We start from the raw sequence: 57,671 nt of genomic DNA on the forward strand, positions 1-57,671 counted from the left end.
TGGACAAGAACACCGGGCAGCTTGCGTTTACTGAGAACTTTACGCCTGTCGGTAGCCCGACGACGTTTGCATTCATGAACACGCAGGTCTGACCCTCAATGGAAAAGGCGCTCTTCGGAGCGCCTTTTTTGTTTTAGCCTTTCGTGAACATTGCGATGTAGTTCACGCCGGTATCGCGGGTCGTGCGCCAGCGTGGGGGCAGGTAGCTCATGCCGGCAATATCGGTCATGCGCAGACCGGCGTTCCGCGCTATGGCTGCCAGTTCTTCCGGCTTGATGAATTTTTTCCAGTCATGTGTGCCGACGGGCAGCATGCGCAAAAGGTATTCCGCGCCCAGCTTTGCCATCGCGAACGAACGCGGTGTGCGGCTCATTGTAGAGACGGCAACCATGCCACCCGGGCGGGTCAGGGTTGCAAGCATGTGCAGGAAATCCTGCGGATCGTTGACGTGTTCGATGACTTCCAGAGCTGAAACCACGTCGAATTCTGCGCCTTCCTCGACCAGATCTTCCGCGCTGCCATTACGATAAGTCAGATGTGCGGCACTCGGTGGGAGTGGGTAGGTAGCCTGATGGGCGCGGGCGGCTTCGATCCCGGCCGGGCTTGCATCAAGGCCGAGTGTCTCGAACCCCAGCTTTGCAAAAGCTTCGCTGGCCAGGCCTGCGCCGCAGCCAATATCGAGCAGGGAAAGGCGTTTTCCTTCGGACGGCTTGAGAGAGGTCGTTCGGGAGGCGACCCAGTCCGTCCGCAGGGGGTTCATGGCGTGCAAAGGGGCCATCGGGCCACGTGGATTCCACCAGTCCTTGGCCAGCGCACTGAAATGGGCGATTTCGGAATCGGAAACGGAAGAGCGATGTGAGGTGCTTCCGGAAACGGTTTCTGAGGCCATCAGAACTGTCCTTCTGTGTGCCCGCATGATGCCGTCGGCTGGACGCGGCGTGGCGAGACGAGTATGTGGACCGGCAGAGTCTGTTCAGAAGACCGGCCGGCAAATCTGTTTTGTGCCGTATCCGATGCCAGACCCGAGCGCGCAACGCCAGACACGTACTGGAGCCTTATCCGCGATGTCCATGTCCGATACTCCCGTTCACGACCAGATTTCGGGTCGTGCCGATACTCTTTCCATGTCTGTGGATAGCGGGAAACGGAAAACGATCGTCATGAAATTCGGCGGAACATCCGTCGGAAATATTGAACGCATCCGGATCGTTGCGCAGCGGGTCAAGGCTGAGCATGCGCTTGGGCGTCGGGTGGCTGTCGTTGTGTCTGCCATGGCCGGTGTGACCAATCAGATGGTTGGATACTGTTCCGAACTCGATCCGCTGGCGGACCCGAAAGAATATGATGCCGTTGTAGCATCGGGTGAGCAGGTTACGAGCGGTCTTGTGGCTATTGCGCTACAGGCACTGGGCGTTCCGGCACGGTCTTTTCAGGGCTGGCAGATCCCGCTTGTGACGGATGATGCGCACGGGAAAGCATCCATTGATGGCGTTGACGGCACGGAACTGCTGAAATGCCTTGATAATGGGATTGTGCCGGTTATTGCCGGCTTCCAGGGAGTTGGTCCGGATAACCGGATTGCCACACTTGGGCGTGGCGGATCGGACACATCTGCTGTAGCTATTGCCGCCGCGATCCATGCGGATCAATGCGACATCTATACGGATGTTGATGGAATTTATACGACGGACCCGCGTATCGTGAAGCGTGCGCGGAAGCTGGATCGCATCACATATGAAGAGATGCTTGAACTCGCTTCCGTGGGCGCCAAGGTACTTCAGACCCGTAGTGTCGGGCTGGCGATGCGTGAAGGGGTCCGTGTACGTGTGCTGTCGTCATTCTCCGAGACGGACGATGACAGTGGGTCGATTGTGGTGGATGAGGACGAGATCGTGGAGAAGGAACTGGTTGCGGGCATTGCCAGCTCGCATGATGAAGCAAAGCTCTCCGTCCGGCGTATTCCGGACCGTCCGGGCATTGCCGCGGCCATCTTCGGACCTCTGGCTGAAGCAAACATCAACGTGGACATGATCGTGCAGAGCACGGGCGTTGACCGCATGACGAACATGACCTTCACGGTCGGTAAAAGCGATGAGGCTGCTGCCCGTGCTGTTCTGGAAAGTGCTCATGGCATCATCCAGTATGGCGAGCTTGAGACGTCCCACAATGTGGTGAAGATCAGCGTCGTGGGTGTTGGCATGCGTTCGAATGCCGGGCTTGCTGCGACCATGTTCGCTACGCTGGCGGAACGTGGGATCAATGTGCAGGTGATTTCCACCAGCGAAATCAAGATCTCCGTCCTGATTGATTCGGAATACAAAGAGCTTGCGATGCGTGCACTGCACACCGCGTACGGGCTGGACAAGAAAGAGGAACCCTCTACGTGAGTGCAATGACGGACGCCCGCGAGACCCTGAACCGCCTCTGGAAGCCGGGATGTGACTTCCTGGGCAGCGAAGTCGCCATTCTTGGCGGCGCAATGTCCTGGGTGAGCGAGCGCAATCTTGTCTCCGCCATTTCCAATGCTGGCGGTTTCGGTGTGATTGCCTGCGGTGCCATGACGCCGGAGCGCCTTGAGGAAGAAATTGTTGCCACGCAGGCTCTGACGAAGCGCCCGTTTGGTGTGAACCTCATCACCATGCATCCTGAGCTAGAGCGTCTGGTGGATGTGTGCCTTGCACATAACGTATCCCACGTCGTTCTGGCGGGTGGTGTGCCGACAAGTGCCATCATCAAGCGCGTTCGTGATGGCGGAGCCCGTGCGATTGGTTTCGCGCCTGCGCTGGCTCTGGGCAAGCGTCTGGTGAAGCTGGGTATTGAAGCTCTCATTATCGAGGGTTCGGAAGCTGGTGGCCATGTCGGACCGGTGTCCCTGACGGTTCTGGCGCAGGAAATCCTGCCGCACATCAAGGATGTTCCTGTCTTTGTGGCGGGTGGTCTGGGCCGTGGTGATGCCATCGTGTCCTATCTTGAGCAGGGTGCTTCCGGTGCGCAGCTTGGAACGATCTTTGCCGCATCTGAAGAGAGCATCGCGCACGAGAACTTCAAAAAGGCGTTCCTGCGGGCCAATGCCCGGGATGCTGTGACATCCGTGCAGCTTGATGAGCAGTTCCCAGTCATTCCGGTTCGTGGTCTTGCCAATGCTGGAAGCCGTGGCTTCCTTAAGCATCAGGCAGAGACGATCCGCACGTTCCAGAGCGGTGGTGTCAGCAAGGAAGATGCTCAGCTCTCCATCGAGCATTTCTGGGCTGGTGCGCTTCGTCGTGCCGTAATCGAGGGTGACGTCGAGAACGGGTCTGTCATGGCTGGTCAGTCTGTTGGTATGGTCAAAGAAGTCCGTCCGGTTTCCGAAATCATTGCCACACTCGTTGAGCAGGCTGTCGAAGCCATTGCGAAGCGGGAAGATCGCGTTCACGCTTCTGCCTGATCAGGTTTTATCAGCCATGTCTCCTCCCTCCGACCGTCCGATGCCGCTTCGCTCAGACCAGCCCAGTGTTGGCACGATTCTGCGTACGCGGCGGGAAGAGTTGGGATGGCAGATAGATGACGTTGCGCAGTGGTTACGCATCCGGGCGCGTCTGCTGGTTGCTCTTGAAGCTGATGATCTCTCGTCTCTGCCAGGTGTGGCGTATGCTGTCGGCTTCCTGCGGACGTATGCCCACGCCATGCAGTTGGACGCAGATGGGTTGGTTGCTCGTTTCCGTCGAGAATATCGCGGGGTCGTCAATCGGAAGACGGATCTCGTCTTTCCGCAGCCTGAGGGTGAGCGCGGGCTGCCCATTGGTCTGCTGGTTGGAGCAGGGCTTGTTGTTGTCGTGGCGGCCTATGCTGGGTGGTATCGGTTTGCCTCGCATGACAGTCCCGCAGACCGCCGCATTCCTGCTGTTGCGGAACTGATGCCAGGTGCCGCGACGTCTGCGACCACGTCTCCTCAGGTGGCGTCTGTTATGCCCGGCAGGGCCCCAACTCCCGATCCCTCTCTGCCGCATGATCCACTTCCTGCGTCTGTCGCTCCAGTTGTGCCGGCTACGGCACCACAGCCGGTTATTGCACCGACTGAGTCTGCGACACCTGTAGCATCGCCAGCACTTCCTTCGCCGAGCGCAGAAGAGGATGACGGCACGCCAAACAATACGGATCAGTTTGGCCCCGCTACAGATGTTCCTGCCGAAACTCCCGCTCCAGCCGTCCCTGTCGGGGCTGTTGTCGTGCGTCTGTTGGCGCCTGTCTGGATGCAGGTGAAGGACAAGGACGGTCATGTTCTTGTGTCTCGCGTGCTTAAGGCTGGCGAAAGCTGGCAGGGTGACGCTTCTGCAGCGCCATTTCGCATGTCTTTCGGCAATGCGGGTGGTGTTGTCCTTTCGACAGATGGCTGCACGAGCGCGCCTCTAGGTCGTCAGGGCGAAGTGCGCCGGAATGTTGAAGTTACAGCGGATGCCATCCGTTCAGGTGCATTCGGCAATGGTGTTGCTCTCCCGGCACAGCCGTCTGCCGTGGTGGCTACTCCTTCCGAGCAAAGTGTTGACGGGTCGACTGCGGCCGCACCAGATGATTCGTCTGCGGCGCCTGCTGTTAAGCCTGTAATACGTCGCCCTAAAAAAGCTCCTACGCCTTCCGCAGAAGTTTCTGCTGACGATCTGAATGCCCGGCAACTGGATCAATCGTCTCCATCGCATTAAACAGGGGGGTAACGCCCCTGACCCAAAGGACCCGGTTATCCCGGGCACGAAGAGGTAAATCATGAGCAGCTACCGCCCCTATCAGCACATCGAGCGTCGCAAGTCGCGCCAGATTCATGTCGGCAAGGTTGCGGTCGGTGGTGATGCGCCGATCTCCGTGCAGACCATGACCAATACCCTGACGTCTGACGCGCAGGCGACGATTGACCAGATCCGTCTCGCCGAACTGGCGGGCGTGGACATCGTTCGCGTGTCCTGTCCGGATGAAGCCAGCACGGCCGCTCTGAAAGAAATCGTGCATGAAGTGAACGTGCCGATCGTTGCGGACATTCACTTCCACTATAAACGCGCGATCGAAGCCGCGAAGGCTGGTGCTGCTTGCCTGCGTATCAATCCGGGCAATATCGGCAGTGCCGAGCGCGTGCGTGAAGTTGTGAACGCTGCCAAGGATTACGGCTGTTCCATCCGTATCGGTGTGAATGCTGGCTCGCTGGAAAAGCACCTTCTGGAAAAGTATGGTGAGCCTAACCCGGAAGCGCTGGTCGAGAGTGCTCTGGAGCACGCGAAGATCCTTCAGGACCATGATTTTCATGAGTTCAAGATCAGCGTGAAGGCGTCTGACGTGTTCATGGCGGTTGCGGCCTATCAGCAGCTTGCAGACTGCTGTGACCATCCGCTGCACATCGGCATCACGGAAGCTGGTTCCAAGCGCGCCGGTACGGTGAAGTCCTCCATCGGTCTGGGCAATCTGCTCTGGGCGGGCGTGGGTGACACCATGCGCGTTTCATTGTCTGCGGCACCGGAAGAAGAAGTGCTGGTGGGCTGGGACATTTTGAAGTCCCTTGGCCTGCGTCATCGCGGTGTGAAGATCATTTCCTGCCCGTCCTGTGCACGTCAGGGTTTCAACGTGGTTGAGACGGTCCAGACGCTGGAAGATCGCCTCCAGCACATCAAGACGCCACTGACGCTGTCTATCATCGGATGCGTTGTGAATGGTCCGGGTGAAGCCCTGATGACCGATATCGGAGTGACCGGCGGTGGCTCAGGTCGTCATATGGTCTATTCGGCTGGTCGTCAGGACCACACGATGCCGGCAGAAGACATGATCGAGCACATTGTGGATCTGGTTGAGACCAAAGTTGCCGCTATTGAGGCAGACAAGGCTCAGACAGAAGCTGAAGCAGCCAAGTTGTTGGACCCGGCGGCTCACTGATGTCAGGATTGCAGCCACCTCGCGGCACACACGACCTTATTGGCGACACGATGCGCCGTCACCACCATGTGGTGCAGACGGCCAGAGCTGTTCTGGAAACCTATGGCTTTGAAGAGTGGAGCACCCCCATCTTCGAAGACACACGGGTTTTCTCGCGGACGCTCGGTGAAACCTCCGATGTCGTCTCCAAGGAAATGTACACCTTTGAGGACCGGGGCGGCGAAAGCATTACGCTGCGTCCCGAGAACACAGCCTCAATCTGTCGTGCTTTTGTGACGAACGGCCTGACCCAGTCTTTACCTCAGAAGGCGTTTTATCACGGGCCGATGTTCCGTTATGAGCGCCCGCAGAAGGGGCGTTATCGCCAGTTCCACCAGATTGGTGCGGAGCTGCTGGGTGCAGAAGGCCCTCTGCGAGACGCTGAAGTCATCACAATGGCCTACGACATTCTGAAAGCGCTTGGTCTTTCGGAGCATGTTGTTCTGGAAATCAACACGCTCGGGGATATTGCGTCCCGGCAGGCGTGGCGTGAGGCTCTGGTGGCGTATTTCCGTCAGCACGCAGATGCGCTTTCTGAAGAAAGCCGTGTGCGTCTTGAGGTAAACCCGCTGCGCATTCTGGACAGCAAATCCGAGCAGGATCGTGCGCTGCTGGCAGATGCACCGGCTTTTGCGGATTATCTGAACGATGAGTCTCGTAAATTCTGGGACGACCTACGGTCTTACCTGACGGCATTTGGCGTGAAGTTTGTCGAGAACCCGCGGATTGTGCGTGGCCTTGATTACTACAGTCACACGGCTTTCGAGTTTGTGACGACGAAGCTGGGTGCTCAAGGCACTGTTCTGGCTGGGGGACGCTACGAAGGTCTGGTTGAGCAGATGGGCGGTCCTGCTGTTCCGGCAATTGGCTGGGCCGGTGGTATCGAGCGTCTGGCCCTGCTGCTTGAGGACGCGCCTGCTGTTCCTGCTGGAATTGCAATTGTTCCCATGGGAGACGAGGCCCTTCTCAAAGGTGCTGCGATTGCCCGGTCCCTGCGCGAAGCGGGACTGCGTGCTGAAATTGAGACACGTGGAAACATGAAGAAGCGCATGGAGCGCGTCGTGAAGTCCGGTGCATCTCATGCGGTTGTTCTGGGTGATGAAGAAATTGCGCGCGATGTCGTGCAGCTTCGTGATCTGGGAACGCGTGATCAGCAGGAAGTATCTGTTGCGGATCTGGTTCAGGCACTGAAGGGCGCCTGACACGTGGCATTTGACGACAGGCTTGAGCGAATTGTTGCGCGGTCGGAGGAAATTCAGGCTCTGATGTCAGCAGGTGAGGCGACGGGGGAAGAGTTCACGCGTCTCTCACGGGAGTATGCAGAACTCGAGCCTGTCGTTGCTTCGATCCGGGCCTGGCAGGACGCCGACACACAGCGCGATGGAGCCAAAGCTCTTCTTTCTGACCCGGAAATGAAGGAACTGGCTCAGGCTGAGCTGGAAGAGATTGAAGCCCAGATTCCTGAACTGGAGCACAATCTCCGACTCGCTCTTCTTCCCAAAGATGCAGCGGATGAACGCAGCGCTATTCTGGAAATTCGTCCGGCGGCAGGTGGTGATGAGGCGGGGCTTTTTGCCGCCCAGCTTTTCGATGCCTATCGCCGGTTTTCGGAGCAGAATGGCTGGCGTTTTGAAGTCATGGAATATGCCGAGAATGAAGTTGCAGGCCTGAAAGACGGCATGGCGACAATTTCCGGCCGTTCCGTGTTTGCTCGCCTGAAGTATGAGTCTGGCGTGCATCGCGTACAGCGCGTCCCGGCGACTGAAAGCCAGGGGCGCATTCATACGTCCACGGTGACGGTTGCTGTTCTGCCGGAAGCCGAGGAGGTGGACGTCACGATCAATGATGACGATCTGCGGATTGACGTTTATCGTGCGTCGGGTGCGGGTGGGCAGCACGTCAACAAGACGGAAAGTGCTGTTCGCATTACGCATATTCCTACTGGCGTCGTAGTGGCGATGCAGGAAGAAAAGAGCCAGCACAAGAATCGTGCCAAGGCGATGAAAATCCTCCGTGCACGTCTGTATGAGCGGCAGCGATCAGCTGCTCATGAATCCCGTGCCGCGGATCGACGCTCTCAGGTTGGAACAGGGGACCGGTCAGAGCGGATTCGGACGTATAATTTCCCGCAGGGACGTGTGACGGACCATCGCATCAATCTGACGCTCTACAAGATCGAACGCATCATGGCGGGCGAGTTTGATGAGATTATCGATGCGCTGACACGTGAAGAACAGACAGAGCTTCTGGCCGCTGAAGGCTTTTAAAGCCTCAGCTGCTGGGAACCGCGCAGACAGCAGCCCGTCCATGCCGATGAGTGGCGACGGAGGGGTCGTTGTAATCTACTAAAAAAAAGTCTGTGAAATTATTGCTTCCGACAGCATCCAGGGCATGGTCTTGCGGGCTATGAAGCTGTCCGTCGCTGCTGACCTGATGCGTTTCCTGATGTCCGTTGTGCATGATGGTGATTTCGCCACACAGGGCATAGTCAACATCGTTGCGTCCGGCAGGAAGCGTGATGGTTTGGGTTTCTCGTGATTTGGATAAGCCGAGGCGGAAGGTCGCCACCAGGTTACCGTTCAGGTAAAGGCGAGAGACTTCGGAGATTTCTTCAGGAGCACGTTCATCGGTGACGGTGAAGGTGCCAGGAAGTTCAGACTGGGCGCTGGCTGAATGCAGGGCGCATCCCAGAAGAAGGACCGAGAAGAAAAATGCACGTTTGGACTTCATGATCACAGGTATAGCAGGTTCACTGACAAAATGACTGCAAAAGATGACATTCTTCAGCGTGCAGCGGTGGTCTTGCAGCAGGCTGGACTTGAAGATCCTCGTCGTGAAGCCCGATTGCTGCTGTCTTGGGCCACGCATCGTGATCTGGCTGGATTGTTCGCTCTGAACGTTTTTTCTGAGGATGAAGCGAATCGCTTTGAGACGGCTGTTCAGCGGCGTGCGTCTCGCGAACCTTTGGCTTTCATTACGGGTGAAACGGGGTTCTGGACTCTTGATGTCTTTACGTCACCAGAGACGCTGATCCCCCGGGGAGACAGTGAAGCTCTGATAGAAGCGCTCCTGATCGTTCGGCCGGACAAGGCGGAGGCTCTTACCATGCTGGACCTTGGAACGGGGACAGGGTGCCTGCTGTTGTCCGCGCTTTCAGAATATTCCCGGGCGTGGGGGGTCGGCGTTGATCTTGCACCTGGAGCGGCGCTTCTGGCTCAGCGGAACGCGGTTCGGAACGGATTGGAGAAACGCAGTGCGTTTTTGGCAGGGAACTGGGATTCTGCCCTGAACGGGCAGTTTGATGTCGTGATTTCCAATCCACCCTATATCGAGAGTGCTGACGTGCCCGATCTGATGCCGGAGGTCTCCCGCTATGAGCCCGCCCGGGCGCTGGATGGAGGAACGGACGGCCTGGATGCCTATCGGTTGTTGTGTGACGCGTTGCCCCGACTGCTTGTTCCCGGGGGCCATGCCATTCTGGAAATGGGCATCGGGCAGATCGATGCTGTGTCCGAACTGGGGAGTCGGCGAGGGCTGAAAGAGGTCGCGCGGCATGATGATCTGGGGGGCATTGCACGCGCTCTTGTTCTGCAGCGGACAGAAAACTGAGGAAAGACGTTGGCTTAAGGGCTGAGAGTTGGTATGACCCAAAAGCTACGTTTTGGAGCGAAAGCCGTAATGGCGGTTTTTTCCTCACGGAGTTGCTCCTGTTGGCCGTCTTTCAGTAAGCCGGTAACAGATGAGAAGGCTGGCCAGTGTCCAGCCACAGCGAGATAGACAGACGTCTTTTCGACAGCGGCGGATGCATCCTTCTGCAAGGGCAGAAGAGGGGCCCGCCATCAGGAAAGTGCATCACGGGTCGATGAATATGAAGCGTATAAGAGGCCGGCATCATCGTGCAGGCGGCGGGACACCACGCACAAGTAGTTCCCAGACCCCTCTGAACCGCAACCATGTGTTTGACAGCAATGGCCCGGACCTCAGAATTCGCGGAACTGCTCAGCAGCTTTTCGAGAAGTATCTCCAGCTTGGTCGGGATGCCACCGGAACCGGGGACCGTATTCTTGCGGAAGCCTATTTCCAGCATGCCGAGCACTATTTCCGCATTCTTAATGCGATGAATCAGGCGGCCCAGCAGAGTCAGCAGGAGCGCAACGAGCGTCAGGCGCAGCGTCAGCGCGCTTATGAAGATCGTCGTGAGCCACATGGCGAAGAAAACTATCAGGGCGGCGACCGTGAAGGTGGCGAACAGCCTTCCTTCGAGGCCCAGCGGCCTCAGGACGCTTCAGCCGACGCTGAATAAGATTTGAAAAAGAGCCGGTCCTGAAAAGGTCCGGCTCTTTTTTATATCCGCCCTACAAACCGTTCGGGGAGGTGCCAGAGCTCGGTTCCATTGATGTGGAGGTCGAGCCGGTACTGGTCATGATCGCGGTGAATTGCGCTTTGTTCGACCGCATGACGCCAGTTCTTTAGCCGCGGGTCCTGCTGATCGAATGTTGGGTGGACAATCGGGAGGCCTGCCATGTTGCGGAGCATGTTCTCCCAGTCCTGATCAAGGAGGCGCTGGTGCTGGCCAGCATTTTCTGAGCTCCAGGGTTGCGTTCGGGTTCGGTTCAGACGCCTGAGGCCTGAGGCAAGGTCTGCGTAACGCAGGTGGAAAAGAAATAGCGGTGCTGTCAGCTGAGGACTGACTTCTTTGCAACAATGAAAGCCAGGAGCCCACGTCACCGCGGCGCGGATGAGTGCCGGCTTACACATTGCACTCGAAAATCGTAAATGCTGCCTCTGGATTGAAACCGGCCGGCTATAATCGAAGTCAGTTTCGCTGTTGGGCAGATGGATGACGTCTAGCCCCGTGGCTGTGACAACAGGGCTACTGTTGGCAATGGCAAAATGGGTGAGGGACGGGTACATGGCAGGATCTGCTAGGAGAAGCTCATCCACATCACTGTAAATGACGCTATCATACCATTCGAGAAGACTGGCACAGAATGCGCCAATGGCACGCGTACGTCGTTCGTCATCCTGAGGAGAGCGGGGAATTCGGATCCTGTTGACCTGACCAAGATGATCCGTCGATCCGTCATTGGAGCCATGGTCAATAACGTAACATGACGCTTCGCCGACCTGAGCGCCATAATGCCGACGCCAGATATGAAGATGTTCTGGCTCATTATAGGCCATGGTGACGACGGCAAGAGGCTTCTTGATCATGTCAGCATGATACAAAAATGCTTTCAGATCAGATACCTGAAAGATTTTTATTTAATTTTAGGAAAATATGGATGGTAGCGGTGGACGGATTTGAACCGCCGACCAAGGGATTATGATTCCCCTGCTCTACCACTGAGCTACACCGCCATCCCACCGGGCAACCCGGCGTTGAGGCGGGTTTTTAAGGGGGATCTGTTGGTGTGTCAACACGTTATCAAAAGGAAAATGCAGGATTTTAGTCACCGCATTTTTCACAATGGTCATATCTGTTATGGTTTTCTGAATCCCTCAATTCCCTCTTGATATGGAGCTTCCTGCCTAGTGACGCAGCACTTCGTCAGCACGCTGTTTGCCGTAAGGTCTTATTTTACGTGGCTTCCGGCAGCCGTTGTTTCTGTTCTGATGCTCGCGGTCGTGGGTATTCTGGCTTTTTATTGTGGTAATCTTGTAACGTCCCTGACGTTGCGGATCCCCGGCTCCCGAAGTGGTGCGCTGATCCGCCGGATCGTGGCTGCGCTTCGGCGTCCAACACGGATTATGATCGCACTGCTAGCGATGATTGCGGCTTTGCCTGCCGTGACAGGCTTTGCCTACGAGACTGAACAGAACCTCAGACTCTTTTTCCTGTTCCTGCTGGTTCTGACGTTTGGCTTCTCTGCCATTATCGTTTTCCGGATCATGACGGAAGCGTATCTCAATCGGCTTTCTTCAAGAGAACAGACCGACGACATCATGATCCGTACGCATCAGACGCAGATCCGCGTTCTGAGGCGCCTGACGGAAATCATGGTGGGCATTGTGACCGTGGCGTCGGCCCTTATGCTGTTCCCGTCTGTGAAACAGTATGGTGTGTCGCTCTTTGCTTCGGCTGGAGCCGCATCACTGATCGTGGGTCTTTCTGCGCGTGGTTTGCTGACCAATCTGATTGCAGGCGTGCAGATTGCCGTGACCCAGCCCATTCGTATGGAAGATCTCGTCATCATCAATGGTGACTGGTGCTGGGTTGAGGAAATCAACGCGACCTATGTTGTGCTGCGGGTGTGGGACTGGCGCCGTCATATTGTACCGATTTCTTACTTCCTGGAGAACCAGTTCGAAAACTGGACGCATAATTCCGCAGCGATTATCGGTGTTGTATTCCTATGGCTCGATTATGAGGCGCCAATGGATCGCATCCGGGAGATGCTGAATGAGATCATCCGCACATGCCCACTTTGGGACGGTAAGGTTTTTGATGCGCAGGTAGCGGACTGTAACTCTCAGGTGATGTCGATCCGTATTATCGCCAGTGCGCGCAATGCTCTTCAGAGCTGGGATCTGCGGTGTGATATCCGGGAAAAAATTATCGCGCGGATCAGGGAAGAATGTCCGGAGGCTCTGCCGCGGGCACGTTTTGCCATGATGCCACCCCGGCCGGGCGCTGAGGCCTGGCCAAGCGAGCTTTTGTCTCCAAAAATCGATCGGCCGCCGCCGGGAAGTTATATGGGCCCTGGAACACCGGGTGCCTGAGACAGAAACCATCGCTTCGGCGGTGGTTTTTTCTTTTGAGGGACGTAGCCGTTCTGAATCTGGCTTGATCAGCTTATGGCTGTTACGTCGGAATTGAGTATTTCTGTTTGAAACATGAATGCCAGATCTTGTGCAGGACTGAAGAAGATATGTCGGAACATCCTCAAACCATTCAGATCTTTCTTCCGTCAGGTGACCCGCAGGGCATTCGTACAGCAGCCATTACCACACGTATTGTGCAGGTGATTGAAATTCCCCGAGTGCGCCTTGAGGCCTTTTTGGCGATGCCTGAAGCCGGGTTTGTTGGTGTGTATGTTCTTTTTGGGGAGAATGAACAGACTTCCGCGCTCCGGGCTTATGTGGGGCAAACAGGAAACCTTGGTACGCGCCTGAAGCAGCACAATGAGAAGAAGGACTTCTGGAACCGAGCCGTTGTGGCGTTATCTTTGACGCAGAGCCTGACGCTGACGCACGCTTATTATTTGGAATGGTTGTCAATCACTCGGGCCGCGAAAGCGCAACGCTTTGAGTTGGATAACGGTACGATCGGTACCAAGCCGCATACGCCACCAGCGATGGAAGCTGAATGCCGGGAAATTTTTGAAACATTCGATATTTTGCTGACGACGCTGGGCTACCCGCTTTTTGATCCATTGATCAGGTCTCGTGTTGTTCAAAGTCCAGTCATCACTCCGCATGACACCTATAATCCGGTGGCATCGGAAGATGTGGAGCAGGAATTTTATTGCAGAGCATCCGGAGTGAATGGCCGGGCGCGGTATACTGAGGAAGGTCTTGTAGTTCTCGCTGGATCGTACGGGAGAGCAGAGGTCTCCGAGGCGTTTCTGAAAAACGGATACTATCAAAAGCGGCAAGACTTAATTGATCAAGGCGTTTTGAAGGTGGAGGGAAGTCGTGTCATCTATACGCGTGACACGCTTTACAAATCTCCCAGTTCATCCGCCGCTTATTTGCTCGGGCGGTCAGCTAATGGATGGTTTGAGTGGAAAAACAGCGTCGGTGTGTCTCTTGGAGAAGCCATGGGCCGCTATGGTGCCACGGAAGAAAGCGTTGTCGAATAAACGCTATTCTGCCGTGAGACGAGACTTTCACCCTGCCATTGTGGAATTGCGGCGTCCGTAAAATACATATGTGACGATGCCGAGAATGACGTAGCCGGTGAGTAGAATAAGGGGCACGGGATTACCGTTGGCAACGGAGTGGATCATGTCTGTGACGAGCGGAATGGTCATGAACAGGCAGAAAATAATCCCGAGCAGTGGTGTTATACCGATCCAGAAACCACGCACCCGGAACCCGCCCAAGGGGACACTGAAAGGCCGATGCAGATCCGGCCGTGTGTTCCGCTGCCAAATGACCGTAAAGCACACGATACCAAAAGCCGCTGCTGTACCGATTGAAACGAGATCACTGATAATGTCGATGGGGAGCGTTGCCGTCATGATGGCAACGATGATCCCCAGAACGATCGTGCCGAGCCAAGGGGTGCGGAATTTGGCATGAACCTTGCCAAACAGCGAGGGGATCAGGCCGTCACGGCTCATTGTCATGAGCACACGCGACTGGGCATACATTAGTCCCATCAGAACGGAACACAGTCCGATGGTTGCGCCCACATTAATGAAAATGGACAGCCAGGGCGTGTTCATTACGCGCACAGCGATGGCCAGTGGGTCCGGAACATCCAGGTCTCGGTAAGGGACGATCCCGAGAAGAACCGCAGCAACAATGATGTATACAATCGTGCAGATCAGAAGGCTGCCGATAATCCCGATGGGGACATCCCGTGTCGGGTTCTTCGCTTCTGCTGACGCAGTCGAGACGGCTTCAAATCCGACATAAGCGAAGAAGATGATCGACGCTGCCCGGAAGATCCCTTTGACACCGTAGTGAAAGCCACCTTCGTTGGGCGGAATAAACGGGTGCCAGTTTGCGGGGTGGATGGCATGGATGCCGAAGGCAACGAACAAACCAAGAACACCGACCTTCAGGATAACGATCAGCGTATTAACGCGGGCAGATTCCTCAATGCCACGCACCAAGAGGCCGGTTACCAGAAAGACCGCCGTCAGGCCGATAAGATCCAGTCGCCAGCCGGCGCTAATGGCAGTGCCATCCGAACCGGGAACGGGCTGCAACGTCGCCTGAGTAAGGCTGGCGGGAATATGGATACCAAAAACAGCAAGGAGAGACGACGCATAACCGGACAGTCCGGCGGCGACGGCTGCACAGGAAATTCCGTATTCCAGAAGGAGAAGCCACCCCACGATCCACGCCACTTTCTCACCCATGGAGATGTAGGCGTAGGAGTATGCCGATCCCGAGACCGGGAGCGTGGATGACAACTCGCCGTATGAAAACGCGGTGAACAGGCAGGCGAGTGCGGCAACCACGAACGAAACAAGAACAGACGGCCCTGCATATTCGGCAGCAGCCGTTCCAGTCATGACGTAAATGCCTGCGCCGATGGTGGAGCCGACGCCCAGCAGAATAAGCTGCGTGGCCGTGAGGCTGCGTTTCAACCCGTGCGCTTCATTCTCGGACATGATCTGTTCGAGACTCTTTCGACGGGCAGCCGTGGCTGAGGCGGATGAGCTGGATTGTATCGGAAGTGGCATGATCCCTAATCTGCCGGGAAAAGCGGCGTCTGGAAAGGTTTATAGAACGATGAGAACGCCTGCCAGCAGGCCGGCAGCAATGCAGTAGATGCCGAAAGGCTTGAGAGCCCATTCGTCATGATTGCGGAAGAAGCGCAACATCAGGAGAGAACAGATAAGAGCTGTGATGCCGGCAGCGATGGCTCCCACCACGCACTGAAACATCACGTCATGGGAAATCGTCATGTGCCGCATCTGCCAGCCTTCCTTGACGGTCGCTGCCAGAACGACCGGCTGGGCCATAAGCAGCGAGAAGCGGGCGGCGGTTCCATGATCCAGTCCGCGCAGAAGACCGCCATTCATGGTGGCGCCTGAACGCGACAGACCAGGGAACAGGGCAAGACACTGCCAGAACCCAATAATCAGAGCATCTTTGGGAGACAGGGAAGAAATTGGACGGTGATCCGCCTGTCCGCGCTGTCTGCGGAGCCATTCCGTGACCAGAAGCAGCAGGCCATTCAGAACCAGGAAGCCTGCGACGGCCAGAGGTGCCCCGAAAATGGAGCGCAGGCTATGTTCAAAAAGCCCACCGAAGATGACGGCCGGGATGGTCGCAATGACGAGAAGACCAAAAACCCGAATCGATTCAAGCTGGTTGTATCGGCCGTGCAGACCCAGCATCCCGCGAAGGATGGCCATCCAGTCGCGCCAGAAGACACCAGCCAGAGCCACAAGAGTTCCGACGTGCAGCATTGTCAGGAATGGCAGGAACATTTCCGAATGTTCGTCCAGGTTCCAGTGAAGGATACCGGGCAGCAGAACGGCATGGCCGAGGCTACTGACGGGAAAGGGCTCAGTAATGCCCTGAACGATGGCGAGAATGATGGCCTGAAAAAGCGTCATGGAGCCTGCACGAATGGGCGGAAAAGGAAGTCACTTGCCTGATGGCGCGAAGGGACGCAACCTTGACCGTGCTGTGGGGGAAGACTAACTCGCCAGCTTACCGGGTTTTTTGAAAGTTGAGGCACCACATGAAGGCAGGATACAGCGGGCGCGGTGGCGCCATTCTGGCAAGCGGTCTTGTCCTTCTCGTTGCCGGGGCTTTTCTTGTTTATGGCGGTGAGCTTCGCAAGGGGCCGGTTCAGCATAGCATCGTCATGCATGCGCAGTTCAATTCAGCGAATGGCTTAAAAGCTGGGGCGGATGTTGATCTCGCCGGGGTGACGGTGGGGCGTGTCCAATCGATCAGCCTTAACCCACAAACCCAGATGGCTGACGTGACGTTCTCCGTTGATCAGCAGCTCAATCTTCCGGTTGATACGGCTGTCGGTATTGGTGCGCCAAGCATGACGGCTGATAACGCGCTTCAGATTGAACCGGGGAAAGACCCTAAGACGCTGTCTGCTGGCGGGGTCATCAAGGACACCCGCGACCAGCTTTCGCTGGAGCAGCAGGTCAGCAACTATATCTTTGGCGGCGGTAAGCTCGGGAACTGAGTTCCCTCAGTCGTTCATTGGATAGGACGCCAGCAGACGGCGCTGCTTGCGCCAGGAGTGTAGCATTCCGAAAGCGCCTGATGTCTTCCATCCACGCGCCTTGTTGGCAGCGCCGATGAGGAAGGTCTGGTGGTAGTGTGAGAACTGCGCCCGATATGCTTCCCACAGGGTTGTACGGCGGTCCCAGATATGGATTGCTTCGGAGCCGACACCGTTAATTTCGATAATGCGAAGGCCTTCTCCGCGCTGCAGGGCTTCAACCGACGGAACCTTCACGTCTACACGGCCGAAATAGAAGTCCGGAACGTCTTTCATGATGGCGTCCAGGCGCGCGGTCAGCTTTGGGGTGGTATCAGCCCGGCCATCGCGAAAGACAGACCCTTTGCAGTGATTGCCAGCAAACACGAGGGGTAGAACTTCCCCTTCTGCCAGAACGGACTTTTCCCGACCCGCCAGACGCGGAAGATAGATTTGCGGAACCTGCCCCATGCGAGGATCACTCATGATGAGTTCTTCGATGGTAGAATGTCCGTCGCCAGTAAGAACTGGGGCTTCCTTGTATGTTACCGACGTGATGCGGCCTTGCGCTTGATCGGGATGGCGGATGTAAAACAGGCCGGCTTCGACAGGATAGTCGATGAGTTCCTGTACCATCAGGTCAACGTCGTTCGGGAACTGAGGGAGAACGCTTTCGAGTTGCTCCCGGGAGCGGACAAGTTTCACGCCCGTTCCGTTGCAGCCAATATCGGGTTTGACCACCACCGGAAATGACAGCTCCTTCCGTTCCATCGCGGCCAGCGCACGATCCAGCGCGCCCATGCCACTCGCAAAAACAGCGTACGGGGCAATAGCCTCCTGGGCGATTGGGCCAGCCATATCGAGAATGGAAGACTTGCTCTCTCCGCAAAGGCCACCGGTCTCGATACGCGGATTGGCGGCCGTCGGAATGCTGAGATCCCGGTACTTCAGGCCCATTGCAATCCAGTACAGGACGATGGGCGTGTAAAAGATGGAACCGGGCCAGAACTCGAAAAGCGAGAGGGGATTTTGTTCAGTCTCTGTCTTGGACATTCGGTTACTGGCTCACGGTCTGGATACGGGCGATCAGGCGCCCGACAACAACAATACACAGAACAAATCCCGCCAGTCCGGCCCAGCGCCAGCCTCCCTGATGCGCCAGAAGCCAGCCGCCAATACGCATGGCCAGCAGAAACAGCAGTGTTGTCCACACAAGGGTGGCGAGCACTGCTGTCAGGGCAAAGCGCAGAAACGGTGCGTGGAAGAAGCCGCAGGCTGTGTAGAGCGGGAGGCGCGCGCCGGGCACGAAGCGGGAGATGGCGACGATGCGGATGACGTTCTTGGAAAACCAGTCCTGCGTTCGTTCCTGCTTGGGAAGCGTCAGGAAGCGGCGAAGACGGGGCCAGCGTGCACCAGCGGCGCCTAGGCCATATAGCCCGAGATCGCCGATTGCGACGCCAAACCAGAGTGCTCCCAGGGCCAGGGCGATGCTGACATGCCCCGCACGCGCAGCCACTCCGGAAAGAACGGTTGCCACGTCTTCGAGGATAAAGGTCCCCACAATGATGCTGACTGCTTTCAGCCAGGCAGGCTGTGACGCCAGGGCGGGGCCAATGGCTATCATGCCGCGGGATGTTCCATGATCATGGAACGTTGATGTCGCATGTCAGCGCGCTGGCGACAATCTCACGCCGGGCGTTTTGACCGGAGAATGCTCGAAAGGTTTTGTGGAAGACTGGTAGGGAGCATCACAGGTTGCTAGCGTGCGCTTCAAATGAACCACCCTCTGGGGGCTAATATTCCCGTGCTTAAAAGACGTCATCTTCTTGCTGCCTTTTCCTCTGTTGCCGGAGCGGCTGCGATGGGGATCCGCTCTGCTAAAGCTCAGGACTACGGTGCATTTCTCGCCGGCGTCCGATCGCAGGCACTGGCGCAGGGGCTTTCTTCCAGCATCGTCTCCCGTGCTCTGGCTTTGACGCGGGAGCCCAATGCCAAGGTTCTCAAGCTCGATCGGCATCAGCCGGAGTTCACGCTGACATGGGCGCAGTATCGTGATCGCGTGCTGCCGGAGTCGCGTTTTCAGAAGGGCCGGACTGTCTATTCAGGTGTAGAGAGCGTGATGGCACCCGTCAGTGAGCGCTTTGGGTGTGACGATCGGGGCGTGATGGGGATCTGGGGTCTCGAGTCGGGTTTTGGTGCGCATACCGGCACTTTCTCTGTCGTGGATGCCCTTGCGACTCTGGCATTCGATGGACGGCGTTCGACGTTCTTCCGTGGGGAGCTGATGAAAGCACTCCAGATCCTGAATGATGGTGATATCGCACCGGAAGCCATGATGGGCAGCTATGCCGGTGCCATGGGGCAGGCTCAGTTTATGCCGAGCGCGTATCTGCGGTATGCGGCTGATGGTGATGGTGACGGCAAGCGTAATATCTGGACGTCCCAGCCCGATGTGTTTGCGTCTATCGCGAATTATCTCGGGAAATGCGGTTGGCAGCCTTACGAGCCATGGGGACAGGAAGTCACACTGGCCAGCGCATTGGATAAAAGTGAGATTGGTCGGACCAATACCAAGTCACTGGCAGAGTGGATGTCTCGCGGCGTGCGGCGGGCAGATGGCGCGCGTTTCTCCCGCACGGACGTAAAAGGCGCGATTGTGCAGCCAGATGGTCCGGGGACGCAGGCCTTCATGGTTTACCATAATTTCAACGTGATCCGTCGTTACAACCCGTCTGATTATTACGCGCTGGGCGTAGGTCTTCTGGGAACCGGCATTGTTTCTCCGTAATTTCGCGCCACTTCTGGCGTTCTTGCCCCTGGTCGGGGCGTGTCATCAGGATGATGAGCCTGCTATTGCGCCGCATCCCCACTATGAACTGGGGAATGCGTGGCACGGCCCGCAGGGTTGGTTTTATCCCAATGAGCAGTTCGACTATCGGGCAACGGGTCTGGCGACACGTGAGGTGCCGTTACATGGGCAACTGGCTTCTGACGGAGAGGCTTGGTCTTCGGGTGGAATGACCGGGTCACACCAAACCCTTCAACTGCCGTCGATCGTGACGGTCCGAAATCTGTTGAATGGGAGGGTGGTTCGGATCCGACTGACACGGCGGGGGCCGGAAAGTGCAGGGCGCGTTGTCGCGTTGTCCCCAAAGGCCGCAGATCTGCTGGGCATGACGTCTGACACACCCGTTGAGATTGTTGAAGACGAAACCGCGAGCCGTTCCGTTATGGAGGGACTGACGGGTGCGCCGCATCTGGACGTCCAGTCTGCTCCGGTTGGGGAAGTTCGCGCAGAGTCGCTTGATGGTAGCGCTTCGAAAAAAGTCTACGGCAGCGAATCGTCTGTGGGTGGCCAACCGTCCGCTGCGCTCACGCCGTTACCTGTAACGTGGTCTCAGGGGATGACAGGTCCGCAGGGGCTATATGTTCTTCTTGGAAAATTTTCCGGGCATGGGGCCGCTGCAAGTGTGGCAGTGCGCTGTTCCGGCGAGGTTCAGCGTGTGCCAGATGGAGCAGGGCTGGACTGGCGCGTAAGGTCCGGACCCTATACCGATACCGCCCAGGCCGATGCGGCACTGGACCGGACCCATGCGTGCGGGGTAGAGGGCGCGCGGATCATTGTGGAATGACGGCCGTGACTAAGGCCGAACAACTGGGGACGAACGTGCGGACTAGACGCTCTCTTTTCGGTGGTGTTGCGGGCTTTGCAGCCTGTGCTTCTTTTGGCGGGCCGCTGAGTGCGTTGGCACGCCCGCACCATCATGCCGCAGCTCATGCAAAAGCCGCTGCTGCCGCTTCTGATGTTCCGGCTGCTCCGGTTGGGACGCCTGCCAATACGCCGATTGGTCCGTTCGATACCGTTGCGCGCTGGGCTTACATTGTGGATTCCAGCACGGGTGCAGTTCTGCTGGATAAATCTGCAGATGAGCGGATGGCACCATCGTCCCTGACGAAAATGATGACGGCCTATATCGTGTTCGGCATGCTGGCGACCGGGCGTCTGCATCTGGAGCAGGGGCTTCCCGTCAGTGAGAAAGCCTGGCGGACGCAGGGATCCAAGATGTTCGTGCCGCTGGGCGAGAGCGTACTTGTCTCTGAACTGATCCAGGGCATGGTCATTCAGTCAGGCAATGACGCTTGCGTTGTTCTCGCAGAAGGGATCGCCGGCTCTGAAGAGCGTTTCGTCGCCATGATGAACGAAGAAGCTCCTAAGATCGGTCTGACAAATTCGCACTTCATGAACGTGACGGGTCTGCCTGCCGAAGGGCATTACATGTCCGCGCATGACGTAGCGACCGTGGCCATGCACCTGATCCGTGACTTCCCGCAATATTACCATTTCTTCGGTGAGACGGAATTCACATTCAACAAGATCCGTCAGGGCAACCGTAACGTTCTGGTCGACAAGGGACTGGCTGATGGCCTGAAGACAGGTCACACCGATGCTGGAGGGTTTGGTCTCTGTGCCAGCTCCAGCCGGAACGGAAATCGCGTGATTGTCGTGATTAACGGGACAGCGTCCAGCAATGAGCGCGCGCATGAAGGTGAACGACTCATGTCCTGGGCGTTTGCAAACTTCGAAAATGCGACGTTGTTCCGCAAGGGGCAGGTTGTGGATCATGCGCCGGTCTGGATGGGTGAACACAAGGCTGTACCGCTTGTCGCGGGTGCTGACATTGTGATGACCATGCCGGTGGGCTGGCAGCAGCGTTCCCATATTGCAGTGGATTATGCGTCACCAGTGATTGCACCAGTCGTTGAAGGTCAGGCCTGTGGCGCAATCGTAATTTCAGCGCCGGGCATGGGTGATATTCGTGTGCCGCTTCAGGCGGGTGGATCCGTTGCAAAACTCGGACTGGTTGGACGTGCAATGGCGCGCCTTGGTCATGGCCCTGCAAATTAAAAACGGTTTGTTCGTTACGCTGGAAGGTGGCGAGGGCGCTGGGAAATCCACGCAGGCGCGCCTTCTGGCGGACCACATTCGCGGACTAGGGTACGAAGCCATTCTGACGCGCGAACCGGGCGGAACGCCGGGCGCAGAAGCAATCCGGCACCTTCTGCTGTTCGGAGAAGAAGAGCTGTCCTGGCGGGCAGAGGTGCTGGCACATATGGCAGCCCGTTGTGACCATCTGGATAATCTCATACTTCCGGCTCTTCAGCGCGGCGCAGTCGTGGTCTGCGATCGGTTCCATGATTCGACACTGGCTTATCAGGGCTATGGTGTTGGGCGAGGATCAACGGAACGTCTGGACTTCATTACTGGCGCGCGACGTCTTGTCGGCCGAGAGCCTGATCTGACCTTGCTGCTTGAACTCCCACGCGAACAGGCGCTGGAGCGGCTGGAAAGTCGTGGAGGCCGGACAGACCGATACGAAGGACAGGCTGAGGCTTTTCATCAGCGTGTGCTTTCTGGCTTCGATGCGATTGCCAAAGCAGAACCGGAGCGCGTGAAGCGTATTAACGCTGGCCGCACTCCTGAAGCTGTCAGCCGATCTCTTCTGAATGCTGTGTCGGAGAAGCTGGGTCATACGGCGTGCGCGTCTGACGCGTGACGGATCCACGGCACACATTCGACCTGCGAGGCCACGAAGCGGCTGAAGAGACGTTCCGTGCTGTCCTTGCATCTGGGCGATTACATCATGCATGGCTGATTTCCGGCCCCGCCGGGATTGGAAAGGCGACGCTCGCGTTCCGACTGGCGCGGATACTGCTGAATGGAGAAGATCCAGCCTCTGCAGCCGCACGGCGTATTACGGCTGGGACGCACGGAGATCTTTTGGAAATCTCACGTGCTGTGGACGAGAAAAAGGGTCGTTTGCGGGGTGAAATCACGGCTGCAGATGTGCGGCCCGTGCAATCTTTCCTGCACCACACAGCCACGGAAGGTGGCTGGCGTGTCGTGATCGTGGACGGCGCGGAATATCTGAACCGTTTTGCAGCAAATGCGCTTCTGAAAATTCTGGAAGAGCCGCCCCCGAAAGCTATCCTTCTGCTGACAACCGCGTCTCCGGGACGGCTGCTTCCGACCATCCGCAGTCGATGTCGGGCGCTTGCCCTTTCGCCTCTGCCTGACGCGGATATGCGCGTGCTGGTTCCTGATGTTCCGGAAGATGTTCTTGCGCGGTCTCATGGTTCTCCAGGGCGCGCATTGTTTCTTGCTCAGGATCGGGATGGAGCGATTGCTGCGTTTGTGGCGGAAATACTGGCAGGGAAGACGCTGACGGCTGATATGCTTCCTCTCATTGACCGGATTGCCCGTGAGACGGAAGGTTTCGCATTGCTCTGTGATTTGCTAGGCGAGGGACTGGCAGATCGTGCACGCTCGGCAGCACGACGTGGCGACCTGCCTGTTGCTGATTCTTCTGCCCGTCAGTGTTCGGAACTTGATACACTGAGGCGGCAGACAGACGGTTTTAATCTGGACAAGGCCCAGGCCATCCGTCAGGCAGTGGAACTCGCTGCCGGAACGTGAATGGCTCAGGCATGACAAGACGAGTGGACATGACGCGGCGCTTCACCATTACAACTCCAATCTTCTACGTGAACGGCGCTCCGCATATCGGGCATGCCTATACGTCCATCGCGGCGGACGTTCTGGCCCGGTTCCATCGCCTGAACGGTGAAGACGTTCTGTTCGTCAGCGGGACGGATGAGCACGGCCAGAAGGTTGAGCAGACCGCGACCGCTCAGGGCATGGAGACGCAAGCCTACGCCGACAAGATTTCTGCGTCTTTTCGCCAGATGCAGCAGGACATGGCGATCTCCACGGATGAGTTCATCCGCACGACGGATGAGCGCCACAAGGTTGCTGCAAGTGCGTTGTGGGAAAAAGTTGCGGCCAATGGTCACATCTATCTCGGCGCGTATGAGGGCTGGTACTCCACACGCGATGAAGCATTCATTGGTGAAGATGAGCTGGTCAAGAAGCCAGATGGCACGATGGTTGCTCCATCGGGTGCGCCGGTAGAGCGCGTCAAGGAGCCGTCCTACTTCTTTAAACTGTCCGAGTTTCAGGACCGTCTGCTGAAGCTGTATGAAGACAATCCCGAGTTTATTGGTCCCCATGGACCGCGTCGGGAGATCGAGAGCTTCGTGAAGCAGGGGCTGAGGGATCTTTCCGTCAGCCGCACCAGCTTCAAATGGGGTATTCCGGTTCCGAACGATCCGGATCACGTCATGTATGTCTGGTTCGATGCGCTCGCCAACTATCTGACGGCTGTGGGCTACCCGGATCTGAATGATCCACGTGCGAAGTTCTGGCCGGCAGATTTGCATATTGTTGGTAAGGAAATCGCCCGGTTCCATTGTGTGTACTGGCCGGCTTTCCTGATGGCTGCGGGTATTGAGCTGCCGAAAAGCGTCTTCGCCCATGGCTGGTGGACGGTCGAAGGCGAGAAGATGAGCAAGTCTCTCGGCAACGTTCTGGACCCGAAGGCGCTGGCTGATGAGTTCGGTCTTGATGCGCTGCGGTTCTTCCTGATGCGAGAAGTGCCGTTTGGTGGTGATTCAAACTTCAGCCGTCGTTCGATGATTACGCGCACAAACGTCGAACTTGCGAACGATCTCGGCAATCTGTGCCAGCGGACGCTGAGCCTCGTGGCACGCAATCTTGGGGGCGTTGTCCCGGAACGCGGGCCACAGACAGAAGACGATCTGGCCATTCTGGCCACGGCGCAGCTGCTGCCGTCTCTGATGAGCGAGCAGATCGAGCGCAAAGCCATTACAGATGCGCTTGAGGAAGTCTGGAAGATCATCCGTGCGGCCAATTCGTACATTGACCGTCAGGCTCCCTGGGCGCTGAAGAAGACTGATCCGGAGCGGATGGCGCATGTTCTGCGTGTGTTGCTGGATGTGATCCGTGCGATTGCGACGATGCTTCAGCCGTATATGCCCAACACGATGGACAAGATGCTGACCCAGCTTGGTGTGGAAGAGAACGAGCGGACATTCGCCGCTCTTGAAACGCCGCTTCCAGGTGGTCGCACATTGCCGAAGCCGGAAGGGCTGTTCCCGCGCTTCGTGGTCGAGGACGCAGAATGACGGGACTGATCGACAGTCATTGCCATCTTGATCGTCTGGACGATGTGCCTGCCGCGCTGGAGATGGCGCGGCAGTCTGGTCTAGCTGGCATGATTACGATCGGGACGCGCTTTTCACAGGCAGAGACCCAGATTGGTCTGACGCGCTTTGACGCGCCAGACCTTCGCGTCTGGTGTGCCATCGGCACGCATCCGGATCATGTGGGTGAAGAGCGTCTTCCTTCTGTGGAAGAGCTGGTTCAGAAAGCCGAGCCATCCTGCGTGGTGGCTATTGGTGAATCCGGGCTGGATTATTTCCACAGTGGAGATGAGGCGAAACCGGCGCAGCACGCTGCATTTCGCATACATATTGCTGCGGCTCGTGAGACAGGTTTGCCGGTCGTCATTCATACGCGACAGGCAGACGACGATACGATCGCGATTTTGCGCGAAGAGAGCGGGAAGGGTGCGTTTCCTTTCCTGATTCACTGCTTTGCCTCGGGGCCCAAGCTCGCTGAGGCTGCGCTCGAACTCGGAGGGTATATCAGCTTCTCCGGGCTTCTGACGTTTCCGAAATGTGAGGAAATCCGGGACGTTGCGCGGATCGTTCCTGAGGATCGGCTGCTGGTTGAAACGGACAGTCCGTTTCTCGCGCCCGTTCCAAAGCGCGGTAAGCCAAATACGCCAGGATATGTGGCCCACACAGCTGCGCGACTGGCGCAGGAGCGGGGGGTTTCCGCTGAGAAAATCGCGGATATCACCACCGAAAACGTACATCGTCTTTTTGCAAGGACACGCCTGTGAAAGTCACAATCCTTGGATGTGGAGGTTCTGCTGGCGTACCAATGCTGGGCGGTCAGAACGGCTCACAAACGGGGATCTGGGGGCACTGCAATCCGCAGAACCCTAAGAACAGGCGTACGCGTTCTTCGATTGTTGTTGAAGGTGAGGGCGGGTTTCGGCTTCTGGTTGATTCCGGGCCGGACTTCCGCTCTCAAATGCTGAATTGTGGCCTGAGCCACATTGATGCAGTGCTCTATACGCACCCGCATAGTGACCATATCGCAGGACTTGATGATCTGCGGGCCATCAACCGTGTGATTGATAAACCACTTCCGCTTTTAGCCGCGCAAAGCACTTTGGAAGAGCTCCGGCAGCGATTTGCTTATGCATTTGCACCTTGGAAAGGCCCGGATTTTTATCGTCCAGTCTTCAATGAGCAAGTCGTTACAGCTGGAGAAGACGTCGATTTTCCCGGTCTGGAAGGGCGTATTTTCGAGCAGCGTCATGGGCGGATCACGTCTCTGGGGCTGCGGTTTGGAAAATTTGCCTATTCCACGGATGTTGAAACATTGTCCGAAGACGCTCTGACGCTTCTGGATGGTGTGGATACGTGGGTTGTGGATTGCTTCCAGTATGAACCGCATCCAGCTCATGCCTGGCTGGAACGTGTGCTGGAATGGCGCACGAAAATCAGGGCAGGGCGCACAATCCTGACTCATATGGGCACGGATATGGATTACGACATTCTATGCCAGACACTGCCGCCGGATGTGCGCCCGGCTTATGATGGAATGGTTCTGACGTTCTAAAAAACCGGGCAGGGTGGTCTGCTCGGTTTTTGTGGCTGCTCAGAAGGTGATCATCGCGCCCGCTGACATGGTGTGATCGCTCTCATGGTTCGGGCCATGAGCATCGGATTCCGTATGGGCATATTCACCCACAAGGAACATCCAGTCTGTCAGTGTGTAATAAAGTGCCCCGACTTCGGACTGATTGCGACGGACCAGCGATGGATTGTCTTCGCCTGCAGCCTGATAAAGATTGCTGACACCATAGCTTCCAACCAGCTTCAGGCGTGGCAGGATCTTGTAGGAGGCCTGAACGTAGTAGCCTTCCGAGTTTCGCTTGCGGCCGGACTGGGAAATGCCGTCAAACAGCAGGCCGGTCGTGCCCAAACCATTACCGTAATAGTAATAAGCCACGCCTTCAAACGGTCCCCGGGAGAGCTTGACGCCAACATCGCCCGCAGCGACGGTCGCGCCTTTGCGGCTGTCTGTACCCAGGGTTGAGCTTGTCAGGTTCTGGACGTGCTGGGTCAGGAAGCTGGCCCAGAGGCGTGTGGTGAAACCTGCAATTTTTGCGTCGTAGGTAACCTTACCCTGAACCATTGGTGAACTGTGCTGCGTGCTTGTCGCAGACAGTCCACCGCCAGCATAGTTAAATGGATCCAGCGGCGTCATGATGCCGACAGATCCCTGAAGACCATGCCACTTTGGGGAAATGTAGGTGATCTGTGGGAGCCAGTCCGTGTAGACGTAACCTACACCAATGCGGCCCAGAGATGTATTGGCCGGGTTGGCATTACTGCCCGTACTGCCGACACTCAGCAGTGTTGCATCATTCAGAATGGCATCAGATGCGAACAGGGCAATGTCACGACCGATTTTGATCGTACCAAGTCTGTCGGTGCCAGCTGTCATGTACACCTGACGAAAATCAACGCCCGCTGTTCCGAGGCCCACGGGGCTGCCACCGGAATTGGCGTTGAACGCGCCGACATCTGCGTTGTTCAGTCCCGGATACATTCCGAAGACTGCACCAAGTTTGATGCCGTCCTGAACCGTATTCAGTTTCAGAATGAGGCCACCAGGAAGCAGGCCGTTTCTGACGGATGAGGAATCAAATCCACTGGAGCCGGTAGAGACGCCACCTGCGACGGGCTTGCCGCCACCAGGGCTGTTATACGTGTAAAATCCGTTGACGAAGCCTGAGAGATTGATCTCGATCTGGCCGGCCTGAACGGTTACGCCTTTGCCTGCGACGTAAGGTTTGACGCGCACAACGCTATCTGGATCGTAGCTCGCGCGCGCCTGACGGAGCATGGAACGTGTATCACGTGCATCAGCCGCAGCTTCACTGGCTGCACGGCGTGCGGCCTGAGCGGCAGCGATAGTTGTGACGTCGGGGGGCTCAAGGCTGCCGTCATACTGAGTTGGATTGTAGCGGCGGTATCGGTTGCGTTTTGCCGGGGGGCTTGAGGTGCCATCCTGGTTAGAAGATGCCTCGGATCGGCTGTGTCGCAGATGGTGTGCCAGAAGGCTGTTATATTCTCCGTGTGTCAGGCTGCCTTTGGCCCGAAGGATATCAAGAAGTTCGGTGTAATCGTCGGCGTGTGCGGTTGCAGGAAGAACCGTGAGAGACCCAACAGAAAAAACGCAGCTCAGAAAAACAATCTGGCGCAATGAAAGGCGTGGCATGCAACAACCGCTCCAGCGGAGGATCCGGTTCACGACAATGGGTTCGTGCACCAGAAGAATTGAACTTCGTTTCACGTTAGCGCCAAAAATGACATTCTTCGCAACAAGTCATCGTGTATCACGGATATGTGAGTTTTCCGGCTGTTTTTGATATATAAGTTGGCATAATATATCTTATACGACATGTGTGTTGAGCAAAATATGTAGCCTCTTCCGCATTTGCAGACCCAATATCAGAGACTGAAATCGGCTTATTCTCCACGATTTTGGCTTGGTTTGACGTTCTTTGCATTGAATTAAGTGATTTATGGCATTTTGCCACCTTGCCTGATGTTTGTGGCTCTCTGACATATTGTCGAGTATGAATTTTCGGTCAGTGGCAAAATGCCATGATGGCTAATCGCGGTTTGTTGATGGCATTTTGCCATAAGCTTTTCAGCCTCTTTACCCATGGTCTGATTGGCCTTTACCCATGGTCTCTCCTCTCTTCAGGCTGTGAGACTGTTTTGACCGAAGTGATTCCGAACGACCCTGTGGTCGATGCCGTGAAAGTGCCGTCTTCCAGGGATTTGTTTGGGCATCCCAGAGGGCTTTGGGTCCTGGTGCTGACTGAAGGCTGCGTAGCATTCTCGCTTTACGGCATGCAGGCCATTCTGGTGCTCTATCTGGCGGACTACCTGCTTCAACCCGGGCATGTGGATCATGTGCTGGGTATGAGCGCGTTGAAGTCGTTCCTTGGCGCGCTTTACGCACCGGTCGGGATACAGGCTACGGCAGGTGCGATTACTGGCCTTTTTCTGGCACTGATTTACGCAACCCCTCTTCTCGGCGGTATCGTCGCTGACCGGTTTCTCGGTCGAACCCGAACGATTTTCCTTGGTGCGATCCTTATGACAGTCGGGCATGTTCTCATGTCTTTTGACTGGAGTTTTGTCATCGCCATCACCACGCTCCTATTGGGGCTTGGTGCGGCTGGTGGTCTACGCGCGCAGGTTGGCGCTCTTTATGCACTGGACGATCCACGACGCTCAGAGGCCTATCAGATCTATTCGTTGGGTGTTCAGGCTGCAGTCATCGCAGCTCCTGCCCTATGCGCTTATCTTGCCATCAAGGCCTGGCACTGGGGCTTTCTGGCAGCCAGTCTAGGGATGTTGACGGGGCTTTTCGTTTATATGTTGGGCAGGGGCTGGCTGCCGGAGGACGGCAATTCCAAAGTAATCGCCCCTCGCCCATCTTTGACCCCTGCGGAAAAGAAAACAACAGTTCTGCTTTTGGCGCTTTTACCCGTTCTGGCTCTAAGCGCCCTGCCAAATTCCGAAATTTTCGATGGCTATTTGTTATGGGGTCGTGAGCATTACCAACTGACACTTCTGGGGCACCCGTTCCCGGTCAGCAGTCTTGTGTCACTGGATGGTCTGGTCAGTACTGTTTGTACGATTTCTGTTCTTGGTTTCTGGAAGCTCTATAATCGCCGCCGCCCGGACCCCGCGGAAATCACAAAGGTTGCCATCGGGGCCTTTATCGCGTCGTGTGGCCCGCTCGTTTTGGCCCTTGCATCGTGGCTTTATCCTGCGCCGCATCAGGTCAGTCTGCTATGGGGCATTGCTTTTCATACGATCAACGATATCGGCTTCAGCATGAGCTACGCGATCGGTATGGCGTTATATTCCCGTGCTGCTCCTGCGAGCCTTAATACTATCCTTGTCGCCTGCTTCACCCTGCATCTCTTTCTGGCAAACCTGATGATCGGGAAGCTTTCAACCCTGATTGGCCATGTCGCAGATGTTCCGTTCTGGCTTATTCACAGCGGGGCGTGCCTGCTGGCAGCCTGTATTCTGTTGGGATGCTCTTGCCTTTGGCGGGATCTGCTGGCGCCTGAGAAAAGAGCTTCGTAATTGAACGTAGCATGAGGCCGGAATGAGGCTCAGGAAGACGCAATTCCCTTGAGCCCCTGAGCGGGAGCAAGCCTCACGCCTTCTGCCGTTTTCACGACGTATGGGTCCAGAAGGCCGTCTGCGCGCTTATTGCTGCGAGCGATGATGAGGCGCTGGACAATCGGGTAGTCGGTGATCAGTTTTTCGAATACCGGCTTGGGGATTGCCAGAAGATGGCTGAACTGAAGCGACCGGACTGTGCCCTGTAGCCTCTCGCCGCGAATGACAGAGGCAGCGCCGATCAGGTCTCCGCTGCCAAACAGAATTTCACGCTCCGGAAGATGAACTTCGGCCAAGCCCGCAACCTGTGCATAGACAACCCGGGCTTTTTGCCCACGCTTGAAAAGCACTTCGCCTGGTGAAACGAAACGCATCGCGACCTTCCGGGACAATGTGTGCAGAACACTGTCAGGCACGCCATTGAAAGCTGGGAAAGCTCGCAGCCGCTGTTCAATGCCGCTCTTGAGATTAAAGCGCAGCGGAGCTTCAAGACGCGCGCTCCGGCGTTCAATATCCCGGTGTAGTTCCCGATGCAGCTCCTCGGAAATGAGATTGTCAGCCTGAAGCGCATCGTATTCTTCGTCTTCCAGGCGCAGCGCGATCTGACGGAGAATACGGCTTTCGAGAGCTTCCGAGTAACCGGAATAATGCAGACGGAGTGTTTCCAGAGCATCGTCCAGAAGCTTGCGCTGACGTCCCAGAACCTCGGACACAATTTCCGTAATGCGCGGGCCGAGGGTTGGCTCCATGCGCTGCCTCACAAAGCGCTGCAACGACAGTGACACGAGATGCGCGATGATCAGCATCTCGAAGCGTTCCATCATCGCGTACATCAGAGGTTCGTCGAAATGGAAGCGGCTGTGCAGTTCCTGGGCAACCCGGAATCTCACCGGCGGCTGTAGTCGGCGCTTCAGGGCGCGGACATAGCCATAACGCCCTTCAAGACGCGCGCCATCCGCCATGGCTTCAGCCGTCCGCAGGAGCGTTTCCATGACACGACGCGACAGGCCCTGAATGCGAAACAGGTCCAGCAGAAGGGAGCGTTCCTGATTGGCAATGGTGATGAGCGCGATATTGACGCGAGCGCGGTCGCTCAGGGCAGATTCAAAATTATTGGCCGCCCTCTCCTTTTCAGCGCGCTTTTCAATCCGGCTGATGACACCAATGCGCGTCTGCTCGCTAAAGCCCAGTTCATCAGACATCACGCGCGTCCGTTCCGCGACTTCACCAAGACCGATCCCTAGGATCTGTTGGCGGATCGCCTGATCGATCGGTGACAGTTGATCAAGCTTCAGGAACAGGACGAGTGAACGCAGGGTCGTCCCGTTAACCAGTAGGGTAATCAGCACAAAGCCTGTTGCGATGATACCGATGAAGTGCGCTACGGGGCTTGAGACGCTCTGGTTCTCGGTCACGGCCAGCGCGAGCGCCAGAGTAATGGCGCCGCGCAGGCCGCCCCAGACCATGGTAGCCTTGAAAGGCGTTGGGACAGGTGGCGAAAGCTTCGTGAACGCCAGGATCGGCAGCATACCGAACACAACGGCACCACGCGCGACCAGACCTGCCACGCTCGCGATCAGGATGAGCACACAGTCCCACTTGGTCATGCCAATCAGGAGGCGAGGAACCAGCATGGAGGCAAGAAGAAACACGAGAGAGCCTGCCCAGAAAACGAGCTGCTGCCAAAGCTCGTTCAGGAAGCGCCAGACTTGCGGACGGAAGGTGGACGGTCCGTAAGCTGAGACTGTCAGGCCGGCTGCTGCCGTGGCGACAACGCCGGAGAAGCCGAGCATTTCGTCACAGAGAATATAGACCGTGTATGGCAGAGCGAGCGTCAGGGTAATTTCTGCTGCCGGTGCGCCGCCCAGGCCTGCAATGAGCAGCAGGGTCAAGCGGCCAAGACAGACACCGACAACAATGGCACCACCAAAAGCCGACGCAAAATCAACAACCGCCTCACCGAGATGGATGTGCCGGTGGGAGGTGACGGAGGCCAGCAGGATTGCGAAAATCGCAATCGCGGCAGCATCGTTCAGGAGCGCCTCACCTTCGACAAGGCGCGTCAAACGTGACGCAGCGCCGATCTCCCGGAAGATGCCTGCCACGGCTGACGGATCAGTCGTGGCGACAATGGATCCGAGGAGAAGGCAGACCACCAGGCTCTGATTGGCGAAGGGGTAAAGCGCCAGACCAATGGTGGCTGTGGAGACCACAACCGCCACAACCGCCAGCAGAAGCACTGTCGCTGTCTCATGGGCCAGACGACGAACGTCAATGCCCATGGCACCCTGGAACACCAGAATGGGCAGGAAGATCAACAGGAAGGCCTCACTGTTGATCGGGAAATAGATCAGGGCTTCGGCGGCGCCATCCAGCAGGTCCGTTGCGGAGGAACGAACAACAAGAGACGCAGCGCCACCCAGAACGATGCCAGCAAGGGCCAGCAGAACCGTTTCGGAAATCTCAAGCCGTTTGGCCAGAGGCTGAATGATGCTGACGAGCGTGAGCAGGAACGCAATCGCGAGAAGAACGGCTGCAAGGCCTGTCACCATCATTGTATTCCGTACTCCCTTGGTTCGAAAACCATCCTAGAGACGGTTGCCGCCCCACGATAGCTCTGTCTTGCAAATTATGTGTCAGCGGCGGCAAGCCACTGTCTGACCTGGCTTTCCGGGTCTTCGGCACGAATGAAATCGCTTACGGCGGCAACGCTGTCTGCCCCTGCCTTCAGGCAGGACGGCAGCCGATCAAGCGTGATGCCACCAATGGCAACCAGCGGGACATCGCCGCTGAGTTCACGCCACTCGGTCAGGCGCTCAACACCTTGCGGACCAAACGCCATCTTCTTCAGTTTCGTTTCCCAGATCGGACCGAGTGCAACGTAATCGGGCTTGCAGGCCAGCGCACGCTGCAGTTCTTCATGGCTATGGGTCGAGATGCCGAGGTGAATGCCCGTCTGGCGGATGGCCTCAAGGTCTGCGGTCTCAAGATCTTCCTGCCCCAGATGCAGCCACTCATAGCCCAGCTCGATTGCCAGCTCCCAATAATCGTTCAGCACGAGGGCGACATTATGGCGGGCGGCCAGTTCCTGGGCAGTTTCAGCCTGCGCCCGGATTTCTTCCGACGGCATGTCCTTGAGGCGCAGCTGAATGAAACGCGCGCCCGCTCCGCCGAGGCGTTCGACCCAACGAGGATGATCAACGACAGGATAAATTTTCGAAGGCAGACGGGACATTTACAGCATTTCTCCACCGAGGCTGCGGGCCAGACCGAGGGTCGGGGTCGAGGGCACCGCCATATCGCGTTCTTCCATAGGGTCTGCAGCAAATCCAGCAAGCCCGGCTTCGCACGCCAGACGAAACGCAGTGGCCATCTGGGCCGGGTTTCCTGCTTTGGCGACCGCCGTGTTGATCAGAACGGCATCGTATCCGAGCTCAAAGGCTGCCGTGGCATGAGAGGGCTTTCCAATGCCGGCATCCACGACCATTGGGACGTCCGGGAAATGGCTGCGCAATGCGCGGAGGCCGAAAAGATTGTTCAGTCCCCTGCCCGAACCAATCGGTGCGCCCCATGGCATCAGCACCTCAGCACCTGCACGGAGCAACCGTTCAGCCACAACCAGATCTTCCGTTGTGTATGGGAAGACTTTGAAGCCATCTTCCGTCAGGATCCGTGTGGCCTCGACCAGCCCAAAAACATCTGGCTGAAGTAGGTCTCCCTGGCCGATCACTTCCAGCTTGATCCAGTCTGTTCCAAAAACATCCCGGGCCATCTGTGCTGTGGTGACCGCTTCCCGCACCCCATGACAACCTGCGGTGTTAGGGAGAATGGGGACGTTCAGGCTCTGAATCAGCGACCAGAATGCCTGTCCTGCCTGAGCGCCCGCAGCTTCGCGACGCAAAGACACGGTTACAACACCCGCCTGAGCGGCCTTTACTGCGTCTGCGAGGATGGCGGGGCTGTCATATTGGGCTGTGCCCAGCATCAGCCTTGAAGAGAGTTCAGTGCCATAGAACTGCATGTCAGCCTCCCTGCATAGGGGCAAGAATTTCGAGCACGGCGCCCTCTTCCACTGTTTGTGCACTCCGCTGGGTGGCTGGAATGAAAAAACCGTTCAGGGCCGTCGCGACACGCGCCTTGCCGTAACCCAGTTCATCAAGGACCGCGCCAAGTGTTCGCGCATGAACTTCATGGAGTTCGTCATTCACGGTGATCTGCATGATGTCTCTCCCATCCAGGGGTATAAGAGGAAGAAAGGGTCTCAGGCCCGATCCGTTCCGAAAATGATGTCACAGACTTCTTGTGCACGCGCGGGCGATAACAGGAAACCATGACGATACATGCCATTGAGGGAGATGCACTTCCCGTTCTGCCTCACCCTAGGAACATTGTCAGGATAGGCGGGTCTGAGGCCAGCATTAGCCTCCAGAAGTTCGGCTTCCGCGAAAGCAGGATGCAGCGTATAGGCCGCATTGAGCAGTTCGGTCACGGCACGCACCGTAATGCCGCGCGTATCATCACTTTCGACCATAGTGGCCCCGACCATGAAGACGCTGTCTGCCCTCGGTACAATATAGACTGGAATGCGCGGATGCAGCATGCGAACAGGCCGGTGAATGCTGATTTCCGGGCAGCGCAGCAAAACCATCTCCCCGCGCATGCCTCGAAGGTCATTTTGCATGGTCCGGGCTGCTACGCCCGTACAGTCAACAACCCAATCGAATTCATCATCGTTAATCGCCTGAACAGTCAGGACCTGGCCGGCTTGTTGCTTGAGACGGTGTGCAAGAGCCAGCAGAGCCTTGCGAGGATCAACATGACCTTCTTCCGCAAAGAACAACGCCTTATCGAAGCGGCCTGCAAGATCTGGCTCCAGCGCATCAATCTGGGGAGCGTTGAGGATTTCGAAGTGACTGGTGCGGCGTCCAAAGCGGTTTAACTCTGGTGTATCGCGAGGTGGCGCGACGACAAGACTGCCCGCCTGCACAACGTCTGGAACGTGGGATTTCCACCAATCGAGCGACGTTAAACTGTCCTGAGTGACCTCGTCTGGTGCTGATTCTGCTTCACACCAGGGCGCCAGCATGCCGCCCGCAAACCACGAGGCACCAGCGCCAACGCGGCCGCCGATGTCATGAACTGTGACATGCGCGCCATGTTCCGCCAAAGCCACAGCAGTGACCATTCCGGCTACGCCAGCCCCTCGAACCAGAATGCGAGGTCCAGTCATCCACGTCCTCCTCGTAAAAGCGGGACGTGTTTAACATGGCTTGACTGTTTGGTCAGGAGGCGCGCACGGGGAGATGATCGGCTGGGTACAGAAAGATCGTATAGCGCCCTTCCGTCAGACGTTTGGCCGGAGTGCCAAATGTGCGCAGGGCCTCGGCTTCCCCGAAGGTTTCTTCCGGGTGTGGGATCAGGATGAAAAAGGCTTTTCCATCAAAGCTATGCCAATCCATTTTTTTGCGAATGTGCACGAACGGCGCAACCGTACCGTTTCCCTGCTTCATCCCGGGGTAAATATGTATTTTTCCGAGAGAGGCCACTTCCAGATTGCCGGAACTCCACCAGGAACCAACACCATCCGGAGGGAGATCGCGCTCAAGTCGGCTGAGAAGCTGGTTATCATCGGAACTTAGAAGGCCAGTCGAATGCGCTGGGAGGTTCCGGTAATCTGTAATGAGGGTGACGACCAAGATCATGGCTGCCAGACTCACGGTTACGCCTTTCTTCGGCCAGACAAGCGCTGTGAGGCAGGCCAGATCAATCCAAAGCGGAAAAAGATAGCGCGCGACAGCAATGGGGCTGCCATCCAGAGCGATGCGGTTGCTAAGAGCGAGCGCCACGAAATTCAGGGCGGCGGACAGAAGCAGCATCATGGGGAATGCGGCAATCTGGCCCCTGCTCTGCCATCCTGATCGGGCAATCTTGAAAGCCGCAGTAAGAGCGAGGACGACGAGAAGAAGCCGGAGGCATTCCGGTATTGTGGATGCTACGGCCTGCCCGAAGGGTTCTGCTCCGTAGAGAAGAAGAATGGAGCGAACGGATGTCCCGAAGTTGCTGCCCAGTTGTTCCCATGGTGCAAAGCGGGTTTCCAACGGCTCCGTGACAAAGCCGCCGGTCACGGCATTGATGTGCAGAATGGCTTTGGCCAACACGGTGCCTGCCAAGGATGCGAGGACCAAAAGCCCACGTTGGCGAAGAGCAAAGTGCTGAGCCAGAAAAGCGTAGGCGATGATCGTCCCCGCTCCTGTCACTGCGAGTAACGGGTCCCCAATCACCCCGAGGCTCAGTAGCCCTGCCACGGCCGCCAGTGACCGATAGGAGCCCGATGAGAGAAACCGGTCAGCCCAGTGAAGTGCCCAAAGACCGTAAATCAGCGCGCCCATATGGATCGCAGACAGCGTGATGAAATACGCCATCGGAGAACGCATCAGGGGAAAGGCAAGCACTGGCAAAAGGAGGGTCGCTGCCCCGAGACGTTCTTCAATGCCGCGCAAGCGCAGAAAAACCACCGAGAAAGCGGATGCGACAACGCCAACCCATAGGATTGCGGGTTGTACCATCAGGAGAAATGGGCTGCCTGCCGGTCTGCCTAACAGGTGCCATAGTCCACTCAGGAAGGCGCTGAGAGGGATATCGGACGTCCAGAAATCCGGCGGGGTCAGAACCCAATCATGCAGGCGCCAGTTTCCATGCAGTACATCCAGCCCGGCAAGGAAATAGGACGCCTGATCCGATGTCTTGGGCCACAGCGAACAGACGTAAACCGCTAGAACGAGATAAAGCGTTAGCCCTATGACCGAGGCAATAAAATAGCCGTTTCTAAAAGAAAAATTTCCAAAAAATATTTTTGATATCATTGGGTTGAGAAGGCTTTCTCATTTTTTATCTGAAGGTGAGATACGAGTATTTCGACTGGATGAGCAGGCCGCCGTCCGGCAAGACGCTTTGTCTGACAACGACAGGAGAATCCCGTTGCCAGAATATTGCCTTCTGCCTTGCTGGCCCAGTTCTGGGCAAAGATGCTGGCGGACAGATCGGCGTGTTCCTTCTCATGGCCGAACAGGCCAGCCATCCCGCAGCAACCAGCTTTGCCCGCATCTGCCTGAACGCCCAAATGTCGCAGAATGGCCGTCCAGTCCTCAGCACTTCCCGGACGTACAGCCTGCTCTGTGCAATGTGAGATGATGGTCAATGCTGCCGTGTCAGGTTTTACCGCATTTGAAGGTATGATGCCCTTGGTGATCTGGCGTTTCAGAAAAGATTCCAGTGAAAGCACGGTTGGGATGGCTTCCGACCCTGTGACATCCCGATATTCCTGCTCAAACATCAGACCTGTAGCGGCATCCAGAGAAATGACGGGTACGCCGTGACGAGCGATATTCTGGAGCTGCTTCAGGGTCTTGCGAGCAGTGGCTGAGAACCCTTTACGAAATCCTCGTACATGCCTGGCCTTGCCATTATCCCACACGGGCGTGACGCGCGGGTCCATCCCAAGAGATTTGAGAAGCGTGTATGCGCTTTCGATGACACCGCCATCAAAGCTTCCTGTAAAAGAGTCCTGGATCAGAACAACCGACCGGTCATTGTTTCCTGCTTGTTCAAGCCATTCTGTGCTGACCTGCGTGATTTTGGGCAGTCTCGCGGGGCTGATCTTCGGAAGATCGACAAACCCCAACTGCTTGAGAAATATAGTCGAGATCGGGTTCTGCATCAGAATATTGGCGAGCGTCGGCATCTGTCGGCCTACCTTCAGGAGAGGCTCGAGCCAATACACGAGATAGTCCCTCACCGGGCGGCGATGCTTGAGGAAATAGAGGTCCAGAAACTTCGACCGCATGGATGGAATGTCCACCCGGATCGGACATTGCGTCGCACAGGCTTTACAGGACAGGCATGTGTCCAGACTGGCTTTGAGCTCGGCTGTTAGCTCGGGAAGCGCACTTTTGTCAGCGGCAGTATCTGGGAGCGAATTCAGTCGCGCCCAGCTTCGCAGCAAAGTTGCTCGGCCCTTAGGTGACTGAAGCCTGTCCTTGGTAGCCTTGTAGGACGGACACATGGCCATGTCAGGTTCGCGATTATAGCAGGCCCCATTTCCATTACAGCTCACAGAAAGGCTGAAGTCATCTCGCAGATCTGAGGAAATCTGCTCGTCAAACTGACCTTTGAACGGGATGCCATCTATCCGGTCTACTGGATATTTGACGCCAACCGGCGCAAGCTTCCCACGATTAAAAATATCTTTGGGATCAAAGACTTCTTTAATGCGGCAGAGCTCTGCGAAGAGTGTCTCCCCAAAGAAAAGAGGCGAAAATTCTCCGCGGTAACCTCTCCCATGTTCCCCCCACAACAACCCACCATGGCGTTTGGTCAGGTTGGCCACGGCATCGGAGATCGGGCGGATCAGGGTTCGATCATGTTCGGACAGCATATCCAGAAAAGGACGGACATGCAGGCAGCCAACATCGGCATGCCCAAACATGCCGTAAGATAGTCCGTATCCGTCGAGAATGGCCCGGAATTCAGACACATAGTCAGCTAGGGCTTCGGGTGGAACGGCTGTGTCTTCGACAAAAGCCACGCCCTGTTTGCGGCCATCCGGACGGCCGAGAAGCCCCACGGATTTTTCACGCAGGGTCCAGAGCTGATTAATGATCGACTGATCAGAAACAGGTTTGTAATCAATGACTTCGTAAGGAGAGCTTTCAAGGAGAGTAACGGCTTCCTGCATTTTTTGATGGAGATGGTCTTCGTCATCTCCAACGAACTCAACAAAACTCATCCCCCGCACCGGTTGCTCTGAACGGGCACCAAGAACACTTTCCAGGGATTGCCAGACAATATCCTGCGACGCTTTCTCCAGCACACGGTCATCCAGCACTTCTACTGCCGATGGATTGGCTGGAAGAATGGTCTGGACGTCTCGGAGGGTGCTGTCGAAACTGGCGTAGCGCACGACGAGAAGCTGACGATATTTCGGAAGCTTCCGAACACGCAGCACGACACGCTTCGTTAAGGCGAGTGTTCCCTCTGAACCCGCCAGCAGGTGAGCCAGACTGAACTGGCCGTTCTCAAGAAGAACGTTTTCGAGGTTATACCCGGTCAGTCCCCGGTTCATGTCTGGAAAGACCCGACGGATTTCGTCCGCCCGCTCCGTCACTACGCGGTACACTTCGCGATAGACCCGCGCAGAGAGATCGCTACCGGTCTTCTTGTGCTCAAGAGCGTCGCTGGTCAGTTTCTCAACATGGAGATTACTGCCATCCGATAGCACCACATCCATGGTTTCAATGTAGTCGGATGTGCGGCCGTAAATACGAGAGCCCTTGCCTGAAGCATCGGTCGCAATCATTCCGCCGATCGTGGCGCGGGTCGCAGTTGAAACTGTAGGCGGGAAAAAATAACCGTGGGGCTTGAGAAAGGCATTCAGTCTGGCCAGAACAACGCCGGGTTCGACGGTTACTTGCCCAGTGTCAGGGTTAAAATCCAGAATGCGATCCAGATATCGGGCCACATCAACGACAATCCCCGCAGTCAGGGATTGACCGTTGGTTCCTGTGCCGCCTCCGCGCATGGCAAGTGTAAGGGAGCCGTCTTCTGCCGCACGCACGGCACGGTTCAGGTCTTCGGTTGTTCGGGGGTAGATGACGGCCAGTGGAAGGCGCTGGTAAATGCTGTTGTCTGTCGCCCCGACTAATCTGGCAGACACCTGAGGTGTGACATCACCCTCAAAGCCTTCGGCAGCCAGTCTGGCGAGGAAAACATCGCGGATGTGCAATTCAGATGCGGCAAGATAGAGGCCGGAGCGTCCGGCCACACCTGTCAGATCTGCATCGCCACCCATGTTCTTTTCTCCCCGGTCGTATAGCGTGTTGGAAGACTATCCTCGACGAAATGAAGCGTCTTGGAAAGTCCTCCTCACGGAAAGAAAATGTCCTTATTCCACCGTGACAGATTTCGCCAGATTGCGAGGCTGGTCGACGTCCGTACCCTTCAGAAGAGCGACTTCATACGCCAGAATCTGGACTGGGATAGCATAGAGGATGGGGGCAACGAACGCATCAACGTCCGGCAGGATGACAACATGCTCCGCAACACCTTCCAGACGCTTGGCGCCGGCGGCATCTGTAAAGGCCAGAATACGGCCGCCGCGAGCCTTGGCTTCCTGAAGATTGGAAAGCGTCTTGTCGAACAGGATGGTTGATGGAGCGATCGCGACGACCGGAACGGTTCTATCGATCAGACTGATCGGACCATGCTTCAGTTCACCAGCTGCATAAGCTTCGGCATGGATGTAGCTGATTTCTTTAAGTTTTAGGGCGCCTTCGAATGCGATCGGTGTGCAGATACCGCGACCCAGATACAGAACATCGCGAGCTTCCGCGACAATGCGCGCCATTTCCTGAATGGCCTCAACGCGTGTGAACACTTCGGCGGCCCGGGACGGTAAATCAAGCAGGCTTGCTGTCAGGGTTTCTTCCCGTGCCTTGTCGATCGTTCCACGAGCTCGTGCAAAATCAATAGAAAGAGCTGCAAGAACAGAAAGTTGCGCCGTAAAAGCCTTGGTTGAGGCTACAGAAATTTCTGGGCCAGCAACCATGCCCAGGACGAGATCACTTTCGCGGCCCATTGTCGAATGCTCGACATTCAGGACCGACACAATGCTCTGTCCTGCCTTCTTGAGGCTGCGCAGGACACCAAGTGTATCTGCCGTCTCGCCAGACTGGGAAATCAGCAGTGCCACGCCCTTGTCTGGTTGCGGTGCATCGCGATAGCGCATTTCAGACGCCACATCGATTTCCACCGGAACGCGAGCGAGTGATTCAAGCCAGTAGCGCCCGACCATGCCCGCATAGAAAGCAGACCCACAGGCTGTAATCGTGACGCGGGGCACCTGTGCCGGATCGAACGGCATTTTCGGCAGGGCAATTGTCTTGGACGCTGGGTCCGTAATGCGCTGAAGCGTCTGGCCGATGGCGACCGGATGCTCGTGCAGTTCCTTCTCCATATAATGGCGATAGCCATCCTTGCCGACCTGCCCCGCCATGAACGCAATGTTCTGGATTGGACGGCTGACTTCCTGACCGTCCCCGTTGAAGATGATGACATTGCCGGGCGTCAGTTCGCACCAGTCTCCATCATCCAGATAGGTGATGCGGCTTGCCAGAGGTGCCAGGGCGAGGCTGTCGGAGCCAAGGAACATCTCGCCGTCGCCGTAACCTACAGCGAGAGGCGCACCGTGGCGTGCGCCGATGAGCAGACCATCATGACCCTGAAAAATGATGGCAATGGCATAAGCGCCTTCAAGACGCTTAATGGCCGCGAAAGCGGCATCACGCGGTGTTTTGCCCTGATCAAGGTAGAAATCGACGAGATGGGCAACTGTTTCTGAATCCGTGTCGGACAGGAAAATCCGGCCTTCACTTTCAAGCTCGGCCTTCAGTGTCGCAAAGTTTTCGATGATGCCGTTATGCACGATGGCAACCCGGCCTGCCGCATGGGGATGGGCATTGGCTTCTGTCGGTGCGCCATGCGTGGCCCAACGCGTATGACCGATGCCAGTGGTGCCGGTCAGCGGATCAGCCTTTAGAACAGCCTCAAGATTATCAAGTTTGCCAGCAGCGCGTCGGCGATCAATCGTGCCGTCGGCTGTAAGCGTGGCGATGCCTGCGGAGTCATATCCGCGGTATTCAAGCCTGCGGAGAGCCTCGAAGACGATCGGGGTGGCTGGACGATGGCCTACAACGCCACAAATTCCACACATCAGCCCTGCTCCTTTTTGGCTTTAAGGGTCTGTTTGATTTCAAGTCCGCGGTCTGGCTTGATTGTCTGGCGAGCGCGCCCGAAAGCGAGTGCACCGGCCGGGACGTCTTCCGTGATGGTGCTACCCGCGGCGATCAACGCGTCATCGCCAATTGTAACGGGAGCCACCAGAATGGCATCAGAGCCGATAAAATTGCGGGCGCCGATTGTCGTGCGATGCTTGAAGTATCCATCGTAATTGCAGGTGACGGTCCCTGCTCCGACATTGGTTTGTGCACCGACGGAGGCGTCACCCAGATAGGTCAGGTGATTAGCTTTCGCGCCAGGGCCAAGATCGACATTTTTCAGTTCCACGAAATTACCGACATGGGTGTCAGCAGCGCAGATTGTTCCGGGTCTTAGTCGCGCATAGGGGCCGATCATGGCGCCCTCGCCCACGGTGCAGCCTTCAAGATGAGAGAATGCACGGATCAGGGCACCGCTGCGAACCGTGACGCCTGGGCCAAAAAAGACGTTCGGTTCAACGACGACATCCGGCTCCAGGCAGGTGTCGGTGCTGAAGAATGTAGTTTCTGGAGAGACAAGTGTGACGCCGCCTTCCATCGCAGAAATGCGCAGACGCTGCTGAAGCGTGGCTTCTGCCTGGGCAAGCTCTACACGTGAATTGACGCCAGCCAATTCAGTCTCGGGCGCTTCCACGCACTGGACGCGCCCTTCCGAAGCGGCCATTGCGACAACATCGGTCAGATAATACTCACCCTGCGCATTGTCGTTGCCAACAGCGGCCAGCCACCTCCGGAAATCTGCGGCACCTGCGCACATGACGCCTGCATTGCAGAGTGTGATTTCACGTTCCTGCTCGTTTGCGTCTTTGTATTCTACAATTCGGCTGACACGGCCCTGCTCTTCAACAATGCGTCCATAACGACCTGGATTGGCCGGGCGCATCCCAAGAAGTGCGAGGCTCGCCCCGTCTTGCCGGGCTACCGTCAGACGACGCATTGTATCGGCTGTGATCAGCGGGTTGTCTGCGTAGAGAACTGCGATGTCGTCGTCTCCGAACAGGTCTTTTGCAGTATTGGTCGCGTGTGCGGTGCCCAGACGTTCGGTCTGAACGACTGTTCGGTATGGCTGAACGGCTTTTTCCAGTTCAGGCATATCCGGTCCGACGACGACAACGACGTCGTCAAAGATTTCTCGGGCCGTATCGATGAGATGTGTGATCATCGGGCGGTTTCCGAGGCGATGCAAAGCCTTGGGAAGACGTGATTTCATCCGCGTGCCGAGGCCCGCTGCAAGGATGATGGCTGTGGTGTGGCGTGCGGTATTGGTCATGTTCCGTTCCGGGTATCCAAACCACGCCAATCCGTCAAACGATGGTTGAGTTAGGCTCCATCACTTCCGATTGCCATTTATTGCGAAAGGACAGCTGTGGATTTTGACGGTGGAAGTGGCTGTTGCATGACAACAGTGACGTGCCCAAGCTTGGGATGATTGAATTCGATCCGCACTGGGACAAGTCCAACACCATCAATCTCTTTGAACCAGGCTGACCCGGGCTGTGGCGCAGCCATTTTCGAGCGATTTGGAGAGCCTTTTACAAAGCCTGCAATCTGTTGCCCGACAAAGTCGCAGCGAAGCGCTGGACCGGAATAGGCCTGCTTATGACTTTGAGGAATGTCAGATGTAACGGGACCATGCACCGTCATTTTTGTCAGACGAAGCCCGTCAAAAATAACGCCAGATCCCTCACAGCTTTTCGTTTGGGTCAGGGTTTCAAGAAGTCGCGCCATTCCACTGAGCGTATCAATGGTATGGGGGAGATCGCTGTCCGGAATGGGATCGCGGTCTGTCTCAGCAGGCTCCAGAATGTCTACATGCGGTGTGTTGCCATTGTAGGTTAGCAGGACACGCCGATGCTGGCCCCGGGATAGCCCTCCGCTATCATAACGGATGGGTTTGACGTTCCCGCCCGGAACGAAGTCGCCCTCGACGCGGGAATGAATGTCCATCGTCACGAACCAGCTGATCAGACCGGCCGGTCTGATATGCGTCGTTCCGCCGTAGCCCCAGGGTTCGATCTGATATGAGGCATCTGCATCAAGCACATGAAGTCCGCGCATATAAATGGCGAACGTTGTGTTGACCTGTCCGGCCGCATGAGCTGTAGGCGCGAAGCCAGCCAGCAGCACTCCTGCTGCGGCCAGCGCGCGAAGGCCCTTAAACGTCAAGGTTGGCAACCTTGAGGGCATTACCCACGATGAAGTCTCGGCGCGGCTCAACCACATCGCCCATCAGTGTGGAGAATACCTGGCCAGCCTCTTCCACATCGCCAACCTTAACCTGCAGCAGGGTACGGGTCGAAGGATCAAGTGTGGTGTGCCAGAGCTGTTCATCATTCATTTCGCCAAGGCCCTTGAACCGGTTGATTGTCAGGCCACGACGACCCTGAGCAAAAATCCGGTCCATGACGTTGGACGGGCCAAACAGCGGAAATTCTTGCGTGTCCAGACGAAGTATGGCTGGCGTCATGAAGTCACGTGCCAGACGCTCGCCTTCCGAAGCAAGCCAGCGTGCTTCAGCAGATTTCAGAATGCTCTGCTCCAGACGGTAGATCTCGCTGACGCCACGTACAGAGCGGGCACACTCAATTCCCGTGCTGGACAGTGAAACTTTCCAGCCACGTTCATTGGCAGGTGACGCTTCTTCCAGGTGGCGCTGGAACTCTGGAATACGGTCGCTGATCGCTGCTGGATCGATATCAAGCACGCGGGATACAGCCGCCTGCTCCAAAATCCACACAGGGATTTTTGTTGCGATATTTTTCAGGTTCTGTGCCGCTGCAATCAGGAAGCGGACTTCTTCACGAAGCTCTTCTCCCGTGAGCTCAAGGCCATCACCGAAGCGTAGCGAAGCATTTGCCAGGGCCTTGTCGAGCAGATACTGCTCCAGCGCAGCATCATCCTTCAGGTAGCGTTCTTCCTGGCCACGCTTGGCCCGATAGAGTGGCGGCTGGGCGATGTAAAGATACCCGTGTTCAATCAGCTCTGGCATCTGGCGGAAGAAGAACGTCAGAAGCAGCGTCCGAATGTGGGAACCGTCCACGTCGGCGTCTGTCATGATGACGATCTTGTGGTAGCGCAGTTTGGCAGCCGAGAAGCCACCCTGATCGACTTCACCTCGACCAATGCCCGTACCGAGCGCCGTGATAAGTGTACCAATTTCCGCAGACCCAAGCATTCTGTCGAAACGGGCGCGTTCAACGTTCAGGATCTTGCCGCGAAGCGGTAGGATGGCCTGGAAGCGGCGGTCACGCCCCTGCTTGGCTGTGCCACCTGCAGAGTCACCCTCAACGATGAAGATTTCTGCTTTAGACGCATCACGCTCCTGACAGTCAGCCAGCTTGCCAGGCAGCGAAGAAACATCGAGCACACCCTTACGGCGCGTCAGTTCACGCGCACGACGGGCAGCCTCACGGGCGCTGGCTGCGTCAATGATCTTGGCGACAATCGCCTTGGCTTCCTTGGGGTGCGTCTCAAACCAATGCGAAATCGAGTCAGCTGCCGTGGCATGAACGACCGGCTGAACCTCGGACGACACCAGCTTGTCCTTCGTCTGGGACGAAAACTTCGGGTCCGGAACCTTGACGGACAGGATGGCGGTCATGCCTTCACGCATGTCCTCACCCGTCAGTGAGCCTGCTTCACGCTTGGCAACACTTTCTGCATATTTGCCAACAACACGCGTCAGTGCCTGACGGAACCCAGCCAGATGCGTGCCGCCGTCTCTCTGCGGAATGTTGTTGGTAAAGCACAGCATTGTCTCGTGATAGCTGTCGTTCCACGTCAGAGCGAACTCGACGCGGATACCGCTTTCAGTATGATCAATGAGGCCGGTGATCGGCGGATTAACAATGGACGTCTTGGAAGCGTCAAGCCATTCCGCGAAAGCACTCAGGCCGCCTTCGTAGAAGAACCGAAGTTCCTTGCTTTCAGCGTGACGCTCATCGCGCAGGATGATTTCTAGCCCGGAATTTAGGAATGCGAGTTCGCGAACGCGGCGTTCCAGAATGGAAAGCTCGAAATCGACCCTCGTAAAGGTCTGCTTGCTTGGCTTGAACGTCACTAATGTGCCGCGTGGCTCGTCTGACGGCCCTACAACCGTCAGGGCTTCATCGCGTTCACCGTGCTGGAAGCGGATCTTATGCTCCAGACCATTCCGCCAGATGCGAACTTCCATCCATTCGGACAGAGCATTCACCACAGCTGCGCCCACGCCATGCAGGCCGCCGGAAACCTTATAGGAATTCTGGTTGAATTTGCCGCCAGCATGCAGCTTGGTCAGCACGACTTCAGCGGCGCTGATGCCCTCTTCCGCGTGCATGTCTGTTGGGATGCCGCGGCCATCATCACGGACGGAAACGGAGCCGTCTCCGTTGAGTGTCAGGATGCAGCGGGTGGCGTGTCCGGCCTGGGCTTCGTCAACGGCATTATCGATGATTTCGAACACCATGTGGTGCAGGCCGGAGCCATCATCCGTGTCACCGATATACATGCCGGGGCGTTTGCGGACAGCGTCCAGTCCCTTCAGTACCGAGATCGAGGAGGCGCCGTAATCGTCACCGTCTGCGCCTGGAATCTCCGGCTGGTTCTGGGTCTCTGACATGCGCGAGGCGGTCTCCGTGGAACTCTGAAAAACTGTTGTATGACTATAGCGTGTCACAGGCCGTGAGGCCAGAGCGCACACATCATGCGGGCTGGATATGGCCATCCTGAACGCTGAAAAAGCCCGCTTTTTCAATCAGGCTTGAAAACGGATCAGGGTCTGTTCCGGTCAGGAGAACTGGCGTTTTCAGCTTGCTTAGACTGGACAGAAGCGCGTTCCGTCTGGGTTCATCCAGATGAAGAAGTGGCTCATCCAGCAAAATGGCAGGTGCATCGCCCCTGCTCTGTTCGATCAATGCAGCATGACACAGAACGACCCCCAAAAGCATGGCTTTTTGCTGCCCGCTGCTTGAGAGTTCGGCAGACCGTCCTGTGGTGTGATCAAAAAGAAGAAAATCCGCCTTATGGGCACCCAAAGATGTACTGCCTTTAAGGCGATCTTCCCGCCGACTGTCCTTTAACTTTGCCCGCAACCAGTCTTCCACCTGCAAAGCCGGGCTGATCATCAGTTGTTGCGTAATGGCGCAGTCAAGATGCAGGCGGCTTTTTGGAAAATTGGAACTGTCGAAGGGGTGAGTGTTCATGCTTTCCACAAGCGCCAGCCGAGCGGCTGATGCGGCGACCGCATGGCGGGCAATGGAATCTTCCAGCGACGTGAGCCAGAGCCCCTCGTCCGGTCTTTCTGACAGCAAGCGGTTACGACTGGAAACTGATCGCTCATGAGCTGTCATTTGCCGGGCATGATCCGGAGAAAGCGCCATGACCAGACGGTCAAGGAAGCGCCGCCTGCCGCCCGCACCTTCAAGAAAAATCCGATCCATCTGTGGCGTTAGCCAGACGCAGGAGAAGATTTGAGCAATTTCTGCCTGAGACCGAACGGAAGAACCATCAAGCTGAAATGAACGCCGGCCGTTCTCGGAGAGGTTGGCTCCAGTCCCGAGAATAGTCTGGTCGATCCCGTGAGAAAGCGTTGCAGCGACGCCCCAGTGATCGGCATCTGTGCGGCATAGCGCTTGAAGGGGCGCGCCTCGCAGGCCTCGTCCAGGAGCCAGAAGGGAAACGGCTTCCAGAAGATTGGTCTTTCCGGAGCCATTCTGGCCGGTCAGAACGGAGATATTTGTCTCAGGCTTCCAAACGGAATGCCGGTAATTCCGGAAATCCGTCAGGGCAAGGCGCGTTAGTCTCAATGCGGACCGATCAGACCCGCATCGGCATCAGAACATACAATGCAGAAGGTGATGCTGTGTCACGAACCAGTGTCGGAGCTGAGCTGTCTGCAAACGCAAATTCCACTTCAACATCGATCTGATCCGTAATGTCCGTCAGGTACCGTGCCTGAAAGCCAATTTCGATCGGAGGCGCGTCATACGTGACCGTGCTGTCGTCCAACTCTTCCTGTGCCACGCCCTGATCGGGACTGATGGCCGACAATGTCAGCATGTTGTGCGTGACAGAGAGCTTGACTGGGCGGGAGCGCTCTTGGCTGATGGCAGCAACGCGACCTACCGCAGCAGCGAAATCCTTCTTCGTGATGCGCAGGATGCGGTCATTGCCCTTAGGAATCACGCGCTCATATTCCGGGAACGTGCCGTCAATCAGCTTGGACGTCAGCAGGACAGGGCCAGCCTGAAACTGAATACGTGTATCTGAAAGGGAAACCTCCAGATCCGCAGCGCCCTCGTCCAGTAGCTTGCGAAGTTCAGCAACGGTCTTGCGCGGGATAATAACGCCCGGCATGCCACGTGCGCCTTCCGGAAGCTCGGTCTCGACGCGCGCAAGGCGATGTCCATCCGTTGCGACGGCACGGAGCATCGGGATGGCGCCGCTTTCCGTAACGTGCAGATAGATGCCGTTCAGGTAATAACGCGTTTCTTCGTTGGAAATCGCGAATTTCGTCCGGTCGATCAGGCCACGTAGCGTTCCTGCAGGAATGCGGAAGCGGTGCGGGAGATCGCCAGCAACCATGGCTGGGAAGTCATCAACTGGAAGAACGTTGAGGCTCGTCGCGTAACGGCCCGCACGCAATGCGAGGGGGGCGTCGCTTTCCGGATGATCGAACTCGATTTCCACGCCGTCTGGCAGCTTGCGCACAATTTCGAAAAGTACGGCTGCGGGGACTGTGGTGGAACCCAGACGCTCACCTGCTGCCGGAACGTCTTCGACGACCGCAATTTCCATATCCGTGGCCGTGAGGCGAAGCACATCGCCTTCATAGGACAAGAGAACATTCGCCAGAATGGGAATGGTGTTCCGCTTTTCTGCAACGCCATGAATATGCGCCAGGGCCCGTTGCAGCAGGGTGCGGTCAACCTTGAATTTCATCGTTTTTTTCCCTGGGTCGGCAATCTTTAAGTTTTGCCGTTTCTTAGCAGACAGCCGCCTTCGGTGAAAGGCACCGAAGGCGACTTGTCGTCTTCCTTAACCTTCGAGCATCCGGCGCAGAAGTTCGACGTCTTCTGCAAAGGATGGATCCTGCTCCATCAGTTCACCAACGCGATTGACCGCATGCATGACGGTTGTGTGATCACGATTGCCAAACTTGCGTCCGATCTCGGGAAGAGAGCGGCTTGTCAGCTGCTTTGCGAGAAACATTGCCACCTGCCGTGGGCGAGCAACAGCACGTGCACGGCGCGCAGAAGACATGTCCGTCAGGCGGATATTCCAGTGCTCGGCAACCTTGCGCTGGATTTCCTCGATTGTGACGCGACGATCATGCGCTTTCAGCATGTCCTTGAGGACATCCTGCGTCGTATCCAGTGTGACAGGGCGCCCAACCAGATCGGCGTGTGCGACAAGGCGATTCAGTGCGCCTTCAAGCTCACGAACGTTCGATGTGATCTTGTGGGCAAGATACTCAAGCACCTTTGACGGAACATGCGTGCCTGAGGCTTTCGCCTTGGCTTCCAGAATGGAAATACGCAATTCAAAGGTGGTGGCATGAATATCTGCGACCATGCCGCAGCCGAGCCGCGTTCTCAGGCGGTCTTCGAGCCCCGACAGATCGGATGGGCTTTTATCGGCGCTGACAATGATCTGACGTCCGGCATCAACAAGGGCGTTGAACGTATGGAAGAACTCTTCCTGCGTATTATCCTTGCCGATCAGGAACTGAAGATCGTCGATCATCAGGACGTCCACGGAACGAAGCTGTTCCTTGAACTCCATGGTGGACTGCGAGCGGATCGCCGCGATGAAGCGATACATGAACTTCTCAGCTGACATATAGGCAACCGAGACATTGCCCGTCTTCGTCAGTTCAGACCCAATGGCATGCATAAGATGCGTTTTGCCGAGGCCGACGCCACCATACAGGAAGAGCGGATTAAAACCGGGGCTGGATGGCTTTTCGGCCACACGACGCGCGCAGGCATAGGCAAACTCATTTGGCTTGCCGACGATGAACGTATCGAAAGAAAAGCGTGGGTCCAGCGGAACAGCAAGATCGCTGCGAACCTCATGACTGGTGGCAACCTGCGCTGTCACTTCCTCGATGACGCTGTCACCGTCCGTCTCAACTGATGGAAGGACTTCAGGTAGGCCACGCTTGACCTGCAGTTCAATGCCCTGCACGTCCTGTCGTTCGGTACGCCACAAGGTCTGGAGACGCTCTTCGTATTGGCTGCGAACCCAGTCTCTCAGAAAGCGCGTCGGCAGATAAAGGATGAGTTCACCATCCTCCAGTGGGCCAAGAACGATCTGACGAAGCCAGGTGCGGTATTCGACTTCACCGACCTCGCCCTTCAGCTTCTCGCGAACCCTGTGCCAGGAAGTTTCCAGCGGGCTCGACGAGCCGGGGGCGGAGGCGCTGGCGTCCAGATACTGAGCGTTTTCCACCTATGGTACCCCCTTTCATTTCGGCCCCGGGACTTGCGGGGCGTCTGTCTTGATTCCCTGCGCGCAGGGTGAATACGTCCTCAACGGGAAGTGACCACACAAGCTGCATGGCGCTTCAGAAAAAGCTGACGCTTCCCGGAGAAAACAGAGCCTCTGGCACTGACTTGATCTGACAGGATAGGCGTCTGGTCAGACCGAAGCAAGCTGGAACACGAAAGGTTCAGAAGTGCTGCAGAGGGGTGTTGCCATATAGTCAAAAAAGAACGCGCTCCCGTGAGAGAGCGCGTTCTTCAGTTCAAACCCTGCAAAGGGTCTCAGGCCGTGGCGAGAGACTTGATGCGGGCAGAAAGACGGGACAGCTTGCGGCTGATCGTGTTCTTTGCAACGACACCCTTACCGGCAGCGCGCTGCATTTCAGGCTGTGCAACCTTGTATGCTTCGGCAGCAGCCGTCTTGTCACCGGACTGGATGGCCTGTTCGACCTTCTTGATGAAGGTACGCATACGGGACATGCGGGCGACGTTGCGCTCGCGGCGACGTTCGTTTTGACGGATGCGCTTACGGGCAGAAGCTGTATTTGCCATGGATCTTTCGGTTCAGTTAGCGGTCTTGTCGCGGAAAATGATTGGCGCCCTCTACCCGTCATGAGCGGCGGCGTCAAGCGTTTTACACATTTTATACACACTGCCACCAATGGGGCGGAGGCCACTATTTCTGGCAGTTTGCACAGAAAAATGTCGAGCGCCCCGCCTGGGTGATGCGTGAAATGGTGGAGCCTGCCCCACATTGGCGGCATACCTCGCCTTCCCGCCCATAAACAAGGTGGAGATCCTGAAATCCCCCTTTCGTCCCGTCAGCCTGAACGTAGTCTCTTAAAGAGGAGCCTCCTGACGCGATGGCCTCTTCCAGAACAGTTCGAATGGCATTTGCAAGACTGTCGGCTTCTGTCTCTGTCAGCGTTGTGGCAGCGCGTGCGGGATGGATATGGCTCCGGAACAGCGCCTCACACACATAGATATTGCCAAGGCCCACAATCAGCTTCTGGTCCAGAAGCGCTGTTTTGATCGGCGTGCGGCGACCCTGCATGACCGTATAAAGATATGTGCCAGTCATATTCGCGGATAAGGGCTCGATTCCCAGGCCGCTCAGAAGGCGATGTGTGTTTTCCTGATGTGTGGGAACCACATCCACCATGCCGAACCTGCGTGGGTCAACGAGGCCAGCGCGTGCCCCGTTTTCCGTCTGCAGGACAAGGTGCTCATGTTTTGGCGGATTCGTATTCATGCCTGACTGCCCAAGGAGCAGTCTGCCGGACATTCCCAGATGCAGCATCATGCTCCATCCGTTCTCGACGCGCATCAGGATATACTTGGCGCGACGATGAAAGGAGAGCACGGTCTGCCCTTCAAGCCTCTCCCGGAGATCCAAGGGAAATGGCCACCTCAGGTCAGGGCGGTTGACAGTAACGTGACGGATCCTCTGCCCCTGAAAGGCATCCTGGAACCCACGCATGACGGTTTCGACTTCTGGAAGCTCTGGCATGACTGGTCACAAAGATATATCGATTGCCCCATGACCGATAGCGCTGAACATAACGTCCCGCCCTTCCCGTCTTCCGAGCAGACCGGAGACACCACGGATTTTGGTTACCGCAATGTCCCGCGGAACCAGAAGAAGACCATGGTCAGGGAGGTGTTCGAGAGCGTCGCTGGCAAATATGACATCATGAATGATGTCATGTCTCTGGGGATCCATCGCGTCTGGAAGCGGATTTTCGTGGGCATGCTTGGTGCCCGTCCGAACATGAAGCTGCTGGATCTGGCTGGCGGTACAGGTGACATCACATTCGGCTGGCTGCGTGCGGGCGGTGGCCCGGCCATTCTCTCTGACATTAACTCGGCGATGTTGTCCGTCGGGCGTGATCGCGCAATCAAGGCTGGTCTGATTGGCCAGATTGAAGTGTGCGTTGTCGACGCCGAAGCGATTCCCCTACCCGACTGTTCTGTTGATCGCGTGACCATTGCTTTTGGTCTGCGGAACTGTACGGACAAGGATGCAGTGCTTCGTGAAGCGCGTCGTGTTCTGAAGCCGGGTGGACGCTTCTTCTGTCTTGAATTCTCTCGTGTCGAAATTGCGGCTCTCTCGCCTGTCTATGATACGTGGTCTTTCAAGGTTCTCCCGAAGATGGGGCAGTTGATCGCCAAGGACGCTGAGAGCTACCAGTATCTTGCTGAGAGCATCCGTATGTTCCCGGACCAGGAAACACTTGCTCAGATGATGCGGAATGCAGGTTTGGAGCGTGTTCAGTATCGCAACCTGTCTGGCGGTATTGCTGCCATTCACTCCGGTTGGCGTCTGTAATTGATGCGCCGCGTTCTGCTGATTGTTGGCGGAGGAATTGCTGCTTATCGGGCGCTGGAGCTGGTGCGCCTGCTAAAAGCAGACAATGTTTCCGTGACACCGGTTATGACGGACGCGGCAAAAGCATTCATAACGCCTCTTAGCCTTGAGGCTCTGTCCGGGGAGCAGGTGCATGATGCGCTCTTTGCTCCCACGCAGGAGAGCGAGATTGGGCATATCTCTCTGGCACGCAGCGCAGATCTTGTTGTGGTCTGTCCGGCTACAGCCAATCTCATGGCCCGTATGGCGCATGGGATGGCCGATGATCTGGCCACGACGCTCCTTTTAGCCACCACGACCCCTATACTGCTGGCGCCTGCCATGAATGTGCGCATGTGGGAGCATCCCGCGACACAGGCCAATCTCGCCCTTCTGAAAGAACGTGGCGTGCGCGTCGTAGGCCCCGATGAAGGCAGTATGGCGTGCGGGGAGTTTGGTCCGGGGCGTCTGAGCCAACCTGACGTCATTCGGGACGTAATCCTGGAGGCGCTGGCCTCCGATCATTCTTTGGCCGGCAGACATGCTCTTGTTACGGCGGGGCCAACAGTTGAATCTCTGGATCCTGTCAGGTTTCTCTCCAATCACTCTTCTGGCAAGCAGGGCTATGCGATTGCCGCCGCTCTTGCTGCGCGAGGCGCAAAAGTAACACTTGTCAGTGGTCCGGTTACTCTGCCTGTCCCGGCAGGTGTCGTCTGTGTAAAGGTTCAGACGGCACGTGAGATGTTAGGGGCATGTGAAGCCGCGCTTCCTGCCGAAATTGCCGTTTGCACCGCCGCGGTCAGTGACTGGCGCGCAAAGGCAGCGGCTCAGGGTAAAATCAAGAAGACCAGTGAGGGGCCGCCTGTTCTCGAACTGGTGGAAAACCCGGATATCCTTGCAACTCTCTGTCGACTGGCAAATCGGCCGAAACTGATCGTCGGCTTCGCCGCTGAGACTGATGACGTGCTGGACAATGCTGTGGCCAAGCGTCAGCGCAAGGGATGTGACTGGCTGGTGGCCAACGATGTGCGTCGCGGTGTCTTTGGAGCAGACAGAAATTTGGTCAGCCTGATCACTGAGACGGGCATCGAAACCTGGCCTGAAATGGACAAGTCTCAGGTTGCCGGGAAACTGGTACAGCGGATTTCTGACGTCTTCGTCTCTTCAATCCCCTGAAAATCCAAGATAAGAAAGGCCCCATGATGACCGATCTTATTGATGTACGGATTACACGCCTTCCTCATTCCGAGGGGCTGCCTCTGCCAGCTTACGCCACCTCTGGCGCTGCTGGTTTCGACTTTGTTGCTGCAATTGCAGAACCCATTGTTATCGCACCGGGTGGCCGTGCACTTGTTCCCACAGGGCTATGCATTGCCCTGCCCTCTGCCTACGAACTTCAGATCCGCCCTCGGTCTGGCCTGGCCCTGAAGCACGGCATTACACTCCCGAATTCTCCTGGCACGATTGATGAAGATTATCGTGGGGAAATTGGCATTATTGTCATGAATGCCGGGAGTGAGCCCTTCACGGTAGAGCGTGGCACCCGCATTGCTCAGGGGGTTTTGGCACCGGTTTCCCGTTTGAAGTGGCAGGAAGTTTCTTCTCTCGATGAAACGGATCGCGGGGCACGCGGTTTTGGCAGCACAGGCCACTGAGACGCTTGGGACATGCAGAAAACACTTGAGCCTCCGGAAGAACCTTCCTTACTCTCGGTCATCATGAAACCGGGAGGACGACAGTCATCATGACGGGCAGCCCGCTGGCCATGCCCATTCGCGTCATGCATCGCTGGCGACAGCGTATGAGTGGCGTAGAGTTATCAATTCTGTTTGCCATGACGGGTCTGTGCCTTTTCTTTCTGAAGAGCGCAGTCTGGGTGCCAGGCACCCTGCCCTTGCCACTCAAGCCGGCATTCCCGATCTGGCAGGAAGTCGTCTGGACTGTTTTCCACGCGGTGCTGGCTCTGGCGACAGTCGTTGTGGTGTCGCTCGTGTTGGCAGGTACGGCGCGGCAGTTTCCACGGTTTCGCAGTATTCTGGTGCCTGCACTCTCTGTTGCACGCGCTGTTCCGGGGCTTGGCCTGACGGGGCTCTTACTTCTGTTCTTCCCTCCCCTTGTCGTGATTGTAGCGGCAGCGGCCTTCAATATGATCTGGCGTGTTCTAACGGCTCTTCTTGATGCCCAGGACACGCTTCCAGCCGAGCTTGAAGAAGTCGCCACAGGCCTGCGTATGACGGGCTGGCAGCACTTTTGGCGGTTGCAGGTTCCGGTGGCCATCCCACTGGTGACGTTCCGTGCTGTGCAGGCCATTCCGGGGTTATGGTTTCGCCTGCTATGTGTAGAGGGGCTCATGACCCTTCTGATGCGGCGTGACGTCGGAGGGTGTGGGGCGCAGGCCTTAGTCGCGCTTGAAACCCATCATCTGAGCTGGTTTCTGGAAGCTGGAGTCTGCGCGGTTCTTCTGATCGTAATCATGGACCAGTGTCTGATCAGGCCTATGACCGGATGGGCGCAGCGGTACAGGCTGGATGGTCCTCAGCCACAAAAGAAGCGTACCCACTCCTGGATGCTTCAGTTCTGGAGAGAAACAGGTCTTCTGAACGGTGTTAGCGTGAGCTTGCACACGCTCATTAGCGGGGTTGGTAACTGCCGGATCGGCCGGACGATGCGTTACGTTCAACCCTCCTCCCCGAAGTCCTTGCCAGTGCCTGGCTGGCTTATTCCTATGGCCTCTCTGATCTTTCTGGGTGTTGCCGTTGCGCAGAGCCATCTGGCGGCGCGTCTGCCCTATGATGTGCTTGAGAGTGTTTTGACGCTTCTACATGTTTGCGGGGCTCTTATCTTCTGCATCGTGCTCTGGTTACCGCTGGCTCTGTTTTTCTTTGATGCTGGAGCCGGTATTTTTCGGGTCAGTAGGATGATTATTCTGGCAGGCTCGCTTTTCCCGGCCGTTCTTCTTTATCCTGCCTTCCGTGGGCTGGATGTCGTTCCCACCGCTGTTCTTCTGTTCCTTGGTGCGCATTGGCTCACGGGCGGGACGGTACTGGATGCCATTCAGGCTATTCCGGCGCCGTTCAGGCAGGTTGCACGTGGGCTGCGGCTTAAAGGCGTTCTGCTGTGGAAGCGCCTGATCTTACCAGCCATTGCACCTGATCTGTGTGGTGGCCTGCTTTTGGCCGCTGTTCCAATCTGGGATGCCGTGATGGTGGCTGAGGCGTTCGTGCCTTCTGATAGCGGACTGGGTGCGACGCTGCTGGCCGATATGCTTCAGGGACAAATCGGCGCACAGATCGTTATTCTTATGCTTCTTACGCTTCTTTCCATGCTGCTTGATCGTCTTGTTCTTCAGCCCCTCGCGGTTTACGCCGCACAGAAATATGCAATCCGATGATCTATTCCCTGCTTAGCCTTCAGGACTGCCGCCAGATTTACCAGAAGGACAGCAATGCTGATCTTGTGGTGCTTGATCAGGTCAGTTTCGATGTGCGTCCTGGTGAAATCCTTGGGCTTCTTGGCCGGTCTGGGTCTGGCAAGTCTTCTCTCCTGCGGATTATGTCCGGACAAACGCCTCCTGTAGAGGGAAAGGTCTATTGGGAAGGCAAGCCGGTAGCTGGCCCACTGGAAAAGGTGGCGACAGTTTTTCAGTCGGGCGCGATGTTTCCATGGCTGACCCTTCGACAGAATGTGCTGCTGGGGCTTGAAGCGCAGCGTCTGTCACGGTCTGAGCGGGAAACGCGTGCCAGTTCCGCAATTGAGGTCATGGGACTTGAGGGATACGAAAACGCCTATCCCAAGGAGTTGTCTGAAGCCCTCAGCCAACGTGCCTCGTTTGCACGGGCACTGGCGCTTCAACCTTCTCTTCTCATGCTGGATGAGCCTTTTTCTGCCCTTGATGTTCTGAGTGCGGAAAATCTAAGAACGGATCTGATTGAACTCTGGGCCGAGAAACGCCTCTCGTCGCTCAATGCGATGATACTCGCGACGCATGGCATTGAAGAAGCCGTGCTGATGTGTGACCGGATCCTGATTTTCTCGTCCAGTCCAGGACGGGTGACGCACGAAATTTCCGTTCCGTTTCCCCATCCGCGAAATCGGGAGGGCGCTGATTTTCGAAGCTTCGTGGACCAGATCTACACCCTCATGACACGACGTGCGCCGATCGTCTCGGAAGTCGATACTACGGTCGGTGTGTCGGCTGCTGCGTTGCCGCCTCTATCCATTGTATTGCCGGACCTTCAGATTGAAGTGCTGGTTGGCCTTATGGAAGTTCTGAGTGGAGAGCCGCTCTCCGGCCGTGCTGATCTTCCGGAACTTGGTCAGCGTTTGCAGATGACGCTCGATGATCTTCTGCCACTGGGAGAGTCCCTGCAACTGCTTGATCTTGCAGAACTGGAAGATGGAGACATTCTTCTCACGGATGATGGGCGATCATTCGTCGAGGGAGACGCCGATGCCCGCAGGGATATTATGCGCACGGCGCTCCTGCATTATCTGCCGCTTCTTCGCGTCATTCGAAGCACGTTGGATGAGCGGCCGAACCATGTGGTGGATGCCAATCGCTTCCGCAAAGCTCTCGAAGAGAACATGTCTCCCGATTATGCCCAGCAGACACTGACAACAGCTATCGGCTGGGCACGGTATGCTGAACTGTTCGATTATGATGAGGAGTCAGACCGCTTCCATCTGGAAACGGAAGAATAGGATCTGCTTCTGCCCTTCAGCAGAAGCAGAAATCTCTTCAGGCCGGTGTCTTGAGACGGTCCCGGTATAGCTTGCGCGCCTTGGCAACTTTGGGCGCGACAACAGCCGCACAATAGGCCGTTTCCGGATTGCGGGCGAAATAGTCGAGGTGCTTTTCCTCGGCGCGCCAGAAATGCGCCGGGCCTTCAATGGACGTGACAATCGGTGCGGGCCAGATCTGCTCTTCGGTGATCTCGGCCTTTACTTCTTGGGCAACACGCTGTTGGTCGGCGTCTCCGAAAACAACAGAGCGATACTGCGTCCCGACATCATTTCCCTGCCGATTG

General features: G+C 56.6%; 51 protein-coding genes and 1 tRNA gene (2 of these 52 running past the window's edge). 26 read left to right on the top strand and 26 right to left on the bottom strand.

From position 1 onward, the window contains the following. Positions 1-92, top strand: partial view of a lactonase family protein gene (locus tag M2305_RS12110; RefSeq protein WP_064273179.1) — the end only. It extends 1,180 nt beyond the left edge of the window; the window shows 92 of its 1,272 coding nt (coding positions 1,181-1,272); the start codon falls outside the window, past its left edge; its stop codon occupies positions 90-92. Positions 93-133: 41 nt separating this feature from the next. Here M2305_RS12110 and ubiG read toward each other — a convergent pair whose 3' ends face one another. Continuing rightward, a complete protein-coding gene (ubiG, locus tag M2305_RS12115; RefSeq protein WP_264649471.1) occupies positions 134-889 on the bottom strand; it encodes a bifunctional 2-polyprenyl-6-hydroxyphenol methylase/3-demethylubiquinol 3-O-methyltransferase UbiG in 756 nt (251 codons plus the stop codon). Between the two features lie 175 nt (positions 890-1,064). On the opposite strand from ubiG, the gene M2305_RS12120 reads away from it, so the two are divergent. The 6 genes from M2305_RS12120 (at position 1,065) to prfA (ending at position 8,198) form a co-directional block, all read left to right on the top strand. Continuing rightward, entirely contained in the window at positions 1,065-2,387 is a 1,323-nt protein-coding gene (locus M2305_RS12120) for an aspartate kinase (RefSeq protein ID WP_064273181.1), read from the top strand. A 5-nt stretch (positions 2,388-2,392) separates the two neighbouring features. Beyond that, positions 2,393-3,427: an NAD(P)H-dependent flavin oxidoreductase gene (locus tag M2305_RS12125; RefSeq protein WP_202207602.1), complete on the top strand. Its 1,035-nt coding sequence runs from the start codon at positions 2,393-2,395 to the stop codon at positions 3,425-3,427. A gap of 16 nt (positions 3,428-3,443) precedes the next feature. Beyond that, on the top strand, positions 3,444-4,679 hold the full coding sequence (locus tag M2305_RS12130; protein WP_264649472.1) for a helix-turn-helix domain-containing protein: 1,236 nt from the start codon (positions 3,444-3,446) through the stop codon (positions 4,677-4,679). A 61-nt stretch (positions 4,680-4,740) separates the two neighbouring features. Continuing rightward, positions 4,741-5,892 (top strand): flavodoxin-dependent (E)-4-hydroxy-3-methylbut-2-enyl-diphosphate synthase, encoded by a 1,152-nt coding sequence (gene ispG, locus M2305_RS12135; RefSeq protein WP_046901473.1) that lies wholly within the window; start codon positions 4,741-4,743, stop codon positions 5,890-5,892. Then, entirely contained in the window at positions 5,892-7,133 is a 1,242-nt protein-coding gene (gene hisS / locus M2305_RS12140) for a histidine--tRNA ligase (protein WP_264649473.1), read from the top strand. The genes ispG and hisS overlap by 1 nt, the downstream gene beginning before the upstream one ends. A gap of 3 nt (positions 7,134-7,136) precedes the next feature. After that, positions 7,137-8,198 carry a peptide chain release factor 1 gene (gene prfA / locus M2305_RS12145; protein ID WP_099212338.1) on the top strand — a complete coding sequence of 354 codons (1,062 nt, stop codon included), beginning with the start codon at positions 7,137-7,139 and terminating at the stop codon, positions 8,196-8,198. Between the two features lie 4 nt (positions 8,199-8,202). Here the strand turns inward: prfA and M2305_RS12150 are convergent, their stop codons facing one another. Next, positions 8,203-8,661, bottom strand: a complete 459-nt coding sequence (locus tag M2305_RS12150; protein ID WP_064273185.1) for a hypothetical protein — start codon at positions 8,659-8,661, stop codon at positions 8,203-8,205. A 30-nt stretch (positions 8,662-8,691) separates the two neighbouring features. Here M2305_RS12150 and prmC point away from each other — a divergent pair, with 30 nt between their 5' ends. Together prmC and M2305_RS12160 are read left to right on the top strand one after the other, a co-directional pair. After that, entirely contained in the window at positions 8,692-9,540 is an 849-nt protein-coding gene (gene prmC / locus M2305_RS12155; protein ID WP_264649474.1) for a peptide chain release factor N(5)-glutamine methyltransferase, read from the top strand. Between the two features lie 259 nt (positions 9,541-9,799). After that, positions 9,800-10,234 (top strand): DUF4167 domain-containing protein, encoded by a 435-nt coding sequence (locus M2305_RS12160; RefSeq protein ID WP_373321848.1) that lies wholly within the window; start codon positions 9,800-9,802, stop codon positions 10,232-10,234. A gap of 41 nt (positions 10,235-10,275) precedes the next feature. Here M2305_RS12160 and M2305_RS12165 read toward each other — a convergent pair whose 3' ends face one another. Further along, complete coding sequence (locus M2305_RS12165) at positions 10,276-11,145, bottom strand: glycosyltransferase family 2 protein (RefSeq protein ID WP_264649475.1); 870 nt, start codon at positions 11,143-11,145, stop codon at positions 10,276-10,278. Positions 11,146-11,217: 72 nt separating this feature from the next. Next, a tRNA-Met gene (locus M2305_RS12170) sits at positions 11,218-11,292 on the bottom strand. Positions 11,293-11,466: 174 nt separating this feature from the next. Between M2305_RS12170 and M2305_RS12175 the strand changes: the two genes are divergently transcribed. Then, a complete protein-coding gene (locus M2305_RS12175; protein WP_064273188.1) occupies positions 11,467-12,654 on the top strand; it encodes a mechanosensitive ion channel family protein in 1,188 nt (395 codons plus the stop codon). Between the two features lie 149 nt (positions 12,655-12,803). Next, positions 12,804-13,736 (top strand): GIY-YIG nuclease family protein, encoded by a 933-nt coding sequence (locus M2305_RS12180; protein ID WP_264649476.1) that lies wholly within the window; start codon positions 12,804-12,806, stop codon positions 13,734-13,736. Between the two features lie 27 nt (positions 13,737-13,763). On the opposite strand, the gene M2305_RS12185 is transcribed toward M2305_RS12180, so the two are convergent. Both M2305_RS12185 and M2305_RS12190 read right to left on the bottom strand, forming a co-directional pair. Then, positions 13,764-15,293 carry an APC family permease gene (locus tag M2305_RS12185; protein WP_211509765.1) on the bottom strand — a complete coding sequence of 510 codons (1,530 nt, stop codon included), beginning with the start codon at positions 15,291-15,293 and terminating at the stop codon, positions 13,764-13,766. 39 nt (positions 15,294-15,332) lie between these two features. Beyond that, positions 15,333-16,175 (bottom strand): undecaprenyl-diphosphate phosphatase, encoded by an 843-nt coding sequence (locus tag M2305_RS12190; RefSeq protein ID WP_046901482.1) that lies wholly within the window; start codon positions 16,173-16,175, stop codon positions 15,333-15,335. 128 nt (positions 16,176-16,303) lie between these two features. Here M2305_RS12190 and M2305_RS12195 point away from each other — a divergent pair, with 128 nt between their 5' ends. Next, positions 16,304-16,768, top strand: coding sequence for an MlaD family protein (locus M2305_RS12195; RefSeq protein ID WP_046901483.1), 465 nt, complete (start codon positions 16,304-16,306; stop codon positions 16,766-16,768). A gap of 6 nt (positions 16,769-16,774) precedes the next feature. On the opposite strand, the gene M2305_RS12200 is transcribed toward M2305_RS12195, so the two are convergent. Further along, complete coding sequence (locus M2305_RS12200) at positions 16,775-17,839, bottom strand: ATP-grasp domain-containing protein (RefSeq protein WP_264649477.1); 1,065 nt, start codon at positions 17,837-17,839, stop codon at positions 16,775-16,777. A 4-nt stretch (positions 17,840-17,843) separates the two neighbouring features. Continuing rightward, entirely contained in the window at positions 17,844-18,410 is a 567-nt protein-coding gene (locus M2305_RS12205; protein ID WP_064273192.1) for a DedA family protein, read from the bottom strand. A gap of 180 nt (positions 18,411-18,590) precedes the next feature. Here M2305_RS12205 and M2305_RS12210 point away from each other — a divergent pair, with 180 nt between their 5' ends. The 8 genes from M2305_RS12210 to M2305_RS12245 are packed head-to-tail and all read left to right on the top strand — an operon-like array spanning position 18,591 to position 26,399. After that, positions 18,591-19,574 carry a lytic murein transglycosylase gene (locus M2305_RS12210; protein WP_264649478.1) on the top strand — a complete coding sequence of 328 codons (984 nt, stop codon included), beginning with the start codon at positions 18,591-18,593 and terminating at the stop codon, positions 19,572-19,574. Beyond that, positions 19,561-20,418 (top strand): septal ring lytic transglycosylase RlpA family protein, encoded by an 858-nt coding sequence (locus tag M2305_RS12215; protein WP_264649479.1) that lies wholly within the window; start codon positions 19,561-19,563, stop codon positions 20,416-20,418. Before M2305_RS12210 ends, M2305_RS12215 begins: the two co-directional genes overlap by 14 nt. Continuing rightward, positions 20,415-21,692 carry a D-alanyl-D-alanine carboxypeptidase family protein gene (locus M2305_RS12220; protein WP_264649480.1) on the top strand — a complete coding sequence of 426 codons (1,278 nt, stop codon included), beginning with the start codon at positions 20,415-20,417 and terminating at the stop codon, positions 21,690-21,692. Before M2305_RS12215 ends, M2305_RS12220 begins: the two co-directional genes overlap by 4 nt. Further along, a complete protein-coding gene (gene tmk / locus M2305_RS12225) occupies positions 21,676-22,341 on the top strand; it encodes a dTMP kinase (RefSeq protein ID WP_202207393.1) in 666 nt (221 codons plus the stop codon). The genes M2305_RS12220 and tmk overlap by 17 nt, the downstream gene beginning before the upstream one ends. Then, entirely contained in the window at positions 22,338-23,261 is a 924-nt protein-coding gene (locus M2305_RS12230; protein ID WP_264649481.1) for a DNA polymerase III subunit delta', read from the top strand. The genes tmk and M2305_RS12230 overlap by 4 nt, the downstream gene beginning before the upstream one ends. Before the next feature lie 29 nt (positions 23,262-23,290). After that, on the top strand, positions 23,291-24,829 hold the full coding sequence (metG, locus tag M2305_RS12235) for a methionine--tRNA ligase (RefSeq protein ID WP_046901490.1): 1,539 nt from the start codon (positions 23,291-23,293) through the stop codon (positions 24,827-24,829). Beyond that, the gene (locus tag M2305_RS12240) at positions 24,826-25,611 is read left to right on the top strand and encodes a TatD family hydrolase (RefSeq protein ID WP_211509769.1); all 786 of its coding nucleotides are present in this window, start codon (positions 24,826-24,828) and stop codon (positions 25,609-25,611) included. Before metG ends, M2305_RS12240 begins: the two co-directional genes overlap by 4 nt. Beyond that, on the top strand, positions 25,608-26,399 hold the full coding sequence (locus M2305_RS12245; RefSeq protein WP_046901492.1) for an MBL fold metallo-hydrolase: 792 nt from the start codon (positions 25,608-25,610) through the stop codon (positions 26,397-26,399). Before M2305_RS12240 ends, M2305_RS12245 begins: the two co-directional genes overlap by 4 nt. Positions 26,400-26,438: 39 nt before the next feature. Here the strand turns inward: M2305_RS12245 and M2305_RS12250 are convergent, their stop codons facing one another. Then, positions 26,439-28,067, bottom strand: coding sequence for a porin (locus M2305_RS12250; protein ID WP_264649482.1), 1,629 nt, complete (start codon positions 28,065-28,067; stop codon positions 26,439-26,441). 389 nt (positions 28,068-28,456) lie between these two features. Here M2305_RS12250 and M2305_RS12255 point away from each other — a divergent pair, with 389 nt between their 5' ends. Beyond that, a complete protein-coding gene (locus M2305_RS12255; RefSeq protein WP_264649483.1) occupies positions 28,457-29,962 on the top strand; it encodes a peptide MFS transporter in 1,506 nt (501 codons plus the stop codon). 29 nt (positions 29,963-29,991) lie between these two features. Here the strand turns inward: M2305_RS12255 and M2305_RS12260 are convergent, their stop codons facing one another. The 16 genes from M2305_RS12260 to mutM form a co-directional block, all read right to left on the bottom strand. Beyond that, positions 29,992-32,556: a cation:proton antiporter domain-containing protein gene (locus tag M2305_RS12260; RefSeq protein ID WP_099212391.1), complete on the bottom strand. Its 2,565-nt coding sequence runs from the start codon at positions 32,554-32,556 to the stop codon at positions 29,992-29,994. 74 nt (positions 32,557-32,630) lie between these two features. Continuing rightward, positions 32,631-33,236, bottom strand: coding sequence for a thiamine phosphate synthase (locus tag M2305_RS12265; RefSeq protein ID WP_264649484.1), 606 nt, complete (start codon positions 33,234-33,236; stop codon positions 32,631-32,633). Further along, complete coding sequence (locus tag M2305_RS12270) at positions 33,237-34,022, bottom strand: thiazole synthase (protein ID WP_264649485.1); 786 nt, start codon at positions 34,020-34,022, stop codon at positions 33,237-33,239. Position 34,023: 1 nt separating this feature from the next. Continuing rightward, entirely contained in the window at positions 34,024-34,221 is a 198-nt protein-coding gene (gene thiS / locus M2305_RS12275) for a sulfur carrier protein ThiS (RefSeq protein WP_046901497.1), read from the bottom strand. Positions 34,222-34,262: 41 nt separating this feature from the next. Further along, complete coding sequence (gene thiO, locus M2305_RS12280) at positions 34,263-35,231, bottom strand: glycine oxidase ThiO (protein WP_264649486.1); 969 nt, start codon at positions 35,229-35,231, stop codon at positions 34,263-34,265. Positions 35,232-35,283: 52 nt separating this feature from the next. Continuing rightward, entirely contained in the window at positions 35,284-36,864 is a 1,581-nt protein-coding gene (locus M2305_RS12285) for a hypothetical protein (protein ID WP_264649487.1), read from the bottom strand. Then, the gene (locus tag M2305_RS12290; protein ID WP_264649488.1) at positions 36,861-39,848 is read right to left on the bottom strand and encodes an FAD-binding and (Fe-S)-binding domain-containing protein; all 2,988 of its coding nucleotides are present in this window, start codon (positions 39,846-39,848) and stop codon (positions 36,861-36,863) included. The genes M2305_RS12285 and M2305_RS12290 overlap by 4 nt, the downstream gene beginning before the upstream one ends. 93 nt (positions 39,849-39,941) lie before the next feature. After that, a complete protein-coding gene (gene glmS / locus M2305_RS12295; protein WP_264649489.1) occupies positions 39,942-41,768 on the bottom strand; it encodes a glutamine--fructose-6-phosphate transaminase (isomerizing) in 1,827 nt (608 codons plus the stop codon). Then, positions 41,768-43,102, bottom strand: a complete 1,335-nt coding sequence (gene glmU / locus M2305_RS12300) for a bifunctional UDP-N-acetylglucosamine diphosphorylase/glucosamine-1-phosphate N-acetyltransferase GlmU (protein ID WP_264649490.1) — start codon at positions 43,100-43,102, stop codon at positions 41,768-41,770. The genes glmS and glmU overlap by 1 nt, the downstream gene beginning before the upstream one ends. A 77-nt stretch (positions 43,103-43,179) precedes the next feature. Continuing rightward, positions 43,180-43,998 (bottom strand): DUF3108 domain-containing protein, encoded by an 819-nt coding sequence (locus M2305_RS12305; RefSeq protein ID WP_264649491.1) that lies wholly within the window; start codon positions 43,996-43,998, stop codon positions 43,180-43,182. Further along, positions 43,988-46,432 carry a DNA topoisomerase (ATP-hydrolyzing) subunit B gene (gyrB, locus tag M2305_RS12310; protein ID WP_099212412.1) on the bottom strand — a complete coding sequence of 815 codons (2,445 nt, stop codon included), beginning with the start codon at positions 46,430-46,432 and terminating at the stop codon, positions 43,988-43,990. Before gyrB ends, M2305_RS12305 begins: the two co-directional genes overlap by 11 nt. An 82-nt stretch (positions 46,433-46,514) precedes the next feature. Next, positions 46,515-47,618 (bottom strand): DNA replication/repair protein RecF, encoded by a 1,104-nt coding sequence (gene recF / locus M2305_RS12315; RefSeq protein WP_264649492.1) that lies wholly within the window; start codon positions 47,616-47,618, stop codon positions 46,515-46,517. Between the two features lie 10 nt (positions 47,619-47,628). Then, on the bottom strand, positions 47,629-48,753 hold the full coding sequence (dnaN, locus tag M2305_RS12320) for a DNA polymerase III subunit beta (RefSeq protein WP_046901505.1): 1,125 nt from the start codon (positions 48,751-48,753) through the stop codon (positions 47,629-47,631). 96 nt (positions 48,754-48,849) lie between these two features. Further along, positions 48,850-50,265, bottom strand: coding sequence for a chromosomal replication initiator protein DnaA (dnaA, locus tag M2305_RS12325; protein ID WP_046901506.1), 1,416 nt, complete (start codon positions 50,263-50,265; stop codon positions 48,850-48,852). A gap of 314 nt (positions 50,266-50,579) precedes the next feature. Next, complete coding sequence (rpsT, locus tag M2305_RS12330) at positions 50,580-50,849, bottom strand: 30S ribosomal protein S20 (RefSeq protein WP_046901507.1); 270 nt, start codon at positions 50,847-50,849, stop codon at positions 50,580-50,582. A 124-nt stretch (positions 50,850-50,973) separates the two neighbouring features. Further along, positions 50,974-51,807, bottom strand: coding sequence for a bifunctional DNA-formamidopyrimidine glycosylase/DNA-(apurinic or apyrimidinic site) lyase (mutM, locus tag M2305_RS12335; RefSeq protein ID WP_264649493.1), 834 nt, complete (start codon positions 51,805-51,807; stop codon positions 50,974-50,976). A 30-nt stretch (positions 51,808-51,837) separates the two neighbouring features. Between mutM and M2305_RS12340 the strand changes: the two genes are divergently transcribed. From M2305_RS12340 to M2305_RS12360, 5 genes are all read left to right on the top strand, one after another. Then, a complete protein-coding gene (locus M2305_RS12340) occupies positions 51,838-52,626 on the top strand; it encodes a class I SAM-dependent methyltransferase (protein WP_064273224.1) in 789 nt (262 codons plus the stop codon). A gap of 3 nt (positions 52,627-52,629) precedes the next feature. Next, positions 52,630-53,820: a bifunctional phosphopantothenoylcysteine decarboxylase/phosphopantothenate--cysteine ligase CoaBC gene (gene coaBC, locus M2305_RS12345; RefSeq protein WP_264649494.1), complete on the top strand. Its 1,191-nt coding sequence runs from the start codon at positions 52,630-52,632 to the stop codon at positions 53,818-53,820. 23 nt (positions 53,821-53,843) lie between these two features. Continuing rightward, positions 53,844-54,299: a dUTP diphosphatase gene (gene dut, locus M2305_RS12350; protein WP_046901511.1), complete on the top strand. Its 456-nt coding sequence runs from the start codon at positions 53,844-53,846 to the stop codon at positions 54,297-54,299. A gap of 89 nt (positions 54,300-54,388) precedes the next feature. Continuing rightward, complete coding sequence (locus M2305_RS12355) at positions 54,389-56,035, top strand: ABC transporter permease subunit (RefSeq protein WP_264649495.1); 1,647 nt, start codon at positions 54,389-54,391, stop codon at positions 56,033-56,035. Then, positions 56,032-57,345 carry an ABC transporter ATP-binding protein gene (locus tag M2305_RS12360; protein WP_264649496.1) on the top strand — a complete coding sequence of 438 codons (1,314 nt, stop codon included), beginning with the start codon at positions 56,032-56,034 and terminating at the stop codon, positions 57,343-57,345. Before M2305_RS12355 ends, M2305_RS12360 begins: the two co-directional genes overlap by 4 nt. Positions 57,346-57,382: 37 nt before the next feature. Here the strand turns inward: M2305_RS12360 and msrA are convergent, their stop codons facing one another. Further along, a protein-coding gene (gene msrA, locus M2305_RS12365) for a peptide-methionine (S)-S-oxide reductase MsrA (RefSeq protein WP_264649497.1) crosses the window boundary here: on the bottom strand, positions 57,383-57,671 show its 3' portion. Its footprint extends 254 nt past the window's final position; the window shows 289 of its 543 coding nt (coding positions 255-543); the start codon falls outside the window, past its right edge; it ends in the stop codon at positions 57,383-57,385.

The organism is Gluconobacter cerinus (assembly GCF_025961355.1).
GTDB classification, from domain to species: Bacteria; Pseudomonadota; Alphaproteobacteria; order Acetobacterales; family Acetobacteraceae; genus Gluconobacter; species Gluconobacter cerinus.

Bases quoted from the DNA above. Each gene is read 5' to 3' on its own strand.
- ubiG (WP_264649471.1), bottom strand. From the start codon at position 889: ATGGCCTCAGAAACCGTTTCCGGAAGCACCTCACATCGCTCTTCCGTT.
- M2305_RS12120 (WP_064273181.1), top strand. From the start codon at position 1,065: ATGTCCATGTCCGATACTCCCGTTCACGACCAGATTTCGGGTCGTGCC.
- M2305_RS12125 (WP_202207602.1), top strand. From the start codon at position 2,393: ATGACGGACGCCCGCGAGACCCTGAACCGCCTCTGGAAGCCGGGATGT.
- M2305_RS12130 (WP_264649472.1), top strand. From the start codon at position 3,444: ATGTCTCCTCCCTCCGACCGTCCGATGCCGCTTCGCTCAGACCAGCCC.
- ispG (WP_046901473.1), top strand. From the start codon at position 4,741: ATGAGCAGCTACCGCCCCTATCAGCACATCGAGCGTCGCAAGTCGCGC.
- hisS (WP_264649473.1), top strand. From the start codon at position 5,892: ATGTCAGGATTGCAGCCACCTCGCGGCACACACGACCTTATTGGCGAC.
- M2305_RS12150 (WP_064273185.1), bottom strand. From the start codon at position 8,661: ATGAAGTCCAAACGTGCATTTTTCTTCTCGGTCCTTCTTCTGGGATGC.
- prmC (WP_264649474.1), top strand. From the start codon at position 8,692: ATGACTGCAAAAGATGACATTCTTCAGCGTGCAGCGGTGGTCTTGCAG.
- M2305_RS12160 (WP_373321848.1), top strand. From the start codon at position 9,800: ATGAAGCGTATAAGAGGCCGGCATCATCGTGCAGGCGGCGGGACACCA.
- M2305_RS12165 (WP_264649475.1), bottom strand. From the start codon at position 11,145: ATGATCAAGAAGCCTCTTGCCGTCGTCACCATGGCCTATAATGAGCCA.
- M2305_RS12180 (WP_264649476.1), top strand. From the start codon at position 12,804: ATGTCGGAACATCCTCAAACCATTCAGATCTTTCTTCCGTCAGGTGAC.
- M2305_RS12185 (WP_211509765.1), bottom strand. From the start codon at position 15,293: ATGCCACTTCCGATACAATCCAGCTCATCCGCCTCAGCCACGGCTGCC.
- M2305_RS12190 (WP_046901482.1), bottom strand. From the start codon at position 16,175: ATGACGCTTTTTCAGGCCATCATTCTCGCCATCGTTCAGGGCATTACT.
- M2305_RS12195 (WP_046901483.1), top strand. From the start codon at position 16,304: ATGAAGGCAGGATACAGCGGGCGCGGTGGCGCCATTCTGGCAAGCGGT.
- M2305_RS12200 (WP_264649477.1), bottom strand. From the start codon at position 17,839: ATGTCCAAGACAGAGACTGAACAAAATCCCCTCTCGCTTTTCGAGTTC.
- M2305_RS12205 (WP_064273192.1), bottom strand. From the start codon at position 18,410: ATGATAGCCATTGGCCCCGCCCTGGCGTCACAGCCTGCCTGGCTGAAA.
- M2305_RS12220 (WP_264649480.1), top strand. From the start codon at position 20,415: ATGACGGCCGTGACTAAGGCCGAACAACTGGGGACGAACGTGCGGACT.
- tmk (WP_202207393.1), top strand. From the start codon at position 21,676: ATGGCCCTGCAAATTAAAAACGGTTTGTTCGTTACGCTGGAAGGTGGC.
- metG (WP_046901490.1), top strand. From the start codon at position 23,291: ATGACGCGGCGCTTCACCATTACAACTCCAATCTTCTACGTGAACGGC.
- M2305_RS12240 (WP_211509769.1), top strand. From the start codon at position 24,826: ATGACGGGACTGATCGACAGTCATTGCCATCTTGATCGTCTGGACGAT.
- M2305_RS12250 (WP_264649482.1), bottom strand. From the start codon at position 28,067: ATGCCACGCCTTTCATTGCGCCAGATTGTTTTTCTGAGCTGCGTTTTT.
- M2305_RS12255 (WP_264649483.1), top strand. From the start codon at position 28,457: ATGATGGCTAATCGCGGTTTGTTGATGGCATTTTGCCATAAGCTTTTC.
- M2305_RS12260 (WP_099212391.1), bottom strand. From the start codon at position 32,556: ATGATGGTGACAGGCCTTGCAGCCGTTCTTCTCGCGATTGCGTTCCTG.
- M2305_RS12265 (WP_264649484.1), bottom strand. From the start codon at position 33,236: ATGTCCCGTCTGCCTTCGAAAATTTATCCTGTCGTTGATCATCCTCGT.
- M2305_RS12270 (WP_264649485.1), bottom strand. From the start codon at position 34,022: ATGCAGTTCTATGGCACTGAACTCTCTTCAAGGCTGATGCTGGGCACA.
- thiS (WP_046901497.1), bottom strand. From the start codon at position 34,221: ATGCAGATCACCGTGAATGACGAACTCCATGAAGTTCATGCGCGAACA.
- thiO (WP_264649486.1), bottom strand. From the start codon at position 35,231: ATGACTGGACCTCGCATTCTGGTTCGAGGGGCTGGCGTAGCCGGAATG.
- M2305_RS12285 (WP_264649487.1), bottom strand. From the start codon at position 36,864: ATGATATCAAAAATATTTTTTGGAAATTTTTCTTTTAGAAACGGCTAT.
- M2305_RS12290 (WP_264649488.1), bottom strand. From the start codon at position 39,848: ATGGGTGGCGATGCAGATCTGACAGGTGTGGCCGGACGCTCCGGCCTC.
- glmS (WP_264649489.1), bottom strand. From the start codon at position 41,768: ATGTGTGGAATTTGTGGCGTTGTAGGCCATCGTCCAGCCACCCCGATC.
- glmU (WP_264649490.1), bottom strand. From the start codon at position 43,102: ATGACCAATACCGCACGCCACACCACAGCCATCATCCTTGCAGCGGGC.
- gyrB (WP_099212412.1), bottom strand. From the start codon at position 46,432: ATGTCAGAGACCCAGAACCAGCCGGAGATTCCAGGCGCAGACGGTGAC.
- dnaN (WP_046901505.1), bottom strand. From the start codon at position 48,753: ATGAAATTCAAGGTTGACCGCACCCTGCTGCAACGGGCCCTGGCGCAT.
- rpsT (WP_046901507.1), bottom strand. From the start codon at position 50,849: ATGGCAAATACAGCTTCTGCCCGTAAGCGCATCCGTCAAAACGAACGT.
- mutM (WP_264649493.1), bottom strand. From the start codon at position 51,807: ATGCCAGAGCTTCCAGAAGTCGAAACCGTCATGCGTGGGTTCCAGGAT.
- M2305_RS12340 (WP_064273224.1), top strand. From the start codon at position 51,838: ATGACCGATAGCGCTGAACATAACGTCCCGCCCTTCCCGTCTTCCGAG.
- coaBC (WP_264649494.1), top strand. From the start codon at position 52,630: ATGCGCCGCGTTCTGCTGATTGTTGGCGGAGGAATTGCTGCTTATCGG.
- dut (WP_046901511.1), top strand. From the start codon at position 53,844: ATGATGACCGATCTTATTGATGTACGGATTACACGCCTTCCTCATTCC.
- M2305_RS12355 (WP_264649495.1), top strand. From the start codon at position 54,389: ATGACGGGCAGCCCGCTGGCCATGCCCATTCGCGTCATGCATCGCTGG.
- M2305_RS12360 (WP_264649496.1), top strand. From the start codon at position 56,032: ATGATCTATTCCCTGCTTAGCCTTCAGGACTGCCGCCAGATTTACCAG.